The sequence below is a fragment of the Dyella sp. KRB-257 genome (assembly GCF_049445995.1).
Classification (GTDB): domain Bacteria; phylum Pseudomonadota; class Gammaproteobacteria; order Xanthomonadales; family Rhodanobacteraceae; genus Dyella_A.
Genome location: NZ_JBMSDZ010000006.1, coordinates 111,478 through 169,148, shown reverse-complemented (window position 1 = coordinate 169,148; position 57,671 = coordinate 111,478). Strand labels below are relative to the sequence as shown.

The window sequence follows — 57,671 nt, the reverse complement described above, 5'->3', positions numbered from 1 at the left end:
GAACGCGTGACGCGGGGCCTCGACGGCCTGCAATGGGACAGCTTCCTGCTCGACGACGGCGAGGCGCACAAGACCTTCGGCAATGTCGAGCGCGCGCTGGCCGCGCTGGCCAGGCTCGGCGCCACCCGCGACGCCTGCATCATCGCGCTGGGCGGCGGCGTGGTCGGCGACCTCGCCGGCTTCACCGCGGCATGCTGGATGCGCGGCATCGACTTCATCCAGCTGCCCACCACGCTGCTGGCGATGGTCGACTCCTCGGTCGGCGGCAAGACCGGCGTGAACCTGCCGGCCGGCAAGAACCTGGTCGGTGCGTTCCACCAGCCGCGCGGCGTGTTCGCCGACATCGGCACCCTGGCCACCCTGCCCGAGCGCGAATTCCGCGCGGGGCTGGCCGAGGTGGTGAAGGGCGCGGCGATCGGCGACCGCGATTTCTTTGCCTGGCTGGAAACGCATGCCGACGCGCTGGCCGCGCGCGATCCGGCCACGGTCAGCGAGGCGATCGCACGCAAGGTCGCGTACAAGGCCGGCGTGGTCGCCCGCGACGAAACCGAACAGGGCGAGCGCGCCCTGCTCAACCTCGGCCACACCTTCGGCCACGCGCTGGAAACCGCCGGCCGCTACGCCACCCTGCTGCACGGCGAGGCGGTGGCGGTGGGCATGGTGCTGGCCGCGCAGCTCTCGCAGCAGCTCGGCATGAGCACGCTGGACGACACCCTGCGCCTGCAGCGCCTGCTCGACACCCTGGGCCTGCCCACCGACGTGCCGCCCGGCATGGACCCGCCGCAGCTGCTGGCGCTGATGCGGCTGGACAAGAAAAACACCGCCGGCACGCTGCGGCTGATCCTGTGGCGCGGCATCGGCCGCGCGGAGATCGTCGGCGGCGTGGCGGAACAGGCGGTGCTGGGCGTGCTGCAGGCGGCGGTGTAGGAGCCGCCTTTTGCAGGAGCCCGCCCTGTGGGCGACAAAGGGGGACCACCAAGCGTTCGCCGGTCGCGCACAGGGTGCGCTCCTACCGGAACCGCTTTTTTGTAGGAGCCCACCCTGTGGGCGACGAAATGGGACCACCAAGCGTTCGCCGGTCGCGCACAGGGTGCGCTCCTACACCTCGTGATGGATCGCCTCGGCCGGCATCCCGGCCGCCGCGCGTGCGTTGCGACGCGGCGCCAGCTCCACCAGGTACATCGCCGCCAGCACCAGCGCGCCGCCGGCGAGCATGCGCCAGGTCAGCGACTCGCCGCCGAAGGCGACGGCGAAGCCGGCGGCGAACACCGGCTCCAGCGTCATCACGATCGCCGCGCGCGTGGCCGGCATGTGCGCCTGCGCCCAGGTCTGCACCAGCATGGCGCCGGCGCCGGCGGCCAGCGCCATGTAGATCAGCGCGAACCACACGCCGCGGTCCGGCGGCAGCTTCGGCCCGTGCGGCAGCGTGGCCAGCAGGCACACCGCGGCGATTGCCAGCATCTGCACGGTGGACAGCGCGAACGCATCGCCCGGGCGCGACCACTGACCCAGCCCCACGATGTGCAGGCCATAGAGCAGCGCGGAGATCAGCACCAGCACCACGCCGCGATTCACGCTGAAACCCTGCAGCGACAGCAGCGCCAGGCCGCCGGTGGCCAGCAGCACCGCGATCCAGGTGACCGACGGCATGCGCTGACGCAGCAGCAGCGTGCCGAGCAGCGGGGTGAACACCACATACATGCCGGTGACGAAGCCGCTGACGCTGGCCGAGGCGTAGATCTGCCCGGTGGTCTGCAGCAACTGCGCCAGGCCGTACACCACGCCCAGCGCCAGCGCCTGCAGCCACTGCCGGCGCGGCAGGCGCAGCAGCGGACGGGCGAACATCAGCGCCATCGCCAGCGCGGCAATCACGAAGCGCACGGCGAGGAAATCCGCCACCGCCACGCGCTGCACCACGTCCCTGATCAGGAAGAAGGTGGAACCCCACACCGCCGTCACCACGACCAGCGCGACCGTGGCCAGCGCCGCGCTGCGCCTCTGAGTTGTGCTCATGTGGTGGCGCCCTGCGTCGCCGGACGCGTGGTGAAGCGCCGCCACAGCAGCCCCGGCAGCTTGAGCGCGAAATGCGCCCAGAGGCCCAGCCAGACGATCGCCGCGAGATGCGGCTTGCGCGCGTCGGGATCGAACGTGCGGAACCAGCGCCACATGCCGCGGTGCTTGTGCCAGCTGACGAACACCGGCCGGTGCCGGCTGGAGCCGCCCTTGCCGTGCAGCACGCGCACGTCGCCGGCCAGCATCACGCGATAGCCCGCATCGCGCACGCGGCGGCACAGGTCGAGGTCTTCGCAGTGCAGGAAGTAGCGCTCGTCGAAGCCGTCGAGGTAATCGAACACGCGGCGCGACACCAGCATCAGCGCGCCGGACACCGCCTCGGCCTCCACCGCGTGGTCCGGCATCGGCCCCTCGACGTGGATGCCCTCGCCGGGGCGCCTGAACAAGGTGGTGAGCGTGCGCGCCAGCAGCGGATCGCGGCGGCGCGAGGCGGGATCCGGCACGCCGTGCGGGTCGCACACCACGGCGCCGACCAGGCCGGCGCGCGGCTGTGCATCGAACGCGGCGACCAGGCGCGCCACGGTATCGGGTTTGAGCAGGCAGTCCGGGTTGAGCACCAGCAGGCGCGAGCCGCCGCAACGCCTGGCCGCGCGGTTCACCGCCGGGCCGAAGCCGAGGTTGGCGTGGTTGAAGATCACGCTGAGGCGCGGCTCATGCTCGTGCGCGCGGGCGACCGCTTCGGGCACGCCGTCGCGCGAGCCATTGTCGATCAGCAGCACCTCGCGCACGGCCGGACAGGCCAACGCACGGCGGATGCAGTCATGCAGGCCCGGGCCGCTGTCGGCCGAGACCACGATGACACTGACGTCCGGCACGCCCGCCGGGGTCGCGGGAAAGGAATCGGGGGAGTTGATCACCGCGCAAGTATGCGCGCGGGAGCGCCCATCGAAAACGGCCTGTTGATTCGGCCGTTGAATGATCGTGACGGAATGATCGTGACGACCTTGCCCTTCGACTTCGCTTCACTTCGCTCGGCCCGAACGGTCGCTCATATCGGGGCCGATCGATGGCGTGCGCGCTCGCGGTCCAGCGCATCGCGCAGCGGCAGCGGCATGCCGGCGTCGCCGCCCTGCAGCCACGGGGATTCGTCGTGCCAGCCGCACAGCCGGTGCCGGCGCAGGCGGTGCCGTTGCTTGAGCTCGCGATCCCACAGCAGCACGCCGGGCTGCGCCTCCAGCGCCAGCCAGCGCCCGCGCGGGCTCACGCACAGCCGCCCCGGCGGGGCCTCGACGCGCGAGCCGTCATCGAACACATAGCCGGCGAAGCCCGCTTCGCGCCGGTAGCGCACGCGGCCACCGCGGCCGTCGTCCAGCGCATCGTTCGCCGCCTCGTCCAGCGCGTGCCACCGCACCGGCGCCAGCTCCACGATGCCGCCGACGCGCAGCGGCGCCAGCGCCAGTTCCGGCCATTCGGCGCGGCGCGGCGACTCGGCATCCGCCTGCTCGGCCTCGCGACGGCGCGCCCGGTCCAGCCACGATTCCAGTCCGGCCAGCAGGGTGAAACCGGCGAGCGCGGCGACGGCGGCGATCGTCCACGCCAGCGCGTCGCCGCCCAGCCAGCGCTTGAGTGCCAGCACCACGCCGGGCAGGCCCCAGCGCAGCGCCAACCGCAGCGTCGAAGCGAACTGACTCAGCCGCTCGGCCCCCACCAGCAATACGGCGGCGATGCCAAGCAGCAGCGGCAGGCCCAACCACCACGGCAACAGCGCCAGCGCCACCAGCCACAGTGCGAAACCGATCTGCCGGCGCCAGCGCATGCCGCGCGCGCCTCAGCCGCCGCGCCGGGCGGCGGTCAGCCCGCCAGACGCCGGGCTCAGCCGCACCATGCCCGCGCGTTGCGGAACATCCGCATCCACGGTGAATCCTCGCCCCAGGCTTCCGGATGCCAGCTCATCTGCACGCTGCGGAACACCCGCTCGGGATGTGGCATCAGGATCGTCACGCGGCCGTCCGCGGCGGTGAAGCCGGCCAGGCCGCCGGGCGAACCGTTCGGGTTGAGCGGGTAGTTCTCGGTCGGCTTGCCGCGGTTGTCGACGAAGCGCACCGCCGCCTGCGCCCTGGACGGGCTGCACGCGCCGGGAAAGTGCACGCGGCCTTCGCCGTGCGCCACCGCCACCGGGATGCGCGAGCCGGTCATGCCCTTGAAGAACAGGCTGGGCGAATCGAGTATCTCCAGCGTCGCCACGCGCGCCTCGTACTGCTCGGACGCGTTGCGCAGGAACTTCGGCCAGTGCTGCGCGCCGGGGATGATGTTCTTGAGCTGGCTGAGCATCTGGCAGCCGTTGCACACGCCCAGCGCGAACTTCGTCCAGTCGGCGAAGAACGCTTCGAACTGCGCGCGCAGCTGCTCGTTGTAGAGGATCGAAGTGGCCCAGCCGCGGCCAGCGCCCAGCACGTCGCCGTAGGAGAAGCCGCCGCAGGCGGCGAGGCCGCGGAAGTCGGCCAGCCTGATGCGGCCGCTGGCGAGGTCGGACATGTGCACGTCTACCGCCTCGAAGCCGGCGCGGGTGAACGCCGCGGCCATCTCCACCTGGCCGTTGACGCCCTGCTCGCGCAGGATCGCCACGCGCGGGCGCGCATCCGGCGCAGCACTGGCGAGCAGCGGTCCGGCGACATCCTTGGTGATGTCGAAGGTGAGCTTGGGCGTGATGCCTGGGTCGGCGTCGTCCAGCCGCCACTCCAGCTCGGCGTCGGCACTGAGCGGGTTGTCGCGCAGCCGTTGCATGGCGTGACTGGTCTCGTTCCACGCCTTGAACAGCGTGACCCACTGCCACTTGAACATCGCCTCGTTGCCGAGAAACAGCTTGATGCCGAGCTTTTCCTTCGGCCGGCCGATGCGGTGGCTCAGGCCGGCCAGGCCGTGCCTGACCAGCAGCGCCTCGAACGCCTCGCGGTTGGCCTCGGCCACCTGCAGCACGGCGCCCAGTTCCTCGTTGAACAGCGCGCGCAGCGTGGCCTCGGCCCAGCCGTCCAGATGGATCTCCAGGCCGCAGTGGCCGGCGAAGGCCATCTCCAGCAGCGTGGTGATGACGCCACCGTCGGAGCGGTCGTGGTAGGCCAGCAGCAGGCCGGCGCGGTTGGCTTCCTGCACCAGCTCGAACAGGCCCTTGAGGCGCTTGACGTCCTCCAGATCGGGTGGCACGCCGCCGGCGCGGTTGAACACCTGGGTCAGCGCCGAACCGCCGAGGCGGTCGCGGCCGCCGCCGAGGTCGACCAGCCACAGCTCGGACGGACCGCGATCGAGCTTGAGCTGCGGAGTGAGCGTGCAGCGCACGTCGCTGACGCGGGCGAAGCCGGTGATCACCAGCGACACCGGCGCCACGGTGGACTGGCGCTGGTCGCCATCGGTCCACACCGTCTGCATCGACAGCGAGTCCTTGCCGACCGGAATGGAGATATCCAGCGCCGGGCACAGCTCCATGCCCACCGCCTTCACCGCGTCGAACAGCGCGGCGTCCTCGCCCGGGTGGTTCACCGCGGCCATCCAGTTGGCGGACAGGCGGATCTCGCCCAGGTGGTCGATCGGCGCGGCGGCCAGGTTGGTGATCGCCTCGCCCACCGCCAGCCGCGCGGCGTCGGCGCTGTTGAGCAGCGCCACCGGAGCGCGCTCGGCCATCGCCATCGCCTCGCCGGTGTAGCCGTCGAAGTCGGCGATGGTGACGGCGCAGTCGGCCACCGGCACCTGCCACGGGCCGACCATAGGATCGCGATGGTTGAGGCCGCCCACGGTGCGGTCGCCGATGGTGATGAGGAAGTTCTTCGAACCCACCGTGGGCAGGCGCAGCACGCGCAGCACGGCTTCGTCCATGCCGATGCCGGACAGATCCGGCACCAGGTCGATGCGCGGCTTGATCCGCGTGGCGTCGCGGTGCATGCGCGGGGGCTTGCCGAACAGCACGTCCATCGGCAGGTCGATGACGACTTCGCGGGATTCGGGATTCGGAATTCGGGATTCGGAGGCCGGCAGCGCGCGGGTGACCCGGAGGCGGCGCTCTTCGGTGGCCGTGCCGACCACCGCGTAGGGGCAGCGCTCGCGCGCGCAGTAGGCCTCAAACTCCGGCAGGTCCTCGGCGGCGATGCCGAACACGTAGCGCTCCTGCGACTCGTTGCTCCACACCTGCATCGGCGACAGCGAGGGATCGTCGCAGGGGATCGCCGAGAGGTCGATCTCGCCGCCCACGCCCGCGTCGTTGAGCAGCTCGGGAATCGCGTTGGACAGGCCACCGGCGCCCACGTCGTGGATGCTGACGATGGGGTTCTTGTCGCCGCGCGCCCAGCAGCTGTCGATCACCTGCTGGCAGCGCCGCTCCATCTCGGCGTTGTCGCGCTGCACCGAGGCGAAATCCAGCTCCGCGCTCGACGCACCGGAAGCGACCGACGAGGCCGCGCCGCCACCCAGCCCGATCAGCATCGCCGGGCCGCCGAGCACAATCACCTTGTGGCCGGGCTTGAGCTCGCGCTTCTGCACGTGGTCGGGCCGGATGTTGGCCAGGCCGCCGGCCAGCATGATCGGCTTGTCATAGCCGCGGCGCACGCCGGCTTCGCCGGTCTCGTGCTCGTAGCTGCGGAAATAGCCGCCCAGGCACGGCCGGCCGAATTCGTTGTTGAACGCGGCGGCACCGAGCGGGCCGTCGCGCATGATCTCGAACGCGCTGGCCATGCGCGGCGGCAGCGGACGCTCCACTTCCCACGGCTGCGGATGGTCGGGAATGCGCAGGTCCGACACCGAGAAACCGGTGAGGCCGGCCTTGGGTTTGGCGCCGCGGCCGGTGGCGCCCTCGTCGCGGATCTCGCCGCCGGCGCCGGTGGCCGCGCCGGGCCACGGCGCGATCGCGGTGGGGTGGTTGTGCGTCTCCACCTTGATCGCGTAGTCGATGCGCTCGTCGTGCGCCTGCCACACGCCGTCGGCATCGGCGAAGAAGCGCCTGCCGGCCGAACCCTCGATCACCGCCGCGTTGTCCTTGTAGGCCGACAGCGTGTGCGCGGGCGAGCGCTCGTGGGTGTGCTTGATCATGCCGAACAGCGTGGCGTCCTGCGCCTGCCCGTCCACCGTCCAGCTGGCGTTGAACACCTTGTGCCGGCAGTGCTCGGAGTTGGCCTGGGCGAACATGAACAGCTCGGCGTCGGTCGGGTCGCGGCCGAGCTCGGCGTAGCGGTCGGCCAGGTAGTCGATCTCGTCCTCGGCCAGCGCCAGGCCCAGCCGGGTGTTGGCATCCGCCAGCGCGGCGCGCGCATCGCCATCCAGCGTCACTTGCACCAGGTCGCCCGGTATGCCGGCGAGGAACAGCCCCTGCGCCTGATCCAGATCGGTGAGCACCGACTGGGTCATCGCGTCGCACAGCACGCCCATCACCGCGTCGTGGTCGGGCGCGCCCGCTTCGGGCAGGCCCACGGCCAGCCAGGCCAGACCGCGCTCGACCCTGCGCACGTCGAAGCCGGCGCCGTGCAGGATGTCGGTGGCCTTGCTCGACCACGGCGAGATCGTGCCCAGCCGCGGCACCACCCACAGGCTGGCCGGTTCCGGCGCCGCGTCCTTGGCTTCCAGCACGTCCAGCAGCCGCTGGCGTTCGACGCCTTCGGGGACCCGGTCGGCATCGAGGAAATAAACGAACCACGCCGCCTGGATGCGCGCGCCGCGATGCAGGGCATCGAGGCGGGCGTTGAGGCGGTCGAGACGGAACGGCGAAAGGGCGGTTTGCCCGTCGAAAGCGATCATGCGAGAGGGAATGGCGCTGTACGGGAAAACGGCCATTCTACCCGATGCTGCACCACGGCATCGGGCGCTCCCGCTGCCGTACCGGGCGGTCAGTTGCCGCCGAGCGGGTGCTTGCGCAGGTCATCCAGCACATCGGCGGGGGTGACGTAGCCGCCCAGCTGGCGGCCGTCGGGGGTGAAGATCGCCGGCGTGCCGTTCACCCCCAGGCGCTCACCCAGCTCATACTGCGCCTTGACCGGGTTGTCGCAGCTGAGCGGCTTGGGCGCATGGCCCTGCTTGGCGGCGGTGAAGGCGCTCTTGCGATCGGCGGCGCACCACACCGACACCATCTCGGTATAGGTCGGGGTGGGCCGGCCCGCCGTGGTGGTCACGCCCTCGCGCGGCCAGGCCAGGTATTCGACGGCGATGCCGGCCTTCAAGAAGTCGTCGATGTGCTCGTGCAGCTTGCGGCAGAAGCCGCAGTTGACGTCGGTGAACACGGTCAGCGTGGTCTTGCGATGTGCCGGCGCGTAGACGATGCGCTGCGCGGCCGGCACGGTGGCCAGCTGGGCCTTGCGGAAACTGGCCCAGGCGTCGTCGTTGAGGCTGTGCCGGCTGGCGATGTCCACCAGATCGCCGTTCAGCATGTACTTGCCGTCCGCACTCACGTAGACCATCTGACCGGAGGCGATCACCCGGTAGAAGCCGGGAATCGGTGCGGCGGCGATCGACTCGATGTGCACGCCGGGGCCGAACGAGGCGATCGCCGCGCGCACGGTCTTCTCGACCGCGGGCGTCACGGCGGTATCGGCGGCCTGTGCGGCCGTTGCGCCTGCACCCAGGCAGAACGCCAGCGCCAGCTTCTTCCACATCGTCATCGACCTCGTGCATGCGCGGCACGCACGGCACCGCAGAACGGCGGATTCTCGCACAGGCGCCTGAACCCGATCAGCGACGGCACGCGCATGACGCCGACGCGACATCGCGCCGCAACGCCGCCTCAGCCGCGCGGATGGTGCTGCGCGTGCAGCCGCTTGAGGCCTTCCTTCGCCACCAGCGTGTAAATCTGCGTGGTGCTCAGCGCGCTGTGGCCGAGCAGCATCTGCAGCGCACGCAGGTCGGCGCCGTGGTTGAGCAGGTGGGTGGCGAAGGAGTGCCTGAGCACGTGCGGCGAGATGCGCTTCGGCGCGATGCCCACCTTGATCGCGTAGCGCTTCACCAGCGTCCAGAACATCTGCCGCGTCATGCCCTCGCCGCGCTGGCTGAGAAACAGCGCCGCCGGCTGGCGACCGCGCGCCAGCAGCGGGCGCGCCGTTTTCAGGTACGCCTCGATGCGTTCCAGCGCCAGCTCGCCCACCGGCACCAGCCGATCCTTGCCGCCCTTGCCGGTGACGCGCAGCACGCCCTGGCGCAGGTTCAATCCGGCCAGCGGCAGCTCGACCAGCTCGGACACGCGCAGGCCCGAGGCGTACATCAGCTCGAGCATGGCGCGGTCGCGCAGGCCCAGCGTGGTGGTCACGTCCGGCGCGTCGAGCAAGGCCTCGATCTCGCGCTCGGCCAGCGCCTTGGGCAGGCTGCGCGGCATCTTCGGCCGCTCGATCAGGCGGGTGGGGTCGTCGAAATCCGCCGAGTTGCGGGCGAGGAATCCGTAGTAGCGACGGAACGAGGACTGCCGCCGCGCCAGCGAGCGCACCGCCACCGGGGCGGTGCCGTGATAGGCCGACAGATCCTCGCGGCGCGCGTTTTCCAGCATGCGCCCGCGCGTCGACAACCAGCGCGCGAGCCCTTCCAGATCGCGGCGATACGCCTCCAGCGTGCGGTCGGACAACCCATCCTCCGACCACACCCGCTCGATGAAGGCGGCGATGCTGCGCCCGTCCGCTTCGGAAAGCGCGTCGGCTTGGGCGATACTGGCGGGGTTTTCCTCTTTCATGCGCGCCATGCTGGGCACGGCGCGCGCGCGACGCAAGCAAAGCCATGACCGACGCCTCCACCTCCCTGCCCTGCCCGCCGTGGCGCCGCCTGCTCGCCCTGGTCTACGACCTGCTCGCGGTGGTGGCGATCGTGATGGTGGTGGGCCTGCTGTGCCAACTGGCCACCGGCGGGCGGCTGATCACCACCGGCGCGCAGACGACGATCGCCTGGTGGTACCGACCGCTGCAGTCGGCGGTCGTGTCGGCGTATTTCGTGGTGTCGTGGCTGCGCGGCGGCCAGACGCTGGGCATGCGCCCGTGGCACCTGCGGGTGACAGCGCGCGACGGCACGCGGCCCACGCTGCGGCAGGCGCTGATCCGCGTCGTCGTCGCCGGCGCACCGCTGGCGCTGCTCGCACTGGCGCCGCTGCTGGGCCTGCGCGGCGCGCTGTGGGCGGCGCTGATCGCCTGGGCGGCATGGTTCGCCGTGGCCCTGTTCGATCCGCGCCGGCGTGCGCTGCAGGACCTCGCCGCCGGCACCGAAGTGCGCCAGATCGGCTGACCCGTTCACTTGAGGGTGCTCTGATCAACCCTGCGCAGTTGCCACCGCGGCTGTCTGTGCGCAGGCCACCGGGCCGTCGCCGCGAGCGCCCTTGCGGCACCGCAACACAAGCGCGGGCGATTGGTTCTAGAATCAGGCCTTTACCGTTCCCGGCCTCCTCCATGCTTTATCAGATCCACGAGTGGCAGCGCGCCTTTCTCGGCCCGTTGAGCCACTTCGCCGATGCCAACGCCAAGATGCTCAACGACCCCGCCAGCCCATTGGCGCAGTGGCCGGGCATCGAACGCTGGGCCGCCGGCTTCGAGCTGATGCACCGCCTCGGCAAGGACTACGAGAAGCCGGAGTTCGGCATCCACCAGGCGGTGGCGCACGAGCACGAGATCGCCATCGTCGAACGCGTGGCGCTGGCCAGGCCGTTCTGCCAGCTCAAGCGCTTCAAGCGCTTCAGCGACGATCCGGACACCATCGAGACCATGAAGGCCGACCCGGTGGTGCTGGTGGTGGCGCCGCTGTCGGGGCATCACGCCACGCTGCTGCGCGACACCGTGCGCACCTTGCTGCGCGACCACAAGGTGTATATCACCGACTGGGTCGACGCGCGCATGGTGCCGGTCGACCAGGGCACGTTCGGGCTGGACGACTACGTCGGCTACGTGCAGGCGTTCATCCGCCACATCGGTGCCGATTCGCTGCACGTGATCTCGGTGTGCCAGCCGACCGTGCCGGTGCTCGCCGCGATCTCGCTGATGGCCGCGCGCGGCGAGACCACGCCGCGCAGCATGACCATGATGGGCGGCCCGATCGACCCGCGCCGCAGCCCCACCAGCGTCAACAACCTGGCCACCCGCCAGCCGCTGTCGTGGTTCAAGGGCAACGTGATCCACACCGTGCCGAGCAACTACCCGGGCGCCGGCCGCGAGGTGTATCCGGGCTTCCTGCAGCACGCCGGCTTCATCGCCATGAACCCCAGCCGCCACCTCAACTCGCACTGGGATTTCTACCAGGACCTGGTGCGCGGCGACCTCGACGACGCCGAGTCGCACCGCAAGTTCTACGACGAATACAACGCCGTGCTCGACATGCCGGCCGAGTTCTACCTCGACACCATCGCCAAGGTGTTCCAGCAGTTCCTGCTGCCGCGCGGGGTGTGGGATGTGGCGGGTGAGCGGGTCGATCCGTCGGCGATCAGGCGCACCGCCCTGCTTACCGTGGAAGGCGAACTGGACGACATCTCCGGCCTCGGCCAGACCGAGGCCGCGCACGACCTGTGCACCGGTATCCCGGCCAAGGCCCGCGCGCACCGGGTGATCGAGGGCGCCGGCCACTACGGCATCTTCAGCGGCCGCCGCTGGCGCGAGACGGTCTACCCGCAGGTGCGCGACTTCATCCGCACGTTCGATTCGCGCAAGGGTTGATACCCGGCCACCGGCGGGCGGGGAGCGCACCCCTCGATCGAGTCGAGGGCAGGCCCTGTGCGCGAATGCTCTACGCTTCGTTGCCGCATGTGTCGTCCACAGGGTGGACTCCTGCGATAACGCTCGTGGGCGCCGCATGTGGCCGGCGCTGGTGGGCCTGTTTCCTGCTCAGTGTGCTGCCGCGAAGAACGCCTCGAACGCCGCCACCGTGCGCGCCACACCCCCATCGTCCACATCCAGGTGCGTCACCAGCCGCAGCGTGGGCGTGTAGCCGATGCCGATGCGGATCTCGCGCGCACGCAGATGGACGTCCAGATCGCGCAGCCGCTCCACCGGCACGTCGACGTAGACCATGTTGGTGTGCTGGCCGAGCAGCGTCACGTTGGGGATTGCCGCCAGCCCGTCGGCCAGCCGCGCGGCGCGGGCGTGATCGTCGGCGAGGCGATCGACGTGATGATCCAGCGCATACGTGCAGGCCGCAGCGAGCAGGCCGGCCTGGCGCCAGCCGCCGCCGGCGACCTTGCGCCAGCGCCGCGCCCTGTCGATCAGTGCGGCCGAGCCCACCAGCACCGAACCCACCGGCGCACCGAGCCCCTTGGACAGGCACACCGACACGCTGTCGAAATGCTGGGCGATCTCGCGCGCCGGCACGCCGCAAGCGACCGCCGCGTTGAACAGCCGCGCGCCGTCCAGATGCAGCGCCAGCTTCCGCTCGTGGGTGAACGCACGGGCGGCAGCAAGGTAGTCCAGCGGCAGCGCGCGGCCCCACCAGGTGTTCTCCAGCGCGAGGATCCTCGTGCGCGGGAAGTGCGGATCGATCGGCTTGATCGCGGCGGCCACCTTGTCCAGCGGCAGCGTGCCGTCGGCGTCCTGCGGAATCGGCTGCGGCTGGATCGAGCCCAGTACCGCGGCGCCGCCGCCTTCCCAGCGATAGGTGTGCGCGTCGGCGCCCACGATGTACTCGTCGCCGCGCTCGCAGTGCGCCATCAGGCCGACCAGATTGGACTGGGTGCCGGTGGGCACGAACAGGCCCGCCTCGAAGCCCAGATCGTCGGCGAGCCGCTGCTGCAGCGCGTTGACCGTGGGGTCCTCGCCGTAGACGTCGTCGCCCACCGCCGCCTCGACCATCGCCGCGCGCATCGCCGCGGTCGGTCGGGTCACCGTGTCACTGCGCAGATCCACCCAGGCCACTGCCGCACTCCTCATGCAAAAAAGGAACGCGCAGCATGACCGCCACGCTGCGGCCGGACAAGCCAGCCGGCACGCTCAGCTGAGGTGGCGCGAATCGATCGCGTCGCGGTACGGCAGCTTCAGGTGGCCGTAGCGCACCACCACCACGGCCACCGCCAGCAGCAGGATCGCCACCGACGTGCCGAGCAGGTCCAGCGCCGGCAGCTGCTGGTCCACCAGCATGTGCCGCGCCAGCGCCACCATCGCGATGTACAGCGGCATGCGCACCGGCAGCTTGCCGGCGGTCCAGTACACCTCGACCATGGAGACCAGCTCCAGGTACATGAACAGCAGCAGCAGGTCGCTGACCCCGGCATGGCCGGCCACGATCATCTGCCGCACCTCGCTGAATCCGGCGAACAGCGTCGCCAGCAGGATGGCCAGCAGGCCGATCTTTTCGATGAGGGAGAACGAGCGACCGATAAGCGGCGTCTGCATGGCATGTCCTCGGCGTCGGGCGCGCGGCGGAACGCCGCACCCGGCCATCATGACCACGGCCGGCGACGCGCCGCAAGCCGCCCGCCTTGCGCCGGATCGACGCATGCGGGGTGCGCGGCGTCCACGGGCCGTCGACGCCGCGGCCAGCATGGTGACCTATTAGTCACAAGGATCGCCCATGGCCAATCGCCCGGCCCACAGCGCCGCGTCGTCGAACAAGGTGGTGATCGCCGCGCTGTTCGGCAATCTAGCCATCGCGGTGGCGAAGTTCATCGCGGCAGGCGTCTCCGGCAGCTCGGCGATGCTCAGCGAGGGCGTGCATTCGCTGGTCGACACGGTGAACGAGCTGCTGCTCCTGTACGGCCTGCACCGCGCCCGCCAGCCGGCCGATGACAGCCATCCGTTCGGCTACGGCCGCGAGCTGTACTTCTGGAGCTTCATCGTGGCGCTGCTGGTGCTGGCGATGGGCGCCGGCGTGTCGCTGTACGAGGGCATCGCGCACATCCGCCATCCGGTGCAGGTGGAACACCCGCTGCCCAGCCTGCTCGTGCTGGGCGTGTCGATGCTGTTCGAGGGTGGCTCGTGGTGGGTAGCGCTGCGCGAGTTCCGCCAGCGCAAGGGCCGGCGCGGCTACTTCGAGGCATTCCGGCAGAGCAAGGACCCGAGCGTATTCACCGTGCTGCTGGAAGACACCGCGGCGCTGGCCGGCCTGCTGATCGCGATCGCCGGACTGGCGCTGGCGCACTGGCTGCGGATGCCGGTGTTCGACGGCATCGCCTCGCTGGGCATCGCCGCGCTGCTGGCTTGCTCGGCACTGCTGCTGGCGCGCGAAACCAAGGGTCTGCTGATCGGCGAGCCGGCCCGGCCGGGCGTGGGTCAGTCGCTGATGCGCATCGCCGCTGCCGACGCGGGCGTGCGCTCGGCCAACGGCGTGATGACGGTACAGATGGGCCCCGAGCGCGTGGTCGCCGCGCTCAGTGCCGAGTTCGAGGACGCGCTCGACACGTCGCAGATCGAGGCGTGCATCGGCCGCATCGAATCGCGCGCCAAGGCCGAACACCCGGAACTGGCCGCGCTGTTCGTGAAGCCGCAGACGCCCGAGACATGGAGGCAGCGCCGCATCGCGCTCGGTCGTGACGACACCCTCGCTCACTGATTGCCTCGCTCAGCGATGGCGGCGGAAATAGAACCAGGCGGCGATCGCCAGCACGGTGGCCGGCAGCAGGTTGGCGAACAGCGGCGGCACGCCGTAGACGGTGCCGAAGTTGATCAGCGCCTGCTGCAGGAAGTACCAGGCAATGGCGATCAGGATGCCGATGAAGATGCGCTTGCCCAGCCCGCCCGAGCGCAGGCTGCCGAAGGCGAACGGCATCGCGCACAGCACCAGCACCAGCACGTTGAGCGGATACAGCGCGCGGGTCCAGAACGCCACCGCATAGATGCCCGGGCTCTGCCCGTTCGCCTCCAGGTAGTTCATGTTGCGGCGCAGGTCGCGCATCGGCAGGTACTGCGGCTGCACCAGCGACTGCTCCAGCACGCGCGGATTGAGCTGGGCGTCCCACGGCAGGCTGGCCGCCTTGTTGGTGTGCGTACCATGGTCGTCCAGCGTGGTGCTGCGCACCTGCGACAGCGTCCAGCGGCGGCCGTCGTGCTGCGCGCTCTGCGCCCAGTCGAAGCGGGTGAGCTGGCCGTCGTCGGTGAAGGTGAACACGCGCACGTCCGCCAGCTCCACCTGGTTGTGCCCGTTCACCTGCTTCAGCAGGCTGGCCTTGGCGTTGATGATGCGCCGGCCGTCGCGCGCCCACAGGCCGGTGGCGCCGGCCAGGCCGATCGCGCCGCCCCGCTGGCGCAGTTGCATCGCCTGGGCCTTCTGATCGCCCCACGGTGCGGCCGTCTCGCCGAGGATCACCACGCCGACGATCAACAGCGCCACCACGCCGGCCGCCGACGCGGCGATGCGCAGCTGCGACATGCCCGCGGCGCGCAGCGCGGTGAGCTCGCCGCTGCCGGCCAGGCCACCGAGCCCGAGCAGGCCGCCGATCACCGTGGCGTAGCCGAAGTTTTCGTACAGGCGGCGCGGGAAGGTCACCAGCACGTACAGCGCGGCGTCGGCGAGGGTGAAGCCGTTCCTGCCGACATGCTTGAGCTGGCGCAGGAACTGCAGCACCGCATCCAGCCCCGCGATCATGATCCACACGGTGAGCAGCGAGGCCAGCACCGTGGTGCCGATCAGCCAGTCCACGCGGCGCACGCGCAGGCGGATCACGCGTCCACCTGCGGCGTCGGCGACGCGTACACGCGGCGCGGCCGGTACTGGCTGCGGAACAGCCAGGCGCCGATCGCGAAAGCGATCGCGCTCACCGCCCACATCGGCGCGGAGCTGTGCCAGTGGCCCTTGCTGATCTGGCCGTTGCACAGCGCGAGCAGGTTGTAATAGAGGAAGAACGCCAGCACCGCCAGCAGCAGCCGGCCGTAGCGCGCCTCGCGCGGGTTCTGCCTCGCCAGCGGCAGCGACAGCATCATCAGCACCAGCGCCATCACCGGCGAACCGACGCGCCAGGCGAGTTCCGCCCGCGCTTCGCTGGAGTCGATGCGCGCCAGCGCGAAAGTGCCCAGGTCGTGGGTGGGATCGCTGTCGGCATCGCCGCCCTGCACGTTGCTGAGCGAGGCGTCGTTGCGCTCGTAGCGGATGCGCCGCCAGTTGTCCGCGCCCAGCGGCAGTTCGTACTGCCAGCCGTCCCTGAGGCCGAGGAAGCGGCCGTTGCCGTCGCTCTCCTGGTAGAGCTGGCCGCTGGCACCGGTGATCAGCCGCAGCCGGCTGACGCCATCGCTGCCCTTGCGCTCGGTGGCGATGAAGGTCTTGCCGAGCCGGCTGCCGTCGCGGCTGAGCGTGTCGACGAAGATCACGCCGTCCTTGCCGGGCAGTTCGGTGAAGCGGCCGGCATCGAGACCGGCCGCGATGACCGAGCGGTTCGCCGCGTCGATCAGCGCCGCCGACGAACGCGAGGCCCACGGCCCCAGCCACAGCGACACCAGCCCCACTGCCAGCGCGATCGCGACGGCAAGCATCGCCACCGGCCGCAGCAGCCCGCGCGGGCCCATGCCCGAGGAGGCCAGCACGTGCATCTCGCTCTCGCGGTACATGCGTCCCATCGCCCACAGCGTGCCGACGTAGCCGGACAGCGGCAGCAGGTTGGAGAGGCCGTCGAGCATGTTCAGCCCCAGCACCTGGAACATCACGCTGGCCGGATAGCTGCCGTTGGCCACCTGCTGCAGCACGTGGGCGAAGCTGCTGCCGGCGAGCACCGTCACCAGCACGATCGCGGTGGCCGCCATGGTCTGGCCCAGCTCGCGCAGGAAGTAACGGTCGAGGATGCTCAGCATGCGATAGAATCAGGGGCTTGCGCCGCGCCCGCGGGGGCGCTGGCAAACCCCAAGTCTAGCCTGTCCGGCCGCGCCGGCGCCTACCGCAGGACCCTTTCATGACGCTTCAGTTCAGTCTCGCCTCCGCCGCTCCCGAAACCGTCGACACGCCCTGCGTGGTGGTGGGCGTGTACGAAGGCGGCGTGCTCTCCAGCGCGGCGGCGCGCATCGACAGCACGGCCGACGGAGCGATCAAGCGCCAGGTGGAAAGCGGCGACATCACCGGCAAGGGCGGTAGTGTCCACATGCTGTTCGCCCCGACCGGCATCGGCGCCCGACGCGTGCTGGTGATGGGCCTGGGCCAGCAGAAGGGCTTTGATGCCGCCCGCTACCAGCGCGTCAACGCCGACGCGGCGCGCGCGCTGGGCAAGCTGCCGATCGACGGCGCGGTGTCCTGCCTGACCGAGATCGACGTGCCCGGCCGCGACGCCGCCTGGCGCGTGCGCACCGCCGTGCTGGCCGCCGACCACGCCAGCTACCGCTACACCGCCACCTTCAAGCCGCGCGACAAGAGCGCGCAGCCGGAGCTGGCCCGCGTGGCCTTCGCCGGCGGCGCCGACGCGCAGGTCGGCCTGGCGCAGGGCATCGCCATCGCCGAAGGCGTGCGCTTCGCCCGCGAGCTGGCCAACCTGCCGCCGAACATCTGCACCCCCGCCTACCTCGCCAGCCAGGCGCAGGCCTTTGCCGATGCCAGTGGCGAGGCGGTGAGCTGCCGCGTGCTCGACCACGACGAAATGCAGCAGCTCGGCTTCGGCTCGCTGCTCGCGGTGGGCCGCGGCTCGGTCAACAAGCCGCGCCTGATCGCGCTGGAATACAAGGGCGGCGCCGAGGGCGAGGCGCCATACGCGTTCGTCGGCAAGGGCGTCACCTTCGACTCCGGCGGCATCAGCCTCAAGCCCGGCGCGGGCATGGAGGAGATGAAGTTCGACATGGGCGGCGCGGCCGGCGTGCTGGGCGCGTTCGTCGCCGCGGTGAAGATGGGCGTGAAGACCAACCTGGTGTGCGTGGTGCCGACGGTGGAAAACATGCCCGACGGCGAGAGCTACCGCCCCAGCGACGTGCTCACCAGCCTGTCCGGCCTCACCATCGAGGTGCTCAACACCGACGCCGAGGGTCGCCTGATCCTGTGCGACGCGCTGACCTGGACCGCCCAGACCTACAAGCCGCACACCCTCATCGACGCGGCCACGCTCACCGGCGCCTGCGTGATCGCGCTGGGCAAGCACGCCACCGGCCTGATGAGCAAGCACGACGACCTCGCCGCCGAACTGCTGGCCGCGGGCGAAACGACGCTCGACCGCGCCTGGCGCCTGCCGCTGTGGGACGACTACCAGACCCAGCTCGAATCGGGCTTCGCCGACGTGGCCAACATCGGCGGCAAGAGCGCCGGCGCGATCACCGCCGGCTGCTTCCTGTCGCGCTTCACCGAAGGTCAGCGCTGGGCGCACCTGGACATCGCCGGCACCGCCTGGGACGAGGGCCGCAAGGGCCTGGCCACCGGCCGCCCGGTGCCGCTGCTGGCGCAGTGGCTGCTGGACCGCGCCGGCGCGTGATTCCCCACACCGTCATTCCAGCGAACGCTGGAATCCAGTGCCTTCCAGCTACGCCAAGGAGTGTGGCAGTCGTGCCTTTTAAAGGCATGCGACGCTGGATTCCAGCCTGCGCTGGAATGACGAGCAAAGGCTAAAGCGAAGACTTTTCCATGCCCCGCGCCGATTTCTACCTGATCGACAAGCCGCGCTTCCGCGAGCAGCCCTTGCTGCTGGTGTGCGAGCTGACGCGGCGCGCGTTCGCGGCGCAGCAGCCGACGCTGATCCTGGTGCGCGACTTCGAACAGGCCGAGGCGGTGGACGAGCTGTTGTGGGCGTTCGACGAGGACGCCTTCATCCCGCACCAGCTGGCCGGCGACGACGACGACGCCGACACCGCGGTGCTGATCGTGCCGCCGGGCATCGACACCGCCGACCGGCCGCTGGTGATCAACCTGCGCGAAGGCTGCGCACCGGGCCGGTTCGAGCGCGTGCTGGAAGTGGTGGCCGCCGACCCGGCCGAGCGCGAGGAGTCGCGCACGCGCTGGCGCGAGTACGTGCGGCTCGGTTTCGAGGTGAACAAGTTCGACATGTGAACCGGCGGCCGCAGCGCCGCGGCTCGGCATATCGGCGCCCGAGAAGGATCCGGCCGCGCAGGGCGGCGGCCCGGTCGGTCGCACCCGTTCATGCCTGCACGCTTTCGTCCGCGCTCAACCCGCCTCGTCGGCGGTGTCCTCCTCGCGCGGCGCCTGCACCAGCACCGCTTCGATGGCATCGGCCAGCTGCGCGCCGGAGACCGGCTTGCGCACGAAGCCGTCCATGCCCGCGGCGCGCGCCCACGCCTCCTCGTCGCCGCCGGAACGGGCGGTGATCGCCACGATCGGCAGGCGCTCGCCCACGCCCTCGCGCTGGCGGATCATCCGCGCCAGCTGGAAGCCGTCCACGCCGGGCAGGTCCAGGTCGAGCAGCATCACGTCGAAGCGTGCGTTGCTCAGCTCGGCCAGGGCGCCGAGGCCGTGCGCGACGTGGGTGACGCGATGCCCCTGCGCGTCGAGCAGGCCGCGCAGCACCGCCGCCACGATGGCGTCGTCCTCCACCAGCAGCACGCGGCATGACGGCATCCGGCCGCGCTCGGACAGCGGTGCCGGCGACGCAGCGGGTTCCTCGGCCGCCTCGGGCAGCGGCAGCCGCACGCGAAAGGTGCTGCCGTGGGCGAGCCGCGACTCCAGCTCGATCGAGCCGCCCATCAGGGTCACCAGCTCGCGGCAGATCGCCAGCCCCAGCCCGCTGCCGGCGCGGCGCTGCGGGCCGTCCTCCTGCTCGAAGCGCTGGAACAGCCGCGACTGGCTGGCCTCGGGAATGCCCGGACCGGTGTCGGCGACGCTGAACACCACGCCGTCGGCGCTGCGCCGCGCGCCCAGCGTCACCTGCCCGCGCTCGGTGAACTTCACCGCGTTGGTCGCCAGGTTGAGCAGAATCTGCTCGATGCGCAGCGCGTCGCCGAGCAGCGACGTCGGCAGGTCGGGCGCCAGCTCCAGCGAGAAGGCGATGCCCTTGCTGCGCGCCTGTCCGGCGACCAGCCGGGTCACGTCGTCCAGCAATTGGCGCGGATCGAACGGCGCCGGCTCCAGCACGAAGCGGCCGGCCTCGATGCGGGCCAGGTCGAGCGCGTCGTTGAGCAGCTTCAGCAGCATCGCGCCGGAGCGCTGCATGGCCTGCGCGTAGTCGCTCTGGTCCGGCCGCAGCGGCGTGGCGAGCAGCAGCTCGGCCATGCCCATCACGCCGGTCATCGGCGTGCGGATCTCGTGGCTGAGCGTGGCCAGGAACTGCGTCTTGGCCGCGTTGGCCTGCTCGGCCAGATGGCGCTGCTGCTCGGCCAGTTGGATGCGATGGCGCTGCGCCACGCGGCGGCGCCATGCCAGCGCCAGCGTGGCGGCCAGCGCGGCCGCCGCCGCGGCATAGGCCAGCCATGCCCACCAGCGCGTCCACGGCGGCGCGTCGACGTGGATCGCCAGCGGCGCCGCCAGCGTGCCCCACGCGCCACCGGGCGCCGCGGCCATCACGTGCAGCGTGTAGTCGCCCGCGCCCAGCCCGGCGAACTCGCGCTCGCCGTGCGGGCCCACGTCCACCCAGTCGGTGTCGAAGCCATCGAGCCGGAAGCGGAAGCGGTTGCCATCCGGATTGACGAACGAAGCCGCCCGCGCCACCACGCGCAGATCGCGGTCGCGCCAGCCCAGCGACAGCGCGCGGCCGTCCACCGGCAGTGCATGGGCCACGCCGCGCCGGCGCACGCCGATCGCGCTCAGGAACACCGTCGGCGCCACCGCCTGGCGCGAGCGTGCGGCCAGTCGCTCGGGGCTGAAGCCGACCACGCCGCCCTTGGTGGCGCCGTAGATCATGCCGTTGGCGAGCATCGCGGTGCGGTCGTTGTTGAACTCGCCCTGCAGCAGGCCGTCCTGCGGCCCGAACCGGGTGAACGCGCCGGAGGCCGGGTCGAAGCGCCACAACCCCTGCGCGGCGAACAGCCACAGCCGGTCCTCGCGATCGGTGCGCATGCCCAGGATGTCGCGGCTCTGCCAGCCAGCCGGCACCGCCACCGCGCGATCGCTCGCCGCGCGGCCGTCGGCGTAGCGGTAATGCTCCAGCCCGTTCTCCCACGCCACCCAGAAGCCGCTGCGGTCGAAGGCGATCGCCATGACGAAACGCTGCGGCACGCCCGCGACGAACACCATGCGGTGGCTCGCGCGATCCAGTCGCATCAGGCCCGCCGCGCTGGCGTACCAGGGCTCGCCGTCGTGCGTGGCGAGTACCGAGACGTTGCGCGCGGCCGCCACGTCCGGCATCGGCAGCGGCTGCACCTGGCGGGTCTGCGTGTCGATCGCGAAGATGCCCTCGCCCCACGCCGCCACGTAGACGTGCCCGTCGTCCGAGTAGACCAGCCGGGTGGGCCGGGTGAGCCCCGCCGGCGCGGTGTCCAGCGGCTGCACGCGACCGCCGTCCACCACGTACAGCGCGCCCTGCCCGGCCGCCCACAGCCGGTGCTGCGGGTCTTCGGCCATCGAGATCACCGACTCGGGCATGTGCGCCACCACGTGCTCGACCGCGCCGGTGGCCGGATCGAGCTTGTCGATGCCGCCCACCTCACCCACCCACAGCCGGCCGTCGCGGCTGGGCACCACCACTTCGGCCGCGGTGGTGGCCAGGCTGGTGGGATCGTCCGGCACGTGGGTCATGCGGCTGAAGCCGTCCCAGCCCGGGCCGAGGTAGGCAGCGCCGCCGTCGGCCACGGCAAACCACAGGCCGCCTTCGCGGTCGCGCGTGATCTGCCAGATCCCGTCCGCCGGCAGGCCGCCGGGCAGCAGCGAGTGGCCGGTGAACATGCGCCCGTTCTCGCTGCCGTCGTCCAGCCAGGCGCCTTCCTGCGTGCCCACCCACAGCCGCCCGCGCGCATCGCGCCGGCTGCTCATCGAGCGCAGCCCGTCAAGCCGGGCGGACACCGGTCGCGCCACGCCGTCGGCACCGATGCGCAGCACGCCGCTGCTGGTGGACACGCGCACCTCGTCGCCACCGCCCTCGATGCGCCAGATCCTGCTGAGGTCGCCCTTGAACGACGGATCGACCGGCACCCGCCGCAGCGCGCCGTCGGGGCGGCGCAGGTAGATGCCGCGCTCGCTGCCGATCCACAGCCGGCCGTCGTCCTCGGCCAGCAGCGCGCGCGTGGGGCCAAAGCCGCGCGGCGACAGCTGCGGCGGCAGCGTGGTGTCGATCGCGTGCTCGAAGCCGCTATCGTCGGCACGCATGCGATCGAGGCCGCCCTGCGTGGCCACCCACAGCTGACCGTCGGGCGTCTGCGCGATCGACCACACCTCGTCCTGCGCGAGGCTGGCCGGGTCCGCCTCGTCGTGCTGCCAATGGGTGAAGCCGCCGCTGGCCGGCTCGTAGCGGCTCAGTCCGCCGGACACGCCGCCGGCCCAGAGCCGCCCGCGGCGGTCGACGTAGAGCGTGTAGACCTGGTTGTTCGGCAGCGAGTGCGGATCGTCCACGTCGTGGCGAAACACGGTGAAGCCCACGCCGTCGTAGCGGCCGATGCCGCCGGTGGTTCCGAACCACATCGCGCCCTGCCGGTCCTGCACCACCGCATAGACCATCGCGCCGGGCAGGCCGTCGGCCAGGCCGTAGCGGCGGAACTGCGGCGTGGCCAGCGGCTGGGCCGCCTGGGCCGGTGACGCGGCAGGTGCGGCAGGTGCGGCGTTGCCGCTCGCCGAGGGCGTGGCGAACGCCAGCATCAGTCCCAGCACCCACGACACCATGAGCCATCCCCCTGCGGACACGCGCGGCCTGATCCGACCGAACCCGGCGGCCGTTGGCGCCGTCAAACGCGGCGCGAGCGCACGATCATGCCAAAAAACGTCGGCGGCCGATCTATCAGAGATTCCGATCAGAGATTCCTGGCGTCGGCGGGTCAGAGGCTGAGAAAAATTCGCCCGCCGTAGCGAGAGCGCCGCCAAGCGTTCATGACAAGGTGCGCTGGGCGCCGGCACGGGCGATTGGCGGCGGTCGCAGTAGGCGGGCGATTTTTTCTCACCCTCTCAGCCCCGACACCCACGACCAGGGCTGGGACGCCTGCTCGGGCTACCACCGGGGCGACGGCTCGATCATGGGCTTTTCGCACACGCACCTCAGCGGCACCGGCGCCAGCGACATGCTCGACGTGCTGGTGATGCCGGCGCCGGGACCGGTGCGGCTCGATCCCGGCGCGCGCGGCCGGCCCGAGGTGAACTACCGCTCGCGGTTCGACGGCATGCCGCCCAAGGGCGTGCAGCAACCGCCAGTCGACGCGACGATCACGCCAGGGCCGGGCTACCGCTCGCGCTACGACCGCGCCAGCGAGCGGGCGCAGCCGGGCTGCTACCGGGTGCGCCTGACCGACCACGACATCCTCGCCGAACTCACCGCCACCGCCCGCACCGGCCTGCACCGCTACACCTTCCACGGTGCGGGCGCGGGCCACCTGCTGATCGATCTCGCGCACGGCTTCCACGACGGCGACGCGCCGGCGAAGGTCTCCGACGCGCTGCTGCGGGTGATCGGCGACGACACCCTGGTCGGCAGCCGCCACGTGCAGCAGTGGGCGAACGGCCGGCAGATCCATTTCGCGATGAAACTGTCGCGCCCGTTCGTGCGCGCCACGCTGTACCGCGAGGACGCTGCACTCGGCGATGCCCGCGAGGCGCGCGGCGCCCACCTGAAGGCCGCGCTGCACGTCGACGACATCGCCAGCGCGCCGCTGCTGGTGAAGGTGGGCCTATCGGGCGTGGACATCGACGGCGCGCTGCATCCGCTGCTCACCCTGACCCAGCCCGAGCGCGTGTCCGACCTGGTCAACGGCCTGATCCGCATGGCGGCGGAAAGCCCGGACGGTCCGCCGGTATGGCCGCTGCAGGGCGTGGAGACCGGCTGCATGATCGGCTACCACTCCGCTGCGGTGGTGGCCGAGGCGATCGCCAAGGGCTTCCCCGGCATCGACGCGGCCAGGGCCTGGCCGCTGTTCCGCCGGCGCGCGATGGACGACGACTACCGCGGCCTGCCGTACTACCGCAAGCTCGGCTACATCCCCAGCGACAAGGACTGGGAGGCGGTGAGCAAGACGCTGGAATACGCCTACGACGACTGGGCCGTGGCGCACCTCGCCGACGCCGCCGGCGCGCATCACAAGACCCAGGCCCGCGTGCGCATGCTGCTGCAGACGATGTACGCCGACCGGCCCGACGGTCTGGCCGGCAACGAGGACTGCGGCCAGATGGGTGCCTGGTACGTGCTCGGCGCGCTGGGCCTGTACGCGGTGGACCCGGTGAGCGCGAACTACGTGTTCGGCAGCCCGCTGCTGGAGCGCGCCGAGCTCGCCCTCGGCGGCGGCCGCACGCTGGTGATCGAGACCACCGGCAACGGCGAGGACACGCCGTACATCCAGTCGGTCCGCTGGAACGGCCGGCCGTGGCGCAAGAGCTGGATCCGCCATGCCGAACTGGCCAAGGGCGGCACACTCTCGTTCGCCATGGGCCGCACACCGAACCCCGCATTCGGCCGCGACGCGGCGGACCGGCCGCCGTCGATGCGGGTGTGAAAACAAGAAGGCGGGCCTCGGCCCGCCTTCTTCATGGCGTCGCGGGCGTGGATCAGTCGGTGCCGGCGAACGCGTGATCGAGCCAGTCGTGCATCAGCCGGTAGCTGCGCGCGGCGGCGCGGGCGTCGTACATGCAGCCGGGGCTGTGCTGGTCGGTCTCGGTGAAGCAGTGCACGGCGTGGCCGAGCACCACGAACTGCCAGTCGGCCGGGCTGGCGCGCATCTCGTCCATGAAGGCGGGCGCGTCGGGCATGGTGCCCTTGTCGTCGGCGCCGTTCATCACCAGCACGCGCGCCTTGATCTGTTTGGCCAGTGCTGGATCGTCGGTGGTGAGGCCGCCGTGGAAGGAGACCACCGCGGAAATATCCGCGCCGCTGCGTGCCAGATCCAGCACGGCGGTGCCGCCGAAGCAGAAGCCGATGGCGGCAAGGTGCGAGAGATCGATCGGTGCGTCCTTGGCCTGTGCCTTGAGCTGGGCCAGCGCGGTGTTCATGCGCTGGCGCAGCAGCGGGCGATTGCCGTACAGCGGCTTGGTGGCGGCCCGGGCCTGGGCGCTGCTGGCCGGACGCACGCCCTCGCCGTACAGGTCGGTGAGCAGAATCACGTACCGCTGGCCGGCGATCATCTCGGCCTTCTTCACCGCCGTGGCGTTCACGCCGTACCAGTTCGGCACCATCACCAGGCCGGGGCGCTTGGTCGACACGGCATTGTCGTAGACCAGCACGCTGCGGAAGGTGGTGCCGTCCTGCGTCCAGCTGACGGTCTTGTGCACCATCGCCGCGTGGGCGGCGAATGAAGCGAGACAGAGCAGCAGCGAGGTCGGGCGTAGCAGGCGCATGGCGGGAACTCCGGTGTGCTTGGGAGAGAGACTCAGCGGCCGGCGGCGTGTCCGCCGACGAGCTGCTTGAGCGGAGCGAGGCGGTTCAGCAGGCGCACGCCGAGCCCGCGCATGGCGACCAGCGGCGGCGCCTGCCAGGCGTAGATGCGCGCCAGCGTGTCGAACCCCAGCGCGTCCAGCGTATCGGCGCTGCGGCGGCGGCGCGCATAGCGGCGCAGCACGTGCGGCGCGGCGATGTCGCGCCCCGCAGCGCGGGTGTCGACCAGCGTATCGCGCAGCTCGATCACGTCGCGCAACCCCAGGTTCACGCCCTGGCCGGCGAGCGGATGCACCGCATGCGCCGCATCGCCCAGCAGCACGAAGCGCTCGGCGTCGTAGCGTTCGGCCAGTTTCAGCTGCAGCGCAAACGCGGCGCGTGCGCTGGTGGCGGTGACCCGCCCGAGGCGGAAGTCGCTGGCCACGCCCACCGCGTCGCAGAACGCCGCGTCGTCCAGCGCCAGCACGCGCGCGGCTTCCTCCTCGGGCAGCGACCACACGATCGAGCAGCGCCCGTCGGCCAGCGGCAGCAAGGCCAGCGGGCCGGTCGGCAGGAAGCGCTGCCAGGCCGTATTTGCGTGTGGCCGCTCGGTACGCACGTGGGCGACCACGCCGCGCTGATGGTAGTCGCGCCCGCGCGTGCCGATGCCGGCCATCGCGCGCAACGGCGAAGCGGCGCCGTCGGCGGCGACCAGCAATCGCGCCGCCATCGACTGGCCGTCCGCCAACTCGATCTGCATCCGGTCCTCGCGCGCCTCGAAGCCGGCCACCTCGGCCGGGCAGTGGCGCTGCACGCCGGCCGCGTCGAGCGCCTGCCACAGCGTCGACTGCACCAGCGAATTCTCGACGATGCAGCCCAGCTCGGACTGGCCGCTGCTGGCGGCGGCGAAATCGATCGCGGCGCCGCTGCCCGCGTCCCACACGTGCATGTGCGCGTAGGGTCCGACGCGCGCCTGGCGAATGGACGTCCAGACGCCCAGCTCATCCAGCAGGCCGATCGACGAGGGCGCGAGGCCCACTACGCGCAGGTCGACGTCGTCTTCCACGCGCCACGGCGCCGGCTCGCGCGCCTCGATCAGCGCGGTGGCGAAGCCGGCGCGGGCCAGCGCCAGCGCCGCCGCGGCGCCGACCATGCCGCCACCGACGATGGCGACATCCAGCTCGGGACCGCGGCGGCGGCCGGCGATGTCGCGCGTACCGACAGGACGGTTCATGGCAGGGTCTCCAGCACGGCGCGCGGCGGCTCGCCGCGGAAGCCCATGCCGCGCCGGGCCAGCATCTGCTGCAGTGGCGGCACGCGGTCGTAGGCCAGCAACGCCAGCGAGCGGAACGGCGCCAGCAGCGGCTGCGGCAGGCAGGCCAGCTGCACCAGGCCGTGGCTCATCGTCATGGTGCCCTCGCGGTCGGGCGCTCTGCGCGCGGCATAGGCGTCCAGCAGCTCGGCGGCGCCGGGATCGGCCGCGCCGGCCACCAGCTCGGCCAGCGTGAGCGCGTCGCGCAGGCCGAGGTTGAAACCCTGCGCGCCGATCGGGTGCACGGTCTGCGCCGCATTGCCCACCAGCACCGCGCGCGGCCCCGCCAGGCGCGTCGCCGCCACCCGGCGGATCGGATACGGCTGGCGTCGACCCGGCCGCGCGAGCCGGCCGAGCTTCCAGCCGAAGCGCTGATGCGCCAGCGCGGCGTAGGCCGCGTCGTCGAGCGCAGCCACGGCCTCGGCATCGTGCGTCGGCACCGTCAGCACCAGACCGCAGCGATGCTCGGACAGCGGCAGCAGGGCGATCGGGCCATCGTCGCTGAAACGCTCGAACGCGCGCCCGGCCGGATCGCGCTCGGGGGTGATGGTGCAGACGAACAGGCTCTGGCCGTAGTCGTGCCGCTCGACGGCGATGCCCAGCCGTTCGCGCACGAACGATTCGGTGCCGTCGGCACCCACCACCAGCGCGGCCTGCAGCGTGCGTTCGCCATCGGCCGTACGCACGGTGGCGCGCCAGCCGCCGTCGATCGGCTCCAGCGCGGACAGCGTGGCGGGCGCCAGGCGGGTGAGCAAACGGCAGTCGTCCAGACGGCGCGCCAGCGCCGCGCCCAGTTCACGCGCGGGCAGCGTCCAGCCCAGCGCGTCGACGCCGTGGCGCGCGGCGTCCAGTCGGGCGCTGCCGAATTCGCCGGCACGGTTGACGTGGATATGCGTGATGGCGGTGGCGCGCGGCGCGGCGTGCGGCCACACCCCGATCGCCTTCAGTCCGTTCACGCTGGCACGGGCCAGCGCGAGGTTGCGCTCATCGTAGCTGGCCACGGCATTCGCTTGCGGCGGCGCCGCGTCAACCAGGGTGGCGGGCACGCCGGCCGCGTCCAGCGCAATCGCCAGGCTGGCGCCGACCAGGCCGCCGCCGACGATGAGCACGCCGCCCGCGGCGGCAGGGTGAGATGCGTTCATTCGCAGCATGATACGCGCCGCCAGCCGTGGCGCCGCAGCGGCCGGGCGCGGCAGCCGGCCGGGTCGCCAAGCGCCGGGCGGCCGACTAGACTAGCGGACCGTTTTCCGCCGCTTTCGATGGAGCACCCCATGGCCACAACGCAGTCCCGGCGCCTCGGCATTTTCAGCATTCTCGCCCTGGTGATGGCCGCCACCCGCCTGCATCACTTCGACGCTATCCCGGATGCGTCCTGGGGCGTGTTCTTCCTGGCCGGCTTCTGGCTGCGCGGCTCCGTCCGCTGGGCTTTTCCGCTGCTGATGGCCGAGGCGGTGCTGGTCGATTTCTTCGCCATCACCAGCCAGGGGCTGAGCTTCTGGAGCCACTACTGCGTGTCGCCGGGCTACTGGTTCCTGCTGCCGTCGTACTTCGCGCTGTGGCTGGGCGGCAGCTGGCTGGCGCGCCACCAGGCCGGGCTGCGTGCGGCCACGCTCGGCATGGCCGCGATCGCACTGCTGGTGAGCGAGGCGGCCTGCTACCTGCTGTCCAACGGCAGCTTCTACTGGCTGTCGCCGACCACCGCGGCCGCGCGCAGCCTCGACGGCTGGTTCGCCAACCTGGGCGACTGGTACCTGCCGTTCCTCGGCACCACCGCGCTGTACGTGGGCATCGGCGCCGTGCTGCACGTGCTGCTGACCCTGCTCGCCCGCACCGCCGACGGCTCGCGGACCAGGCTGGCGCGCTGAGGCCACGATGGGCAACCGCCTCTCGAAGATCTACACGCGCACCGGCGACGACGGCTCCACCGGGCTGGGCGACGGTTCGCGCGTGCCGAAGGATTCGCCGCGCGTGGCCGCCTACGGCACCGTCGACGAGCTCAACAGCACGATCGGCATGGTGCTCGCCTGCGACGGCCTGCCGGACGAGGTGCGCGAGGCGCTGACCCAGGTGCAGCACGAACTGTTCGACCTGGGCGGCGAGCTGTGCATCCCCGGCATGGTGATGATCGAGGAAAGCGACATCGCCCGGCTGGAGCAGGTGCTGGACCGCTTCAACGATCCGCTGCCGGCGCTGAAGGATTTCATTCTGCCCGGCGGCGGCATGGCCGCGGCCAGCTGCCATCTTGCCCGCACCGTCTGCCGCCGCGCCGAGCGCGAGGTGGTGGCGCTGGGGCGCGAGGAAAAAGTGCGGCCGCAGGCGCCGCGCTACCTCAACCGCCTGTCCGATCTGCTGTTCGTGCTGTGCCGCGTGCTGGCCCGGGCCAGCGGACACGGCGAGGCGCTGTGGCAGCACGAACGCCGCCGCAAGCCGGCGCCCGCGGCCGACTGATCGTCCCCGTGCTGCGTCTTTACACGCACGAGAGCTGCCTGCGGCACGACCCGGGCCCCGGTCATGCCGAGTCGCCGCTGCGCCTGAAGGCCGTACTGCAGGCGCTCGATGCAGACCGCTTCGCCGCGGTCGACCGGGTGGAAGCTCCACGTGCGACGCGCGAGCAGTTGCTGCGCGTGCACGACGCCGCGCACGTCGACCGCGTGCTGGGCAGCGCACCGGTCGCGGGCCGCGTGCAGCTCGACCCGGATACCTGGATGTCGCCCGGCTCCGATGAGGCCGGCCTGCGTGCCGCCGGCGCCGCCTGCGCGGCGGTGGACGCCGTGCTGACCGGGCAGGCGGCGCGCGCGTTCTGCGCCGTGCGCCCGCCGGGCCACCACGCCACGCCGAGCGAGGCGATGGGCTTCTGCCTGTTCAACTCGATCGCGGCGGCCGCCGCCCACGCCATCGCCGCGCACGGCCTGAAGCGCATCGTCATCGCCGATTTCGACGTGCACCACGGCAACGGCACGCAGGACATCTTCGCCAGCGACCCGCGCGTGCTGTTCGTCTCCAGCCACCAGTCGCCGCTGTATCCGGAAACCGGCTTCGCACACGAGCGCGGGGTGGGCAACATCATCAATGCACCGTTGCCGGCCGGCGCCGGCTCGATGGAATTTCGCGAGACCTGGCACAACGAGCTGCTGCCGCGGATGCATGCGTTCAGGCCGCAGCTGGTGCTGGTGTCGGCCGGCTTCGACGCGCACCGCGACGACCCGCTGGCCGACCTTCGCCTGGGCAGCGAAGACTACGCGTGGATCACCCACCAGCTGGTCGACCTGGCGCGCACCCACGCCGGCGGTCGACTGGTGTCCAGCCTGGAAGGCGGCTACGACCTGTGCGCGCTGGCGGCAAGCGCCGCGGCGCACGTCGAGGCCCTGCTCGCGTGAGCACGGCGTCGGCGGCTGAACCTGCACCGCGCCACGGGTGCCCATGCGCGGGGTGCCATGCGTCTGGGTGCCCATGCGTCTGCCGGGTGAAGGGCGTTTCTGCTAGCTTAACGAGCCCTTTCCGCCGACAGACTGCCATCGTGACGATGACGCCGCGCCCGTTGCCCCCGCGCCGCCTGCTGGCGGTTGCCGCTGCCCTCGCCCTGTTCGGCGCACCGCTGGGAGTGGATGCTGCCACGGCGTCGGCCGATGCCGCGCCCGCCGATGCCGCCACGACCTGCCCGCTCGGCTCGTTCCACTGCCCGTCGCGCCCGATCAGCTACGCCATGTGCCGGCCGAACGCGCTGCTGGGTTTCTACGATCCCGGCCTGCCTAGCGACAGCGCACTGCGCGACAGCGCCGACACCGACGTCAACGCCGAGAGCGTGGACAGCTCCAACCAGACCCTCTACAAGCTCGCGGGCGACGTGCGGATGCAGCGCGCCGACCAGCTGCTGCGCGCCGACCGGGTCGACTACAACGACCAGACCACCGACTACGACGCCCGCGGCAACGTGCGCTACCAGGATGCCGGCCAGTTGTTCTCCGCCGACCGCCTGCAGGGCAACAACCAGGCCAAGCGCGGCGTGGCGTACCACGTCAGCTACCAGCTGCTGGCATCGCGCGGCAACGGCGTGGCGCAAAAGGCCACCCTGCTCGATGCCCAGCACAGCCGCTACGAGGACGTCACCTACTCGACCTGCGACGTGGGCCATCGGCTGTGGGAGGTGCGCGCGCACAAGCTCACGCTGAACCGGGACACCGGCGTGGGCGTGGCGAAGGGCGCGACAATGCGCTTCGCCAACGTGCCGTTCCTGTACCTGCCGTACCTGAGCTTCCCCATCGACGACCGCCGCAAGAGCGGCTTCCTCGCGCCCACCTTCGGCAATTCCAGCCACTCGGGCTTCATGGCCAGCGTGCCGTACTACCTCAACCTGGCGCCGAACTACGACGCCACGCTGGAGCCGCGCCTGTACTCCAGTCGCGGCGTCATGCTGGGCGGCCAATTCCGCTACCTGCTGCCGGGCACCAGGGGGCAGTTCGACTTCGAGTACATCAACAAGGACCACGGCGACAACCTCGCCAAGTCGGGGCTGACCACGCAGGGCCGGCAGCGCTACCTGTACAAGTTCTCCGACAGCACGGCGCTGTGGCCGGGCTGGAACTTCAGCACCAGCGTGAACCGTGTCTCGGACAAGAACTACCTGCGCGACTTCAGCAACGACCTGTACACCACCGCCGTCAATTCGATCGGCTCCAACGCCTACGTGCTCGGCGCGGGCAACTGGTGGAGCGCGTCGCTGGGCGTGGACAGCTACCAGAACACCGACCCGTTCCTCACCGATCGCAGCCTGCAGTACAGGCGCTGGCCGCGCGCCACCTTCAATCTCGACGTGCCGCTGGCCAACTGGCTGGAGTTCGGCATGGACAACGAGGCCGTCGCCTTTCGCAAGAACGGCTTCATCGAAGGCAAGCGCGCCGATCTCTACCCCTACCTGGCGGCCGACTGGCAGGGCGCCGCGTGGTTCGTGCGGCCCAGGCTGGCGTACCGCTACACCGCGTACCAGCTCGACGACTACTACGCGCTCTACGGCTACGGCGGCCGACTCGTGGCCAACCAGGTATCGCCGTTCACCGAGCGCAGCCCGAGCCGTGCGCTGCCGATCGCCAGCCTCGACACGGGCCTGATCTTCGACCGCAGTGCCTCGCTGTTCGGCAACAGCTATACGCAGACGCTGGAGCCGCGCCTGTATTACCTGTACGTGCCGTACCGCAACCAGAACAATCTGCCGCTGTTCGACACGCGCCTGCTCAGCTTCGACTACTGGCAGCTGTTCTCGCCGAACCAGTACTCCGGCGCCGATCGCCAGATGAACGCAAACAACCTCACCGGCGCACTCACCACGCGGCTGCTGGACGAGAACGGCGTGGAGCGCTTCTCGGCCAGCTTCGGCCAGATCCGCTACTTCAGTCCGCAGCGCGTGCCGTTGCCCGGGCGTCCGGTGACCGACTGGACCGGCTCGGACTACGTGGCCCAGGCCAGCATCCAGCTCAACGACCAGTGGCGCGCCAGCTCCTCGTACCAGTGGAGTCCGAATACGCGCAAGACCGATCTGGGCACGCTGGAGCTGCAGCGGCGCATCCGCAGCGACGGCATCCTCAACTTCTCCTACCGCTTCCGCCGCGTGCCGGGCAGCACCAATACGCTGCTGGAACAATACGACGCCTCCACGGTCTATCCCGTCTCCGAACGCTGGCGCCTGCTGGCGCGCTGGACGTATTCGGTGAAGGACCGTCGCACGGTCGAGGCACTGGCCGGGCTGCAGTACGAAAGCTGCTGCGTGATCGTCAGCCTGGTCGGGCGCCACTACGTGAACCAGTACGACCTCACATCCACCCGGGCGCCGACCAACAACGCGATCATGTTCGAGCTGCAGTTCAAGGGACTGGGTGCGTTCAATGGCCAGGCCGAGGACTTTTTGCGGCGTGGTATTCTGGGATATCAATAATTTGTCCATCGCCTGACAGCGATCCAAGGCTCCGTTCTGATGAAGCAAACTCTCGCGCTGTTCCTGCTCGCGATCGCCGCCGCGACCGTCGTTCCCGCCCATGCCCAACTGCTGCCGCAGGCTTCGCAGCCCGCGCAGGCCGCCGCTGGCGACCAGCCGCTGGACCGCATCGTGGCCGTCGTCGACGACGGCGTGATCCTGCAGAGCGAACTCGACGACGCCGTGCGCGCCGTGCAGCAGCAGTACGCCAACAGCCCCACCCAACTGCCGCCGCTCAACGTGCTGCGGCGCCAGGTGCTCGATCGCCTCATCCTGATGCGCCTGCAGGTCAACAAGGCCGCCGATCAGGGCATCCGCGTCTCAGACGCAGAGGTCGACCAGGCAGTCGCCGGCGTCGCCCAGCAGAACCGGATGACCGTCGACCAGCTGCGCGCCGCCGTGCAGCAGAGCGGTGCCAGCTTCGCCGCCTTCCGTCGTCAGTTGTCCGAACAACTGCTCGTGCAGCGCCTGCACGACAGCGTGGTGCGCGATTCGGTGCAGATCACCGACAGCGAGATCAACAACCTGCTCAGCAGTCCCAGCTACAAGGCCGGCGAAGTGCACCTGGCACACATCCAGGTCGGCATTCCCGCCGGCGCCTCCCCGGCCGACATCCAGGCGGCTCAGGCGAAGGCGGCCGCGGCGATCAAGGCGATCCAGGGCGGCATGGACTTCAACGCCGCGGCGATCCGCTATTCCGACGCGCAGGATGCGCTCGACGGCGGCGACCTCGGCTGGCGCCGCATGGATGAGGTGCCGCCGGCCTTCACCGACACAATCGCCAGCATGAAGCCCGGCGACATCACCCCCGCGCTGCGCGGCCCGACCGGCTTCACCATCCTCAAGCTGGTCGGCCAGCGCCAGCCCCAGCGCCAGATGGTCACCGAATATCACGCGCGCCAGATCCTGATCAGCCCGAGCGAACTGATCACGCCCGAGCAGGCGCAGCAGAAGGCGCAGGAGCTTTACGACCGCATCGTCAACAAGCACGAGGACTTCGCCAAGCTGGCGAAGGAAAACTCCAAGGACGACACCACCGCCAACGCCGGTGGCGACATGGGCTGGTTCGCGCAACAGGCATGGGGTGCCACGATCGCCCAGCAACTGGCCGCGCTGAAGCCGGAGCAGGTATCCAGGCCGTTCCAGACCGAAGCCGGCTGGCACATCCTGCAGTTGCTCGGCACCCGTCAGGTGGACCGCACCGATGAGATCGCCCGCAATCAGGCCCGCCAGGCGATCGGCAACCGCAAGGCCGAGCAGGCCTACGACGACTTCCTGCGCCAGCTCAAGGCCAGCGCCTACATCAAGGTGATGGTGCCGGAGCTGCGCAATCCCGATCAGCCCGGCCACGGCAACGCCTGAGGCCCCATGGACACGCGCCCGCGCCTGCGGCTCGCGCTGACCGCCGGCGAGCCGGCGGGCATCGGCCCCGAGCTGCTGGTGCGGCTGGCCGCGATGCCGTTCGCGGCCGAGCTGGTGGCGATCGCCGACCGCGGCCTGCTCGAACGCGCCGCCGCCCGCTGCGGGCTGGACATCCAGCTGATTGACGCCGACGCCCCGGCCCCCGTGCTCGCCACCGCGGTGCAGCTGCGCGTGCATCACGTGCCCATGCTGGCGCCGGAGCAGCCCGGCGCTCCGGACCCGGCCAACGCCCGCTACGTGCTGGCCACGCTCGCCGAGGCGGCCGACGGCTGCCTGGCCGGACGCTACGATGCGATGGTCACCGCGCCGCTGCAGAAGTCGTCGATCAACGATGCCGGCATTGCCTTCAGCGGCCACACCGAATTTCTTGCCGAACGCGCCGGCGTCGACGTGGTGATGATGCTGGCCAGTCCGGAACTGCGCGTGGCGCTGGCGACCACGCATCTACCGCTGTCCGCCGTGCCGGCCGCGATCGACGCTGCGCTGCTGCGCCGGGTGCTGCGCACGGTGCATGCGGAGCTGCGGCACAAGTTCGGCATCGAGGCGCCGCGCATCGCCGTGCTCGGCCTGAACCCGCATGCCGGCGAAGGCGGCCACCTGGGGCGCGAGGAGATCGACACGATCATTCCCGCACTGGACGCGCTGCGCGAGGAGGGCATGGAACTGCTCGGCCCGCTGCCGGCCGACACTGCGTTCGTTCCGGCGATGCGCGCACGTTACGACGCGGTGCTGGCGATGTATCACGACCAGGCGCTGCCCGTGCTCAAGAGCGAGGCGTTCGATCGCACCGTCAACCTCACCCTCGGCCTGCCCTTCATCCGCACCTCGGTCGATCATGGCACCGCGCTGGACCTGGCCGGAACTGGCCGCGCCGACCCGTCTAGCCTGATCGCCGCCGTGCGCATGGCATTGGAACTCCTGGCGCGCCGCGCCACCCATCCATCCTCTGCCCGGCGGGGAGAGGACCGGGGCGAGGAGCCAACCTCGCCCGGAGCCACCCCATGAACGCCCGCCCCAAGAAAAGCTTCGGTCAACACTTCCTGCACGAGAAGCGCTACATCGACCGCATCGTCGGCGCCATCGCGCCGCTCGATGGCGACAGCGTGGTGGAGATCGGCCCGGGCGAAGGTGCGCTCACCCTGCCTTTGCTGGCCGTCGCCGGGCGCCTCACGGCGATCGAACTCGATACCGACCTGATTCCCGCACTGCGCGCGCGCGCGGCCGCAGTGGGTGCGCTCACGATCATCCAGGCCGACGTGCTCACGGTGGATTTCACCGCGCTGGCGCAGCAGCTCGGCGCCAGCCGCCTGCGCATCGCCGGCAACCTGCCGTACTACATCTCCAGCCCGATCCTGTTCCACTGTGTGGAGCACGCCGCGGCGATCCAGGACATGCACTTCATGCTGCAGAAGGAAGTGGTCGACCGCATGGCGGCCGAGCCTGGCAGCAAGATCTACGGTCGGCTGTCGGTGATGCTGCAACTGGCCTGCCGCGTGGTGCCGCTGTTTGACGTGCCGCCCGGCGCGTTCCGCCCACCGCCGAAGGTGGTTTCCTCCGTGGTGCGGCTGGTGCCGCTGACCGCCGAGGAGCGACACGACGCGGACCCGACGCGCGTGCACGCCGTCGTGAAGGCGGCCTTCGCGCAGCGACGCAAGACGCTGGCGAACGGACTGAAACAGGTGATGGATGCCGAGGCCATCCGGCTGGCCGGCGTCGATCCGGGTGCGCGCGCCGAGACGCTGGCGCCGGCCGATTTCGTGCGGCTTGCCAAGACCGTCGAGACCGCTCGCACGGCAAGCTGAAGCACGCCCTGATCCGCATGACCGGATCACGTCGGCAGGCCGTACAATCGCGCCCATGAATGCGAAATCCCCCTACACCATCAATGTACGGGTCCAGACCCGCTTTATCCCCGACCAATCCAGGCCCGACGACAACCGCTACGTCTTCGCCTATACCGTCACGCTGCGCAACGCGGGCCAGTTGCCGGCGCGCCTGATCACCCGCCACTGGGTGATCACCGATGCCAACGGCAAGGTGAACGAAGTGCGCGGCGACGGCGTGGTCGGCGAGCAGCCGTGGATCCGCCCGGGCGACGACTACGAATACACCTCCGGCGCGGTGCTGGAGACTGCGGTGGGCACGATGGTCGGCAGCTATCAGATGCTGGCCGACGACGGCACCGAATTCGACGCGCCGATCCCGACCTTCACGCTGTCGATCCCGCGCACCCTGCACTGATGGCGACCTATGCGATCGGCGACGTGCAGGGCTGCTTCCCCGAACTGCAGCGTCTGCTCGACAAGCTGCGCTTCGATCCGGCGCAGGACCGCCTGTGGTTCTGCGGCGACCTGGTCAATCGCGGCGGCCAGTCGCTGGAAACGCTGCGACTGATTCACGGACTGCGCGAATCGTGCGTGGTGACGCTGGGCAATCATGATCTGAGCCTGCTGGCAATCGCGCTGCGCAAGCCGGACGCGCAGGCGCGGGTCAATCCCGAGCTGCGCGAGGTGCTGTTCGCCGAGGACGCACCCGAGCTGTTCGAGTGGCTGCGTTCGCAGAAGCTGCTGCATCACGACGAGCGGCTCGGCTGGACCATGGTGCACGCCGGCCTGGCGCCGATGTGGACGCTGCGCCAGGCGCAGCGCGAGGCGCAGGAGGTCGAGCGCGAGCTGTCCAGCCCACGCTATCCGCGCCTGCTGAAGAACCTGTTCGGCAACCGTCCGGCCGGATGGTCCAGCCGCCTGCAGGGCGTCGAGCGCCTGCGCGCCTCGATCAACACGCTCACGCGCATGCGCTACTGCGATGTGCAGGGGCGCATCGATTTCGAGGGCAAGGGCGTGCCGGGCACACAGAAGCCCGGCATGTACCCATGGTTCGAAGTGCCCGGCATGCGAAGGCGCGAGACGCGCATCGTCTGCGGTCACTGGTCGACGCTGGGACGCTTTGCCGGCCTGGGCGTCTACGCCATCGACACCGGCTGCGTGTGGGGCGGCCAGCTCACCGCCCTGCAACTGGACGCGGAAGAGCCCGTTTACGTCACGGTGAATGCCGAGCCGCATCGCAAGCGGCCACCCGGCGGCGAAGACTGAGAGGCTGAGCCACGGCGGAACAAAAACGGGAGGCACGCCTCCCGTTTTTCACCGGCCGCGGCGCACCGCGGTCAGCTCAGCTGGCCGTGGCAGTGCTTGTACTTCTTACCGGAGCCGCAGGGACATGGATCATTGCGGCCAGCCTTGGGGCTGCCGGATGCGGCCAGCTGCGGCCGCGCCTCGTCGTCCGGTCTCGCCAACGGCGCGCCGCCGCCGGTCGCCAGCATCTGGCGCTGCAGGCGCTCGGCCATCCGCTGCTGCTCGGCTTCCATCGCGGCCACTTCGGCCTCGCTGCGCACGCGGATGCGCGCCAGCATCTGCACGATCTCGATCTTGATGCGGTCGAGCATGCTGGCGAACAGCTCGAAGGACTCGCGCTTGAACGCCTGCTTCGGATCCTGCTGGGCGTAGCCGCGCAGGTAGATGCCCTGGCGCATGTAATCCATGCTCGCCAGATGCTCCTTCCAGGCGTTGTCCACCACGGTGAGCATGATGTGCTTTTCCAGCTGGCGCATGGTCTCGGCGCCGATCTGCGCTTCCTTGGCCTGGAACAGGTCGGCCACCAGGCCGCGCACGTGCTCGAGGATGGCGTCGGCGTCGAGCTCATGCTGCTGCTCCACCCACGACTTGAGTTCGGCGCGCAGGCCGAATTCCGATTCCAGCTGGCGGTCGAGGCCGGCGATGTCCCACTGCTCGTCGATGCTGTCGGCCGGCACGTGCGCACGCACCATCTGCTCGACCACGTCCTCGCGGATGTCGACGATGGTGGCGGAGACGTCCTCGCCCTCCAGCAGCTCGTCGCGCTGCTTGTAGATCACCTTGCGCTGGTCGTTGGCGACGTCGTCGAACTCCAGCAGGTGCTTGCGGATGTCGAAGTTGTGCTGCTCGACCTTGCGCTGCGCCTTCTCGATCTGCCGGCTGACCATGCGGTCTTCCAGCGCATCGTCTTCCTTCATGCCGAACATGCGCATCCAGCGGCCGACCCAGTCGCCGGCGAAGATGCGCAGCAGGTTGTCCTCCAGCGACAGGTAGAAGCGCGAGGAGCCCGGATCGCCCTGGCGACCGGAGCGGCCGCGCAGCTGGTTGTCGATGCGGCGGGATTCATGGCGCTCGGTGCCGATGATGTGCAGGCCACCGGCCGCCAGCACCTGGTCGTGGCGCTTCTGCCAGTCGCTCTTCACGCGCTGGCGATCCAGCTCGCTGGCATCGGCCGGCAGGGCCGCCAGCGCCGCCTCGAGACTGCCGCCCAGCACGATATCGGTGCCGCGGCCGGCCATGTTGGTGGCGATGGTCACCGAGCCGGGCGCACCGGCCTGCGCCACGATGTGCGCCTCGCGCTCGTGCTGCTTGGCGTTGAGCACTTCGTGGGGGATCTTCTCCTGCTTGAGCAGGCCCGACAGCAGCTCGGACACCTCGATGGACGTGGTGCCGACCAGCACCGGCTGACCGCGCTTGTGGCAATCCTTGATGTCCTCGATCACCGCGCGGTACTTGGCCGCCTGCGCGAGGAAGACCATGTCCGGGTTGTCCTTGCGGATCATCGGCTTGTGGGTGGGGATCACCACCACCTCCAGGCCGTAGATGTGCTGGAACTCGTACGCCTCGGTGTCGGCCGTGCCGGTCATGCCGGCCAGCTTGGTGTACATGCGGAACAGGTTCTGGAACGTCACCGTGGCCAGCGTCTGGTTCTCGCGCTGGATCGGCACGCCTTCCTTCGCCTCGACCGCCTGATGCAGGCCATCCGACCAGCGCCGGCCGGCCAGGGTGCGGCCGGTGAACTCGTCGACGATGATCACCTCGCTGTCGCGCACGATGTAGTCCACGTCGCGCTGGTAGATCGCGTTGGCGCGCAGCGCGGCGTTCAGATGGTGCACCACCGCGAGGTTCTTGGAATCGTACAGGCCGCTGTCGGCCTCGATCACGCCCGCCTGGCGCAGCAGCTCGTCGGCGTGCGCCATGCCCTCTTCGGACAGGTGCACCTGCTTCTGCTTCTCGTCGACCCAGTAGTCGCCAGGACCGTCCTCCTTCTCCTGGCGCACCAGCCGCGGCACGATCTTGTTGACCGCGATGTACAGCTCCGGGGAATCCTCGGCCGGGCCGGAGATGATCAGCGGGGTGCGCGCCTCGTCGATCAGGATCGAGTCGACCTCGTCGACGATGGCGTAATGCAGGCCGCGCTGGTAGCGCTGGTCCTTCGACAGCGCCATGTTGTCGCGCAGATAGTCGAAGCCGAACTCGTTGTTGGTGCCATAGGTGATGTCGGCGGCATAGGCCGCGCTCTTGTCGGCGTGGTCCATGCCCGGGTAGACCACGCCCACGCTCAGGCCGAGAAAGTTGTACAGCTTGCCCATCTGGGCTGAGTCGCGGCGGGCGAGGTAATCGTTGACGGTGACGACGTGGACGCCCTTGCCTTCCAGCGCATTCAGATACACCGGCAGCGTGCCGACCAGGGTCTTGCCCTCGCCGGTGCGCATCTCGGCGATCTTGCCCATGTGCAGCACCATGCCGCCGATCAGCTGCACGTCGTACGGGCGCATGCCCAGCACGCGCTTGGCCGCCTCGCGCACCGTGGCGAAGGACTCCGGCAGCAGCTGGTCGAGCGTCTCGCCGGCGGCGAGGCGCTGCCTGAACTCGTCGGTCTTGCCGCGCAGGGCATCGTCGTCGAGCGCGGCGTATTCGGACTCCAGCGCGTTGATGCGGGCGACGGACTTGGAGAGCTGGCGCAGTACGCGTTCGTTACGGCTGCCAAAGAGGCTCGTCAGGGCACGATTGAACATCGATCATCCGGATACTGGAGACAGGAGAGCCCGCCAGCACACGGCCGGCCGGGCCAAATGCGCGATGATACTAGGGTCCGCCGGCTATCCCAAACGCATGAAAAGCCGCGAAGAACGACCGCGGCGCCTCAGCTCACCGCAACGCAGGAGGGGTGGCGACGCCGGCGGGAAGTTTCAAGAGCCGGGCGTTCCCCGGCGGGAGCAGGCGCGTTCAGCGGTGGCTGCGCACGTAGGCGAGCGGGTTGACCACGCGGCCCTTGTACCAGACCTCGAAATGCACGTGCGCGCCGGTGGAGCGGCCGGTGGAGCCGGCATCGGCAATCACGTCGCCCACCCGCACGCGCTGGCCCGGATGGGCGATCAGCTTGCTGTTGTGCGCATAGCGCGTCATGTAGCCGTTGCCGTGATCGATCTCGATCACGTCACCGTAGCCGCTGCGGATCCCCGCGAAGGTCACCATGCCCTCAGCCACCGCGTGCACCGGCGTACCCAGCGGGGTGGCGATGTCGATGCCGGTATGGCGCGCATTGCGACCACTGAACGGATCCGGGCGAGTGCCGAAGTAGGACGAGATGTAGCCGCCTTGCACGGGCATGCCGGTCGGTTTGAGGTTGGATTCGATGCGTGCGTCCATCAGCAGGCTCTGCAACGCGCTGAGCTGCGCCTGCTGGCCGTCGAACTGCGTCGCCAGCTGCTTGATGCTGGTGTCCAGATTCTGCGGCAGCGTGTAGGCCGAGCCCGTGGTGTCCTCGACCCCTCCCACCGGCGGCGCCTGGTCGAAATCGAATTCGCCATCGTCCAGCTTGCCCATTTGGGCCAGTCGCTCGCCGAGGGCGTTGAGCCGGGCCGATTGCGCCTGGAGCTGGCCAAGTTTCACGGCGAGCGCGTCGAGGTCGCGCTGGGCGTCGCGCCTGACGGCGCCGAGCATGATGTCCTGCGCCTTGATCTTCTGCTGCAGCTCGGAGATCTGCGAAAGCGCACGATCCCGCGGACTGGCCAATGCAAGCGCCACCGTCGCACCCAGCGCCATGCATCCGGTCACCGCCACCGTCGCCATCGCGGCGATCCGCCATCGCATGCGGCGACAGGCCAGATCAAGGGTCTTGGGCACCTTCTTGCTGCGGGACACGAGTATGATTTGCATGCTTTTCCACGTTGAAGAAGTCGGCACCATGCAGCGCGCCGCTCCACCCATCCCTCGCCGCTCCGGCCATGGGCTCAAGCCCCTCGCCGAATGCGGCGCATTCGCCCGGTTGGCCACGAAGGCCGCCGAACTGGATGCGCTGGACCGTGCCCTGCGCCAGACGCTGCCGACATCGCTGCGCGACCAGGTGCGTTTCGCACATGCACGCGGCGACCGCCTCGTCTTCCTGGCATCCTCCCCGGCCTGGGCTTCCCGCTTGCGCCTGATGCAGACGCAGCTTCTCGCCACCGCACGTGCCCTGGGCACGAGCGCCAGTTCAGTCACCGTGAAAGTGGCCCCCCAACCGCCGGCCGCAACGGAGCCGGATCGGTCAAAACCGCTTTCGCCTGCTGCAGCCGTACATCTCAAGGCGGCTGCAATGTCCGTCACAGACCCCGAGTTGCGGGCGCTGTTCCTGGAGCTGGCGTCCCTCGCCGAAACTGCTGATTGAGACCCCTGTCGACCGCATCCGGCAAAGCCCCTGCGGTCTCCCAACGGTACCTGTGGTACCGCCATTGCCGCCGGAAGCATCCGGCAAGGGTGGGTTTATAACACGGGGGCATGAGCCCATGACAAGCCCATGTGTCCGAGACGTGAAGCGATCGTGCTCGCCGGCGTGATCGCCGCCACGAAACAAAACGGCCACGCCGTGGGGCATGGCCGTCGAGTTTGCGGGGCTTGCGCTGCCCGGACCGGGGGATCAGATCGCCTGGGCCGGATGGGCGTAGGAGATCGGCGCGGTGGCCGGGTCGTCCTCGTAGACGACCTCTTCCCAGGCATCGGGCTGGGCGATCAGGGTGCGCAGGAGCTTGTTGTTGAGCTCGTGGCCGGACTTGTGTGCGTAGTAGGCGCCGACCAGGCTGTGGCCGAGCAGGTAGAGATCGCCGATTGCATCCAGGATCTTGTGCTTGACGAACTCGTCCTCGTAGCGGAGGCCGTCTTCGTTGAGTACGCGGTAATCGTCCAGCACCACGGCGTTGTCCATCGAGCCACCGAGCGCCAGGTTGTGTTCGCGCAGCATCTCGATGTCGCGCATGAAGCCGAACGTGCGCGCGCGGCTCACTTCCTTGACGAACGAGGTGGTGGAGAAATCGATCTCCGCCCGCGAGGTGCGCTTGTTGATGATCGGATGGTTGAACTCGATCGAGAAGCCCACCTTGAAGCCCTCGAACGGCTCGAAGCTGGCCCACTTGTCGCCTTCCTGCACCCTGACCGGCTTCTTGATGCGGATGAAGCGCTTGGCCACCGGCTGCTCCTCGATACCGGCCGACTGCAGCAGGAACACGAAGGGACCGGCGCTGCCGTCCATGATCGGCACTTCCGGCGCGGACAGGTCGACGTAGGCGTTGTCGATGCCCAGGCCCGCCATCGCCGAGAGCAGATGCTCGACCGTCGAGACGCGGACATCGCCGTTGACCAGGGTGGTGGACAGGCGCGTATCGCCCACGCAATCCGGACGCGCGTGGATGTCGACCGGCGGATCCAGATCGGTGCGACGAAACACGATGCCGGTATTGGGCGCTGCCGGTCGCAGGGTCATGTAGACCTTGTCGCCGGTGTGCAAGCCCACGCCGGTCGCGCGGATGATGTTCTTGAGCGTACGCTGCTTGATCATTTTCTAGGGTACCTGTGGACGGCAGCAGCCAGATTGGTCGGAGATGCTAACACAGTCTTAACCTCAGGCAATAGCAAACCGTACCGTACAGTCTTTAAGCCAGCCTTCATGCTGAAGCGACCTCCGAACCCGCCGGCCCTGGACAGCAAGCACCTTGGAATCATGGGTTTACGAAAACAACTAGCCTCATGCCCGGGGACGGGAATCCGGTCATGAGGCTTGCCACGGGTCATCCGGACACGCAGCTTTGCCAACGCCTTCACATTTGCGAGGGCATCGGCGAACGCGAACAGGGTCACGGACCGGACCCGAATCCCCCGCTTTGCCGCGCCGGCGTCACCGAAGGTGGTGAGACCGGTGCCGGGGCGGATGGTTCCGGCGCGCTCCCCGATACCCGCTCAGTCCGCCTGGCGACGCAGGAAGGCGGGGATGTCGAGATAGTCGAACCCCGACTCCGCCGCCTTGGTCGGCGCGCCATCATGACGGCTGGAGCTGACCACGTCCGGCTGGGCGTAGTCCACCACCTCGTTGCCGGTGCCGGTGCGCAGCACCACCGGACGCGGACGCTGGCGCATCTCCACCTGCTGGGTCGGCACCGGACGCACCGGCTGGCGCACGTTCGCGCGGTTGAGGCCGGTGGCCACCACCGTGACGCGCACGTCGTCCTGCATATCCGGGTCGAGCGAGGTGCCGATCACCACGGTGGCATCCTCGCTGGCGAAGTCGTGGACCACCCGACCGATCTCGTCGAACTCGCGCATGGTGAGGTTGGGGCCGGCGGTGACGTTGACCAGGATGCCGCAGGCGCCATTCAAATTGACGTCCTCCAGCAGCGGGTTGTTGATGGCCGCCTCGGCCGCCGCCTGCGCGCGGTCGTCGCCGCGGGCGGTGCCCGAGCCCATCATGGCCATGCCCATCTCGGACATCACGGTGCGCACGTCGGCGAAGTCGACGTTGATCAGGCCCGGGGCGGTGATCAGGTCGGCAATGCCTTGCACGGCGCCCTGCAGCACGTCGTTGGCGGCCTTGAACGCGTTCAGCAGGGTGACTTCGCGACCCAGCACCGACAGCAGCTTCTCGTTCGGCACGGTGATCAGCGAGTCGACGTGCTGGCTGAGGTCCTCGATCCCCTTGAGCGCCACCTGCATGCGACGGCGACCCTCGAACGGGAACGGCTTGGTCACCACCGCCACGGTGAGGATGCCCTTCTCCTTGGCCAGCTGCGCCACCACCGGCGCGGCGCCGGTGCCGGTGCCGCCGCCCATGCCGGCGGTGATGAACACCATGTCGGCGCCGTCGAGCATCTCCTCGATGCGCTCGCGGTCTTCCAGCGCGGCCTGGCGGCCGACCTCGGGGTTGGCGCCGGCGCCGAGGCCCTTGGTGACGTTGGCACCGAGCTGCAGGTGGGTACGCGAACCGCAGCTCTTCATGGCCTGCGCGTCGGTGTTGGCGACGACGAACTCGACGCCTTCGATGTTGGCATTGAGCATGTGCGCCACGGCGTTGCCGCCGCCGCCGCCCACGCCGATGACCTTGATGACTGCGTTGGGGGTCAATTTATCGATCAGTTCAAACATTTCCCGTCCTCCATAGAGCTTTAGTTGTCGTTGTAACCGCGGCGGATGACTCCTGTCGGGCCGTGGTGGTGGGCGTTTCCGTTCGCCCGTGGCAGCGCCTCCGGCACCGCCCAATGCAATCAGAAGTTTTTCTTGAACCAGCCACGCAGCCTGTCCAGCGGTCCGCCCATGCCGCCGCCCACCGGGCCGCCGTGCCGCACGCCACCGCTGCGTGCGCCGTGCAGCAGCAGGCCGACGCCGGTGGAATGCAGCGGGCTGGACATCACCTCGCCAAGCCCACTCACGTGCTGCGGCACGCCCACGCGCACCATCTTGTGGAACAGCTCCTCGGCCAGCTCCAGCGCGCCCTCCATGCGGGCGGCGCCGCCGGTGAGCACGATGCCGGCCGCGATCAGGCTGTCGTAGCCGGATCGGCGCAGCTCGTCCTGCACCATCTCGAAGATTTCCTCGTAGCGCGCCTGCACGCTCTGCGCGAGCGACTGGCGCGCCAGCCGGCGCGGCGGGCGATCGCCCACGCTGGGCACCTGGATGGTCTCGTCGGCGTGCGCGAACTGGGCCAGTGCGCAGGCGTACTTGATCTTGATCTCTTCGGCATGCGCGGTCGGCGTATGCACACCGTAGGCGATGTCGTTGGTGACCTGGTCGCCGCCCACCGGCAGCGACCTGGTGTAGCGGATCGCGCCCTGCGTGTAGATGGCGATGTCGGTGGTGCCCGCACCGATGTCGACCAGGCACACACCGAGCTCGCGCTCATCCTCGGTCAGCACCGACTTGGCGCTGGCCACGGCGGAAGGCACCAGCTCGTCCACCGACAGCCCGCAGCGCTGGATGCACTTGGTGATGTTCTGCACCGCGGCCGCCGCACCGGTGACCAGATGCACGGAGGCTTCCAGCCGCACGCCACTCATGCCCACCGGCGAGCGGATGCCGTCCTGGCCGTCGATGCGGTATTCCTGCGACTCCTTGTAGAGCACCTTGCGGTCGGCCGGGATCGCCACCGCGCTGGCCGCCTCCAGCACCTGGTCGAGATCGCCCGGGGTGACCTCGCGGTCGCGGATCGCCGCCGTGCCGTGCGAGTTGCGCGTTTCCAGGTGGCTGCCGGAGATCGAGGCGAACACCGAGCGGATGTCGCAGCCGGCCATCAGCTCGGCCTCTTCCACCGCGCGCTGGATCGAGTGCACGGTCGACTCGATGTCCACCACCGAACCGCGCTTGAGCCCGCGCGAGACGTGCGAGCCGATGCCGATCACCTCGATCGGCTCGCCCGGCTCGTACTCGCCGACGATCGCCACCACCTTGGAGGTGCCGACATCCAGGCCGACGACCAGTTGCTTGTCGTTGCGCGTCTTCATAGGCCGGGCTCAATGGGGCAATTCGTCGTCATGTGCGGGGCGCACCTGTCTGGTTGGCGGCGCCGGCGGCCGGCTGCCAGCGCACGGCGAAACCGTTGGTGTAGCGAAGGTCGGCATAGGCGAAGCCGGTGGCGTGGCCGGCGACCACTTGCGGATACACATCGAGGAAGCGGCGCAGCCGCCGGGCCGCCTGCTCGCGATCGCCCAGCACGATCTGCGCGCCGTCGGCCGTGCCCAGGCTCCAGCTGCCCCGCTCGGTGAGCGACACGCCGGTGATCTGCAGATGCGTGCCGCCGAACGCCTTGCGGGTGTCGGCGTAGAAGCTCACCACCTCGGCGAGTCGGTCGTCCGGTCCGTGCAGGCTGGGCAGGCTCGCATCGAGCTCGCTGGGCGGCACGTCGAACACCTGCCCCTGGCGGCTGATCAGCTGCCTGTCGTTCCAGCGCGCGAACGGCTGGCGCTCGTGGATGCGCAGCAGCAGGGTGTCCGGCCAGCGCTTGCTGGCCTCCACCGACTCCACCCACGGCAGCGCGGCGACCGCCTTCTGCACCGCGCCGAGATCGAGCGCGAAGAAGCCGCCCCCCAGCCGCGGACGCACCACGTCGCGGATCTGCTCGGCCTTCACGTGATGGAACTCCGCCTGCACGGTGAGCCGGGTGACCGGCCAGCGATCGGCCGCGAACCAGCCGCGCAGCACGCCGACGACCGGCAACACCACCAGGGCGATGGCCAGGCACCAGGCGACGAGGCGGATGCCGCCCTTCATTCGGCTTCTCCTTTGTCGCGGGACTCGGGGCTCGGCTCTTCAAGGCTCGTCTCCAGCACGCGCCAGCACAATTTCTCGTAGGAGATGCCTGCGGCGGCGGCGGCCTTGGGCACCAGCGAGTGCGAGGTCATGCCGGGTGCCGTGTTCACTTCCAGCAGCCAGTTGCGGCCGGCGCGGTCGCGCATCACGTCGACCCGACCCCAGCCGCTGCAGCCGAGCGCGTCGAAGGCCTGCAGCGACAGCGCGCGCAGTTCGGCCTCGGCATCGCCCTGCAGTCCCGGGCAGATGTAGCGGGTGTCCTCGGCGACGTACTTGGCGTTGTAGTCGTAGAAGGCCCCTTGCGGGACGATGTGGATCGACGGCAGCACCTCGCGGCCGAGCACGGCCACGGTCAGCTCGTCGCCCTCGATCAGGGTTTCCATCAGCAGGTCGCCGGGATACCGGGCCGCCAGCTCGACCGCCGCGTCCAGGTCCTGCTCCTCGAACACGCGGGTCACGCCCACGCTGGAGCCCTCGCAGGCCGGCTTCACGATCAGCGGAAAGCCGATCTCGCGCGCGGCGGCGTGCACAGCCTGCCCCGAACCTGCTCCGGGATCGGCGCCGCGCGGCAGCGCCGCGAACCGCGGCGTCGGCAGGCCCAGCGACTGCCACACGCGCTTGGAGCGCGTCTTGTCCATCGACAGCGCCGAGCCGAGCACGCCCGAGCCGGTGTACGGCACGTTGAGCGATTCCAGCGCGCCCTGCAGCACGCCGTCCTCGCCACCGCCATGCTGGCCGTGCAGGATGTTGAACACGCGCGCGAAATGACCGGCGCGCAGCGCGTCCAGCAGCGCCGGGATGCCGTCGATGCCGTGCGCATCGACGCCGAGCGTCTTGAGCGCGGCGAGCACGTTGCGGCCGGAGTCCAGCGACACCTCGCGCTCGGCCGAGCTGCCGCCCATCACCACGGCGACGCGTCCGAACTGGGCGGGATCGTTGATCTTGTTCATCACTTGTGGGTCCTCAGGCTGCCCGGCCGGGCCAGCTCCAGCGCCGCGGCGCCGATGTCGCCGGCGCCCAGCAGCAGCAGCAGGTCGCCGTCGCGCAGCAGGGTCGGCAGGGTGTCCTTGAAATCGCGCGGATGCTCCACCAGCACCGGATCGACCTTGCCGCGGGCGCGCACGGCGCGCGCCAGCGCGCGGCCGTCGGCGCCGGCGATCGGTGCCTCGCCGGCCGGGTAGACCTCGGTCAGCAGCAGCACGTCGGCTTCCGCCAGCACGTTGGCGAAATCGTCGAGCAGGTCGCGCGTGCGGCTGTAGCGGTGCGGCTGGAAGGCCACCACCAGGCGGCGCTCCGGCCAGCCGCCGCGGGCGGCGGCGAACACCGCGGCCAGTTCGCGCGGGTGATGGCCGTAGTCGTCGATCAGCAGCGCGCAGCCGCCGTGCTCCAGCGCCAGCTCGCCGCGCGCGTGGAAGCGACGGCCGACGCCCTGGAACCCGGCCAGCGCGCGGCCGATGGCTTCGGCCTCCACGCCCAGCTGCCAGCCGATCGCGGCAGCCGCCAGCGCGTTGAGCACGTTGTGCCTGCCGGGCAGGTTGAGCTGCACCGGCAGCGCCTCGGCGCGGCCCGGCAGCACCAGGTCGAAGTGCATAGTGAAGCCGCGCTGCGTCACGTTGACGGCGCGCACGTCGGCGTCGCTGCGCTCGATGCCGTAGGTCATGATGCGGCGCGAGGTGTCGCGCGCCAGCGCGGCCACTTCCGCGTCGTCCACGCACAGCACCGCCAGGCCGTAGAACGGCAGGCGATGCAGAAAGTCGGAGAATGCCTTCTTCACTTCGGCGAAATCGCCGTGGTAGTTCTCCAGGTGGTCGGCGTCGATGTTGGTGATCGCGGCGATCACCGGCGACAGCAGCAGGAACGAGCCGTCCGACTCGTCCGCCTCGGCCACCAGGTACTGCCCGGTGCCCAGGCGCGCGTTGGCGCCGGCCGCGTTGAGCTGGCCGCCGATGACGAAGGTCGGGTCGTAGTTGGCCTCGGCCAGCACGCTGGCGACCAGGCTGGTGGTGGTGGTCTTGCCGTGCGTGCCGGCGATCGCGATGCCGCGGCGAAAGCGCATCAGCTCGCCCAGCATCTCGGCGCGCGGGATCACCGGAATGCGCGCCGCGCGCGCGGCCACCAGCTCCGGGTTGTCGACGCGGATCGCGCTGGAGGTGACCACCACGTCGGCATCGCCCACGTGCGCGGCCTCGTGGCCGATGCGCACCTCGATCCCCAGCCCGGCCAGGCGCTGCGCCGTGGCGGAATTCGACCGGTCCGAGCCGGACACGGCGTAGCCGAGGTTGTGCAGCACCTCGGCGATGCCGCTCATGCCGACGCCGCCGATGCCGATGAAGTGCACCCGGCGAAAGGTGCTCATCAGGTCTTCGTGCTGCAGCAGGCGGCGCGGCGTCATGCGGCCACCTCCAGACAGGCGCGGGCGATGGATTGCGCCGCATCGGGCCTGGCCAGACTGCGCGCGGCACCCGCCATCGCCACGAGCCGCGGGCGGTCGGCGAGCAGGGCGCTCAGGCGGCTCGCGAGTTGCTGTGCGTCCAGTGCGTTTTCCTTGATCAGTTCGGCGGCGCCAACGGCGACCAGCGCCTCGGCGTTGCGGGTCTGGTGGTCGTCGACCGCGTGCGGGTACGGCACCAGCAGCGCGCCGAGTCCCGCCGCGGTCAGCTCGGCCAGGGTGAGCGCCCCCGCGCGGCAGACGGCGAGGTCGGCCTCGCCGTACGCGGTGGCCATGTCGTCGATGAAGGGCACCACGTCGGCCGCCACACCGGCTTCGGCATAGGCTCGGCGCGCCTCAGCGATACCGCGCTTGCCGCACTGGTGCAGCACCTGCGGGCGCTGATCCACCGGCATCGCGGCGAGCGCCTTGGGTACGATGAGGTTGAGCGCGCGGGCACCCAGGCTGCCGCCGAGCACCAGCAGGCGCGCGGGGCGGCTGCGCGTGGTCATGCGCTCGGTCGGCGCCGGCAGCGCGGCGATCGACGCGCGCACCGGATTGCCCACCCACGTGGCGTTCGGCAGCGCGCCATCGAAGCCGGTCAGCACCCGGTGGGCGAACCCGGCGAGCTTGCGGTTGGTGTAGCCGGCCAGCGAATTCTGTTCGTGCACCAGCAGCGGCGTGCCGGTGAGCCGCGCAGCGAGGCCGCCGGGACCGGCCACATAGCCGCCCATCGACAGCACGCTGCGCGGACGCAGCCGGCGCAGCACGGCGAGCGAGGCGAGCAGCGCGCGCGCCAGCATCAGCGGGGCGCCGAGGCGCGTCCTCCAGCCCTTGCCGCGCAGGCCGCCGACCGGCACCGCGTGCAGTTCGATGCCGTGGGCCGGCACCACCTGGGTTTCCATGCCGCCGCGCGCACCCAGCCACGCCACCGGCACGCCCTGCGCGCGCAGTACGTCGGCCACGGCCAGGCCGGGAAAGATGTGGCCACCGGTACCGCCGGCCATGATCAGCACGGGGCGCGTCGTGGCACTCATGCGGCCTCCGCCTCGCGCTCGCGCGCGGCCGGGGCCGCGTTTGCGTCGCGCACCGCCAGCGCCGGCATGCGCGTGGCCATCTGGCGCGCGTCGCGGGCGCGGTTGATTTCGTAGGTGGCGCGCAGCAGCACGCCGGCCATCGCACAGGTGAACAGCACCGATGAACCGCCCGAGCTGATCAGCGGCAGCGTGAGCCCCTTGGTCGGCAGCGCGCCGAGGTTCACGCCGATCGACACCATCGCCTGCAGGCCGATCATCATCGAGATGCCGAATGCCACGTAGCCGGCAAAACGCTGGTTCACCTCGATCCCCCGCAGACCCTGGATGAAACCGCGCGCCACCACCAGCGTGAACAGCGCGATCACCGCGATCACGCCGGCCAGCCCCAGCTCCTCGCCGATCACCGCGAGGATGAAATCGGTGTGCGCCTCGGGCAGGTAGGAGAGCTTCAGCACGCTGGAGCCGAGGCCGACGCCGGTCCATTCGCCGCGACCGATCGCCATCAGCGACTGGGTCAGCTGGAAGCCGTCGTTGAACGGATCCTTCCACGGGTCCATGAACGAGGTGAGCCGCTTCATGCGGTAGCTCTCGCTGGTGGCGGCGATCGCCAGCAGCGGCATCAGCGGCAGGCCCATGATGAACAGGAACACCGGCCGCGCGCCGCCCAGCCACACCATGCCGATGGTGATCGCGATCACCAGCGTGGCCGAGCCGAAGTCCGGCTGGGCCAGCAGCAGCAGCACGATCACGCCTGCCACGATCACCGGCCGCAGCAGGCCCCAGAAGGTGTTCTCCACGCTGTCGCGGTAGCGCACCAGGAAGCTCGCCACGTACACCACGAGAATCAGCTTTACCGCCTCCACTGGCTGGAAGCTGATCACCACCAGGTTGAGCCAGCGCCGTGCGCCGTTGATGCGCATGCCGAAGTGCGGCACGAACACCGCCAGCAGCATCAGGCCCGCGGCGAGCAGCAGCGGCACGGAGTATTTCTCCAGCAGCTTCAGCTCCACCCGCATGGCGAAACCGGCCAGGGTGATGCCGAGCGCGAGATAGAACAGGTGCTTCTTGAGGTAGTAGAACGCGCCGATGTGCTGGCTGTCGGCCACCGCGATGGAGCTGGAGGCGACCATCACCACGCCCATGCTGGCCAGTCCGACGAGGCCGAGCAGCAGCGGCAGGTCGTAGCTGCCGCGCGGCCCCTGCCGCTTCACCGCCTGGCTGGTCCCGAAGCCGAACATCAGCGCACCTTCAACGTGGCAAGGCCGATCAGCACCAGCACCACGCTGATGATCCAGAAGCGCACGATCACGCGCGGCTCGGGCCAGCCCTTGAGTTCGAAGTGGTGGTGGATCGGCGCCATCCGGAAGATGCGCCTACCGGTGAGCTTGAAGCTCGCCACCTGCATCATCACCGACACGGTTTCCATCACGAACACGCCACCCATCACCAGCAGCACGATCTCCTGGCGCACGATCACCGCGATCGCCGCCAGCGCCGCACCGATCGCCAGCGCGCCGACGTCGCCCATGAACACCTGCGCCGGATACGTGTTGAACCACAGGAAGCCCAGCCCCGCGCCGGCCAGCGCGCCGCAGTAGATCGACAGCTCGCCCGCGCCGGGAATCGAGGGAATGCCCAGGTATTCGGAGAACACCTTGTTGCCGGCCAGGTAGGCGAACATGCCCAGCGCACCGGACACCAGCACGGTCGGCATGATCGCCAGGCCGTCGAGACCGTCGGTGAGGTTCACCGCGTTGGAGAAGCCCACGATCATGAAGTAGGCCAGCACCACGAACAGCGCGCCGAGCGGAATGGCCACCTGCTTGAACAGCGGCACGTACAGCGCGGTTTCCGCCGGCAGCTGCGCGGTGTGGAACAGGAACCAGGCGGCGATCAGGCCGAACACCGACTGCCAGAAATACTTCCAGCGCGAGGCCAGGCCGCGGCTGTCGCGCAGCACGATCTTGCAGTAGTCGTCGTAGAAGCCGATCGCCCCGAAGCCCAGCGTCACCGCCAGCACCACCCACACGTAGCGGTTGTGCAGGTCGGCCCACAGCACCGTGGCGATCACCACCGACAGCAGGATCATCACGCCGCCCATGGTCGGCGTGCCGGCCTTGGCCAGATGTGTCTGCGGGCCGTCGCTGCGCACCACCTGCCCCGCCTTGAGCTGGGCCAGCCTGCGGATTACCGCCGGACCGAACAGCAGCGACATCGCCAGCGCGGTGAGCGCCGCCATGATGGTGCGGAAGGTGATGTACTGGAACAGGTGCACGGCGGTGAAGTGCCGGGCCAGCCAGTCGGCCAGTTCAAGCAGCATGGGGCGCGCCTCCGCGGTCGGTTTGGGGGCGCAAGGCCGAGACCACCTGGTCCATGCCCGCCGATCGCGAGCCCTTCACCAGGCAGGTGACGCCGTCGTGCAGCAACGGCTGCAGCGCGGCAACGAGCGCTTCCTTGCCGTCGAAATGCGCCGCGCCCTCGCCGAAGGCCTCGACCGCGGCCGCGCTCAGCGGGCCGACCGCGAGCAGCCGGTCGATGCCGCGCGCCTTCGCGTGGGCGCCGATGCCGGCGTGCAGGGCGCGGGCATTGGCGCCCAGTTCCGCCATGTCCCCCAGCACCAGCACCAGCACCCGCTCGCCCGACGCCAGCGCCAAGGTATCGATGGCTGCCGTGACCGAGCCGGGATTGGCGTTGTAGCTGTCGTCGATCAGGGTCCAGCCGGCGGGCATGGGTTCCACCTGCAGGCGGCCGGCGACGCCGTCGGCCTGCTCGAGGCCTGCCACGACGGTCGCCAGCGGCACCTCCAGCGCGAGCGCGATGGCCGTGGCGGCCAGCGCATTGGCGACGTTGTGGCGGCCGGCCAGCGGCAGCGCGATCGCGGCGTCGCCCTGCGGCGTCCGCAGCACGAAGCGCGAGCCGTCGACGCGCTGCTCGAGGATGTCCGCCGTGACCTCGGCTGGCTGCTCCAGGGCGTAGCGCAGCACGCGGCGCGAGCCGGCCAGCCCGGCGAAGAACGGCGCGAACGCGTCGTCGGCGTTGATGATCGCCACGCCGTCGGCGGGCAGTGCCTGGTACAGCGCACCCTTGGTTTCGGCCACGCCTTCGATGCTGCCCATGCGCTCCAGGTGCGCCGGCGCGATGCAGGTGATCACGCCCACGTCGGGGCGCGCGATGCCGGCGAGGTAGGCGATGTCGCCGGGCTTGCCGGCGCCCATCTCCAGCACCGCGAATTGCGCATCCTGCGGCATCGCCAGCAGGGTCAGCGGCAGGCCCAGCTCGTTGTTGTAGTTGCCGGCGTTGACGTGGGTGCGGCCGTGGCGCGCGAGGATCGACGCGGTGAGCGTCTTCACCGTGGTCTTGCCGTTGGATCCGGTGATGCCGACCACGCGCACGTCGCGCTGCGCGCGCACCGCGCTGGCCAGGTCACCCAGCGCCGCGGCGGCGTCGTTCACCAGCAACTGCGGGACGGCGAGGTCGAGCCGGCGCGTGACCATCGCCGCCACGGCGCCGCGGGCGATCGCCTCGGCGACGTAGTCGTGACCGTCCACCCGCTCGCCGGGCAGCGCCACGAACAGGTCGCCGGCCTTGAGCCTGCGGGTGTCGATCGCCACGCCCTGCACGGCCACGTCGTCGCCGATCCGCGTTGCGTGGGTCCACAGGGCGATGGTGTTGAGCGACATCATGCGCAGGCTTCCAGTGCGGCGCGCGCCACCGCCATGTCGTCGAACGGACGCTTGCCGTGGGCGCCTTCCTGGTAGGTCTCGTGGCCCTTGCCGGCGATCAGCAGCACGTCGCCGGGGCGGGCCAGCGACAGCGCCAGCCGGATCGCCGCCTCGCGGTCGCGCAGCACGCGCGCGCGCGCCGGGTCGGCGAAGCCGGCCACGATCTGCGCCACGATGGCGTCGCCGTCTTCGCCGCGCGGGTTGTCGTCGGTGACGATGGCGAGGTCGGCCAGGCGCTCGGCGATCGCGCCCATCTGCGGGCGCTTGCCGGCATCGCGCTCGCCGCCGCAGCCGAACACGCACAGCAGCCGTCCGGCGCAGTGCGGGCGCAGCGCGGCGAGCGCCTGCTCCAGCGCGTCGGGCGTGTGCGCGTAGTCGATCACCACCAGCGGCTGGCGCAGGCCGTCGCCGAGGCGGTTCATGCGGCCGTTGACCGGCGAGAGCGATTCCACCGCGGCCACGACCGGCTCGAACGACTCGCCCAGCGCGCCCAGGCAGGCCACCACGGTGAGCAGGTTGGCCACGTTGAAGCGTCCCAGCAGCGGGCTGCGGATCGCGCGCGAACCCCACGGCGTGCGCAGCCGGAACGCCAGCCCCTCGCCGGAGGTGACGATGCCGGTGGCGGCCACCTCGGCGTCCGCGTGGCCGGCCGCGCTCACCCGCAGCCGGCGCAGCGTGGCAGGCAACCGCCCGGCCAGCACGGCGCCGAAGGCGTCGTCGATGTTCACCACCGCCGCCTGCAGTCCCGGCCAGGTGAACAGGCGCGCCTTGGCCGCGCCGTAGGCCTCCATGCTGCCGTGGTAGTCGAGGTGGTCGCGGGTGAGGTTGGTGAAGGCGGCGACTTCGAAATCGACCGCGTTGACCCGTCCCTGCACCAGCGCGTGCGAGGAGACTTCCATCGCCACGTGGCTGACGCCGGCGTCGCGGAACGCCGCCAGCTGCGCCTGCACGCTGATCGCGTCCGGCGTGGTGCGCTCGCCTTCGCGCAACCGGCCCACCAGCCCGGCGCCCAGCGTGCCGATGCTGGCGGCGCGATGGCCGAGGCAATCCAGCGCCTGCGCCAGCAACTGCACGGTGGAGGTCTTGCCGTTGGTGCCGGTGACGCCGAGCACGCGCAGCTCCTGCGTGGGGTGGCGGTGAAAGCGCGCGGCGATCTCGCCGACGTGCTCGGCCAGCGCGTCGATCCACACCACCGGCACGCCGAGTGCGGGCGCATCGAGCGGTGCCGGCGCGTCCGCGATCACCGCCACCGCCCCGCTCGCCACCGCGTCGGCGGCGAAGGCGATGCCATGCCGGCGGGTGCCGCGCAGGGCGACGAAGGCAACCCCGGGACGCACGTCGCGCGAGTCGAGCGAGAGGCCGGAAACGACGATGCCGCCGAGCGCGGCGGTGTCGGCCAGGCCCAGCAGCAGGCGGTCGAGACGCGATCCGGTCATGGCGTCGCCCGGTCCACGGGCGCCTCCTCGATGTTCGGCGCGTCCGGCGGCTTGCTGCCGATCAGCCCGTTCTTGCCCTGCATCGGGCCGCCCACGTACCAGCGGCCGATGTTGTCCGGCGGGATGTCGAGCAGGCGCAGCGCGCCGTCCATCACCTTGGCGAACACCGGACCGGAGACGAGGCCGCCGTAATAGCTGCCCTTGCGCGGGTTGTCGATGACCACCGCCGCGGCCAGACGCGGATGGCTGGCCGGCACCAGGCCGGCGAAGGCGGCGCCGTAGGCATCCTTGGCGTAACCGCCGGCCTGCGCCTTGTGCGCGGTGCCGGTCTTGGCCGCCACCGAATAGTTGGCGATCCACGCCCACGGCGCGGCGGTGCCACCGGGCTGGGTGGTGGTCTCCATCATGTCGACGATCTCGCGCGCGATCCGCGGATCGATCACCGCGGTGGCTTCGGTCTGCCCGTCCTTGATGAAGGTCGGGGTGTGCAGCACACCGCCGTCGCCGAGCGCCGCATAGGCGGTCGCCAACTGCAGCGCGGTGGCGTTCAGGCCGTAGCCGTAGCCGAGGATCGCCTTCTCCAGCGGGCGCCAGTCGCGCCCGATGCGCAGCCGCCCCGACGCCTCGCCCGGAAAACCGCTCTGGGTGGAGTTGCCGAAGCCGAACGCACGATAGGTGTCGTACATGAGCCCGGTGTCGAGCTGCATGGCGATGTGCGCCGCACCCACGTTGCTCGACTTGGTGATCACGCCGGTGGGCGTGAGCACGCCGTAATCGTGCGTGTCATGGATGTCGTGGCCGCCAAAGAACCAGTGCCCGCCGGTGGTGTCGATGGTCGGGCTGGTGGGGGTGAACTTGCCGCTGGAGAGTGCCGCCGCCATCAGGATCGGCTTGATGGTGGAGCCGGGCTCGAATACGTCGGTGACGGCGCGGTTGCGCCGCGCCGAGGCCGCACTGCTGCCCACAGCGTTCGGGTTGTAGGTGGGGATGTTGACCATCGCCAGCACCTCGCCCGTCTTCACGTCGAGGATCACCATGGTGCCGGAGTCGGCCGCGGACTTTTCCACCGCCGCCTTCAGCTCGCTGTAGGCGAGGAACTGGATGCGCCGGTCGATGCTCAGCGTGAGGCTCTTGCCCGGCTTGGGCTCGCGCACCTGCTCGACGTCCTCGACGATGTGGCCCTTGTTGTCGCGGATCACCCGCTTCCTGCCGGGCTGGCCGGACAGCCAGTCGTCGAACGCCAGCTCCAGGCCTTCCTGGCCGTGGTCGTCGATGTTGGTGAAGCCCAGCACGTGCGCGGTGACTTCGCCGGACGGGTAGTAGCGGCGGAACTCGCGCTGCCCGTTGATGCCCGGGATGCCGAGATCCAGCACCACCTGGGCGTCCTCCGGGCTCATCTGGCGCTTGAGGTAGGTGAATTCGCGGCCGGCGCGCTGCTCGAGGTACTCGCGCAGTTGGTCCGGCTGTGCGCCCAGCGCGGCGGCGAGCTGCGGCAGCTGGTCGTCGTTCGCCAGCACCTGCGCGGGCACCGCGGTGATCGACACCATCGGCGTGGACACCGCCAACGGCTCGCCGTTGCGATCGAAGATGGTGCCGCGCGATACCGCGATCGGCACCTCGCGCAGGAAGCGCGCATCGCCCTGCGCCTGGTAGAACTCCTTGCGCACCACCTGCACGTCGAACGCACGCGCGACCAGCCCCAGCGACGCCAGGCCCAGCAGCACGACCACCACCGCCAGGCGGCGGCGCGGGCTGGGGCCGGCCGCATGGCGTCGCCCCGGCTGCATCGGCGTGACCTTGCGCGGCCGGCTCATCGACGCACCAGTTGGATCTCGGCCGGCTCCGGCGCCACCATGCCGAGCTTGGTGCGCGCTTCCTGGTCGATGCGCCGCGGCTCGGCCCAGGTGGCCTGCTCCAGTTCGAGCCGGCCGTACTCCACATTGAGATCGTCACGCTGGTTCTGCAGGCTGGTGAGCTGCACGAACAGCACGCGGCTCTCGTGGCGCGTCCACACCACGCCGAGCGCGGTGATCAGCACCAGGCAGAGCAGGCCGAGGAGGGCGATGGCGCCGAAGATCCTCATGCGAGCTTCTCCGCCACCCGCAGCACCGCCGAGCGCGAACGCGGGTTGGCCGCCTGCTCCGCATCGGAGGGGAACTGCGCCTTGCCTACCGGCACCAGCCGTGCCGGCGCCGCCGCCACCGGCGGGCCGCGCCGGCTGCCCTGGGTGCGCCCGGAATGGTCGCGGATGAACAGCTTGACCGCGCGATCCTCCAGCGAATGGAAACTGATGACGGACAGGCGCCCGCCCACCTTCAGCCGCTCCAGCGCCGCGTCGAGCCCGCGCTGCAGCGATTCCAGCTCGCCATTCACGCGGATGCGCAAGGCCTGGAAGCTGCGCGTGGCCGGATGCTTGCCCGGCTCGCGGCGCCCGGCCACGCGCTCGATCAGCGCGGCGAGCTGGCCGGTGCGGGTGAATGGGCTGGCCTCGCGGTCGGCGACGATGGCGCGGGCGATGCGGCGGGCGTGGCGCTCCTCGCCGAACTGCCACAGCACGTCGGCGATCTCGCGCTCGTCGGCGCGGGCCAGGAACTCCGCCGCGCTTTCGCCCCGGGTGGTATCCATGCGCATGTCCAGCGGCGCATCGGCCATGAAGCTGAAACCGCGCGCCGCCTCGTCCAGCTGCGGCGAGG

Annotated in this window: 47 protein-coding genes (2 of these 47 only partly in view); 17 read left to right on the top strand and 30 right to left on the bottom strand. The window is 70.3% G+C overall.

Annotation, left to right across the window (positions count from 1 at the left end; translation table 11 throughout):
• Positions 1-927, top strand: partial view of a 3-dehydroquinate synthase gene (gene aroB / locus ACO2Q2_RS06895; RefSeq protein ID WP_423255018.1) — the 3' portion only. Its footprint begins 165 nt before the window's first position; only the last 927 of its 1,092 coding nucleotides appear in the window; its start codon lies off the left edge, out of view; the stop codon is at positions 925-927.
• A gap of 171 nt (positions 928-1,098) precedes the next feature.
• On the opposite strand, the gene ACO2Q2_RS06890 is transcribed toward aroB, so the two are convergent.
• The 6 genes from ACO2Q2_RS06890 to xerD form a co-directional block, all read right to left on the bottom strand.
• Positions 1,099-2,013 carry a DMT family transporter gene (locus ACO2Q2_RS06890; protein ID WP_423255017.1) on the bottom strand — a complete coding sequence of 305 codons (915 nt, stop codon included), beginning with the start codon at positions 2,011-2,013 and terminating at the stop codon, positions 1,099-1,101.
• Positions 2,010-2,927 (bottom strand): glycosyltransferase family 2 protein, encoded by a 918-nt coding sequence (locus tag ACO2Q2_RS06885; RefSeq protein ID WP_423255085.1) that lies wholly within the window; start codon positions 2,925-2,927, stop codon positions 2,010-2,012. Before ACO2Q2_RS06885 ends, ACO2Q2_RS06890 begins: the two co-directional genes overlap by 4 nt.
• Before the next feature lie 134 nt (positions 2,928-3,061).
• Positions 3,062-3,829: a hypothetical protein gene (locus tag ACO2Q2_RS06880; protein ID WP_423255016.1), complete on the bottom strand. Its 768-nt coding sequence runs from the start codon at positions 3,827-3,829 to the stop codon at positions 3,062-3,064.
• A 56-nt stretch (positions 3,830-3,885) separates the two neighbouring features.
• Entirely contained in the window at positions 3,886-7,788 is a 3,903-nt protein-coding gene (gene purL, locus ACO2Q2_RS06875; protein WP_423255014.1) for a phosphoribosylformylglycinamidine synthase, read from the bottom strand.
• 89 nt (positions 7,789-7,877) lie between these two features.
• A complete protein-coding gene (locus ACO2Q2_RS06870; RefSeq protein ID WP_423255084.1) occupies positions 7,878-8,639 on the bottom strand; it encodes a DsbC family protein in 762 nt (253 codons plus the stop codon).
• A 128-nt stretch (positions 8,640-8,767) separates the two neighbouring features.
• Positions 8,768-9,700, bottom strand: coding sequence for a site-specific tyrosine recombinase XerD (gene xerD / locus ACO2Q2_RS06865; RefSeq protein ID WP_423255013.1), 933 nt, complete (start codon positions 9,698-9,700; stop codon positions 8,768-8,770).
• Positions 9,701-9,744: 44 nt separating this feature from the next.
• Between xerD and ACO2Q2_RS06860 the strand changes: the two genes are divergently transcribed.
• Entirely contained in the window at positions 9,745-10,242 is a 498-nt protein-coding gene (locus ACO2Q2_RS06860) for an RDD family protein (RefSeq protein WP_423255012.1), read from the top strand.
• A gap of 161 nt (positions 10,243-10,403) precedes the next feature.
• Positions 10,404-11,657 (top strand): polyhydroxyalkanoate depolymerase, encoded by a 1,254-nt coding sequence (locus tag ACO2Q2_RS06855; RefSeq protein WP_423255011.1) that lies wholly within the window; start codon positions 10,404-10,406, stop codon positions 11,655-11,657.
• 168 nt (positions 11,658-11,825) lie between these two features.
• On the opposite strand, the gene ltaE is transcribed toward ACO2Q2_RS06855, so the two are convergent.
• On the bottom strand, positions 11,826-12,848 hold the full coding sequence (gene ltaE / locus ACO2Q2_RS06850) for a low-specificity L-threonine aldolase (protein WP_423255010.1): 1,023 nt from the start codon (positions 12,846-12,848) through the stop codon (positions 11,826-11,828).
• 75 nt (positions 12,849-12,923) lie between these two features.
• Entirely contained in the window at positions 12,924-13,325 is a 402-nt protein-coding gene (locus tag ACO2Q2_RS06845; RefSeq protein ID WP_423255009.1) for a phosphate-starvation-inducible PsiE family protein, read from the bottom strand.
• A gap of 178 nt (positions 13,326-13,503) precedes the next feature.
• Here ACO2Q2_RS06845 and ACO2Q2_RS06840 point away from each other — a divergent pair, with 178 nt between their 5' ends.
• Positions 13,504-14,481, top strand: a complete 978-nt coding sequence (locus ACO2Q2_RS06840; protein ID WP_423255008.1) for a cation diffusion facilitator family transporter — start codon at positions 13,504-13,506, stop codon at positions 14,479-14,481.
• 9 nt (positions 14,482-14,490) lie between these two features.
• Here the strand turns inward: ACO2Q2_RS06840 and lptG are convergent, their stop codons facing one another.
• Together lptG and lptF are read right to left on the bottom strand one after the other, a co-directional pair.
• Positions 14,491-15,591 (bottom strand): LPS export ABC transporter permease LptG, encoded by a 1,101-nt coding sequence (lptG, locus tag ACO2Q2_RS06835; protein ID WP_423255007.1) that lies wholly within the window; start codon positions 15,589-15,591, stop codon positions 14,491-14,493.
• On the bottom strand, positions 15,588-16,709 hold the full coding sequence (lptF, locus tag ACO2Q2_RS06830) for an LPS export ABC transporter permease LptF (protein WP_423255006.1): 1,122 nt from the start codon (positions 16,707-16,709) through the stop codon (positions 15,588-15,590). The genes lptG and lptF overlap by 4 nt, the downstream gene beginning before the upstream one ends.
• Positions 16,710-16,807: 98 nt before the next feature.
• Between lptF and ACO2Q2_RS06825 the strand changes: the two genes are divergently transcribed.
• Positions 16,808-18,301 carry a leucyl aminopeptidase gene (locus ACO2Q2_RS06825; protein ID WP_423255005.1) on the top strand — a complete coding sequence of 498 codons (1,494 nt, stop codon included), beginning with the start codon at positions 16,808-16,810 and terminating at the stop codon, positions 18,299-18,301.
• Between the two features lie 149 nt (positions 18,302-18,450).
• Entirely contained in the window at positions 18,451-18,873 is a 423-nt protein-coding gene (locus ACO2Q2_RS06820) for a DNA polymerase III subunit chi (RefSeq protein ID WP_423255004.1), read from the top strand.
• A gap of 114 nt (positions 18,874-18,987) precedes the next feature.
• Here ACO2Q2_RS06820 and ACO2Q2_RS06815 read toward each other — a convergent pair whose 3' ends face one another.
• Positions 18,988-22,587 (bottom strand): two-component regulator propeller domain-containing protein, encoded by a 3,600-nt coding sequence (locus tag ACO2Q2_RS06815; protein ID WP_423255003.1) that lies wholly within the window; start codon positions 22,585-22,587, stop codon positions 18,988-18,990.
• Between the two features lie 212 nt (positions 22,588-22,799).
• Between ACO2Q2_RS06815 and ACO2Q2_RS06810 the strand changes: the two genes are divergently transcribed.
• Positions 22,800-24,401: a glycoside hydrolase domain-containing protein gene (locus tag ACO2Q2_RS06810; protein ID WP_423255002.1), complete on the top strand. Its 1,602-nt coding sequence runs from the start codon at positions 22,800-22,802 to the stop codon at positions 24,399-24,401.
• A 52-nt stretch (positions 24,402-24,453) separates the two neighbouring features.
• Here the strand turns inward: ACO2Q2_RS06810 and ACO2Q2_RS06805 are convergent, their stop codons facing one another.
• From ACO2Q2_RS06805 to ubiH, 3 genes are read right to left on the bottom strand one after another with little or no spacing between them, the layout of a single operon-like run.
• A complete protein-coding gene (locus ACO2Q2_RS06805; RefSeq protein WP_423255001.1) occupies positions 24,454-25,239 on the bottom strand; it encodes a dienelactone hydrolase family protein in 786 nt (261 codons plus the stop codon).
• Between the two features lie 32 nt (positions 25,240-25,271).
• Complete coding sequence (locus ACO2Q2_RS06800; RefSeq protein WP_423255000.1) at positions 25,272-26,489, bottom strand: UbiH/UbiF/VisC/COQ6 family ubiquinone biosynthesis hydroxylase; 1,218 nt, start codon at positions 26,487-26,489, stop codon at positions 25,272-25,274.
• Positions 26,486-27,709: a 2-octaprenyl-6-methoxyphenyl hydroxylase gene (gene ubiH, locus ACO2Q2_RS06795; RefSeq protein WP_423255083.1), complete on the bottom strand. Its 1,224-nt coding sequence runs from the start codon at positions 27,707-27,709 to the stop codon at positions 26,486-26,488. Before ubiH ends, ACO2Q2_RS06800 begins: the two co-directional genes overlap by 4 nt.
• Positions 27,710-27,838: 129 nt before the next feature.
• Here ubiH and ACO2Q2_RS06790 point away from each other — a divergent pair, with 129 nt between their 5' ends.
• The 9 genes from ACO2Q2_RS06790 (at position 27,839) to ACO2Q2_RS06750 (ending at position 37,046) form a co-directional block, all read left to right on the top strand.
• Positions 27,839-28,432, top strand: a complete 594-nt coding sequence (locus ACO2Q2_RS06790; RefSeq protein ID WP_423254999.1) for a hypothetical protein — start codon at positions 27,839-27,841, stop codon at positions 28,430-28,432.
• 7 nt (positions 28,433-28,439) lie between these two features.
• Positions 28,440-29,015: a cob(I)yrinic acid a,c-diamide adenosyltransferase gene (locus ACO2Q2_RS06785; RefSeq protein ID WP_423254998.1), complete on the top strand. Its 576-nt coding sequence runs from the start codon at positions 28,440-28,442 to the stop codon at positions 29,013-29,015.
• An 8-nt stretch (positions 29,016-29,023) separates the two neighbouring features.
• Entirely contained in the window at positions 29,024-29,944 is a 921-nt protein-coding gene (locus ACO2Q2_RS06780) for a histone deacetylase family protein (RefSeq protein WP_423254997.1), read from the top strand.
• 146 nt (positions 29,945-30,090) lie between these two features.
• Complete coding sequence (locus ACO2Q2_RS06775) at positions 30,091-32,493, top strand: LPS-assembly protein LptD (protein ID WP_423255082.1); 2,403 nt, start codon at positions 30,091-30,093, stop codon at positions 32,491-32,493.
• 39 nt (positions 32,494-32,532) lie between these two features.
• Positions 32,533-33,894, top strand: a complete 1,362-nt coding sequence (locus ACO2Q2_RS06770; RefSeq protein WP_423254996.1) for a peptidylprolyl isomerase — start codon at positions 32,533-32,535, stop codon at positions 33,892-33,894.
• 6 nt (positions 33,895-33,900) lie between these two features.
• Positions 33,901-34,959, top strand: a complete 1,059-nt coding sequence (gene pdxA, locus ACO2Q2_RS06765; protein WP_423254995.1) for a 4-hydroxythreonine-4-phosphate dehydrogenase PdxA — start codon at positions 33,901-33,903, stop codon at positions 34,957-34,959.
• On the top strand, positions 34,956-35,756 hold the full coding sequence (rsmA, locus tag ACO2Q2_RS06760; RefSeq protein ID WP_423254994.1) for a 16S rRNA (adenine(1518)-N(6)/adenine(1519)-N(6))-dimethyltransferase RsmA: 801 nt from the start codon (positions 34,956-34,958) through the stop codon (positions 35,754-35,756). The genes pdxA and rsmA overlap by 4 nt, the downstream gene beginning before the upstream one ends.
• 55 nt (positions 35,757-35,811) lie before the next feature.
• Positions 35,812-36,195, top strand: coding sequence for a Co2+/Mg2+ efflux protein ApaG (apaG, locus tag ACO2Q2_RS06755; RefSeq protein ID WP_423254993.1), 384 nt, complete (start codon positions 35,812-35,814; stop codon positions 36,193-36,195).
• Positions 36,195-37,046 (top strand): symmetrical bis(5'-nucleosyl)-tetraphosphatase, encoded by an 852-nt coding sequence (locus tag ACO2Q2_RS06750; protein ID WP_423254992.1) that lies wholly within the window; start codon positions 36,195-36,197, stop codon positions 37,044-37,046. The genes apaG and ACO2Q2_RS06750 overlap by 1 nt, the downstream gene beginning before the upstream one ends.
• Before the next feature lie 71 nt (positions 37,047-37,117).
• Here the strand turns inward: ACO2Q2_RS06750 and secA are convergent, their stop codons facing one another.
• Both secA and ACO2Q2_RS06740 read right to left on the bottom strand, forming a co-directional pair.
• Positions 37,118-39,823 carry a preprotein translocase subunit SecA gene (gene secA, locus ACO2Q2_RS06745; RefSeq protein ID WP_423254991.1) on the bottom strand — a complete coding sequence of 902 codons (2,706 nt, stop codon included), beginning with the start codon at positions 39,821-39,823 and terminating at the stop codon, positions 37,118-37,120.
• 211 nt (positions 39,824-40,034) lie between these two features.
• The gene (locus ACO2Q2_RS06740; RefSeq protein ID WP_423254990.1) at positions 40,035-40,967 is read right to left on the bottom strand and encodes a M23 family metallopeptidase; all 933 of its coding nucleotides are present in this window, start codon (positions 40,965-40,967) and stop codon (positions 40,035-40,037) included.
• Between the two features lie 28 nt (positions 40,968-40,995).
• Between ACO2Q2_RS06740 and ACO2Q2_RS06735 the strand changes: the two genes are divergently transcribed.
• Positions 40,996-41,457, top strand: coding sequence for a DciA family protein (locus tag ACO2Q2_RS06735; protein ID WP_423255081.1), 462 nt, complete (start codon positions 40,996-40,998; stop codon positions 41,455-41,457).
• Between the two features lie 249 nt (positions 41,458-41,706).
• Here ACO2Q2_RS06735 and lpxC read toward each other — a convergent pair whose 3' ends face one another.
• The 14 genes from lpxC to rsmH form a co-directional block, all read right to left on the bottom strand.
• On the bottom strand, positions 41,707-42,621 hold the full coding sequence (lpxC, locus tag ACO2Q2_RS06730; RefSeq protein WP_423254989.1) for a UDP-3-O-acyl-N-acetylglucosamine deacetylase: 915 nt from the start codon (positions 42,619-42,621) through the stop codon (positions 41,707-41,709).
• A 398-nt stretch (positions 42,622-43,019) separates the two neighbouring features.
• Positions 43,020-44,198, bottom strand: coding sequence for a cell division protein FtsZ (ftsZ, locus tag ACO2Q2_RS06725; protein WP_423254988.1), 1,179 nt, complete (start codon positions 44,196-44,198; stop codon positions 43,020-43,022).
• Between the two features lie 119 nt (positions 44,199-44,317).
• Positions 44,318-45,550 carry a cell division protein FtsA gene (ftsA, locus tag ACO2Q2_RS06720; RefSeq protein ID WP_423254987.1) on the bottom strand — a complete coding sequence of 411 codons (1,233 nt, stop codon included), beginning with the start codon at positions 45,548-45,550 and terminating at the stop codon, positions 44,318-44,320.
• A gap of 28 nt (positions 45,551-45,578) precedes the next feature.
• Entirely contained in the window at positions 45,579-46,316 is a 738-nt protein-coding gene (locus ACO2Q2_RS06715; protein WP_423254986.1) for a cell division protein FtsQ/DivIB, read from the bottom strand.
• A complete protein-coding gene (locus ACO2Q2_RS06710) occupies positions 46,313-47,305 on the bottom strand; it encodes a D-alanine--D-alanine ligase (protein WP_423254985.1) in 993 nt (330 codons plus the stop codon). The genes ACO2Q2_RS06715 and ACO2Q2_RS06710 overlap by 4 nt, the downstream gene beginning before the upstream one ends.
• A complete protein-coding gene (murC, locus tag ACO2Q2_RS06705) occupies positions 47,305-48,747 on the bottom strand; it encodes a UDP-N-acetylmuramate--L-alanine ligase (RefSeq protein ID WP_423254984.1) in 1,443 nt (480 codons plus the stop codon). Before murC ends, ACO2Q2_RS06710 begins: the two co-directional genes overlap by 1 nt.
• On the bottom strand, positions 48,744-49,820 hold the full coding sequence (murG, locus tag ACO2Q2_RS06700) for an undecaprenyldiphospho-muramoylpentapeptide beta-N-acetylglucosaminyltransferase (protein ID WP_423254983.1): 1,077 nt from the start codon (positions 49,818-49,820) through the stop codon (positions 48,744-48,746). Before murG ends, murC begins: the two co-directional genes overlap by 4 nt.
• Positions 49,817-51,058 (bottom strand): putative lipid II flippase FtsW, encoded by a 1,242-nt coding sequence (gene ftsW, locus ACO2Q2_RS06695; protein WP_423254982.1) that lies wholly within the window; start codon positions 51,056-51,058, stop codon positions 49,817-49,819. Before ftsW ends, murG begins: the two co-directional genes overlap by 4 nt.
• Positions 51,058-52,140 carry a phospho-N-acetylmuramoyl-pentapeptide-transferase gene (mraY, locus tag ACO2Q2_RS06690; RefSeq protein ID WP_423254981.1) on the bottom strand — a complete coding sequence of 361 codons (1,083 nt, stop codon included), beginning with the start codon at positions 52,138-52,140 and terminating at the stop codon, positions 51,058-51,060. Before mraY ends, ftsW begins: the two co-directional genes overlap by 1 nt.
• Positions 52,130-53,503 (bottom strand): UDP-N-acetylmuramoyl-tripeptide--D-alanyl-D-alanine ligase, encoded by a 1,374-nt coding sequence (locus ACO2Q2_RS06685; RefSeq protein ID WP_423254980.1) that lies wholly within the window; start codon positions 53,501-53,503, stop codon positions 52,130-52,132. The genes mraY and ACO2Q2_RS06685 overlap by 11 nt, the downstream gene beginning before the upstream one ends.
• A complete protein-coding gene (locus ACO2Q2_RS06680; RefSeq protein WP_423254979.1) occupies positions 53,500-54,978 on the bottom strand; it encodes a UDP-N-acetylmuramoyl-L-alanyl-D-glutamate--2,6-diaminopimelate ligase in 1,479 nt (492 codons plus the stop codon). Before ACO2Q2_RS06680 ends, ACO2Q2_RS06685 begins: the two co-directional genes overlap by 4 nt.
• On the bottom strand, positions 54,975-56,792 hold the full coding sequence (locus ACO2Q2_RS06675; RefSeq protein WP_423254978.1) for a peptidoglycan D,D-transpeptidase FtsI family protein: 1,818 nt from the start codon (positions 56,790-56,792) through the stop codon (positions 54,975-54,977). Before ACO2Q2_RS06675 ends, ACO2Q2_RS06680 begins: the two co-directional genes overlap by 4 nt.
• Positions 56,789-57,061, bottom strand: coding sequence for a cell division protein FtsL (ftsL, locus tag ACO2Q2_RS06670; protein WP_423254977.1), 273 nt, complete (start codon positions 57,059-57,061; stop codon positions 56,789-56,791). Before ftsL ends, ACO2Q2_RS06675 begins: the two co-directional genes overlap by 4 nt.
• Positions 57,058-57,671: the 3' portion of a 16S rRNA (cytosine(1402)-N(4))-methyltransferase RsmH gene (gene rsmH, locus ACO2Q2_RS06665; protein ID WP_423254976.1), read on the bottom strand. 337 nt of this gene lie beyond the right edge of the window; the window shows 614 of its 951 coding nt (coding positions 338-951); its start codon lies beyond the right edge, outside the window; the stop codon is at positions 57,058-57,060. Before rsmH ends, ftsL begins: the two co-directional genes overlap by 4 nt.

Coding starts and splice junctions, on each gene's coding strand:
- ACO2Q2_RS06890 (WP_423255017.1), bottom strand. CDS start 2,013: ATGAGCACAACTCAGAGGCGCAGCGCGGCGCTGGCCACGGTCGCGCTG.
- ACO2Q2_RS06880 (WP_423255016.1), bottom strand. CDS start 3,829: ATGCGCTGGCGCCGGCAGATCGGTTTCGCACTGTGGCTGGTGGCGCTG.
- purL (WP_423255014.1), bottom strand. CDS start 7,788: ATGATCGCTTTCGACGGGCAAACCGCCCTTTCGCCGTTCCGTCTCGAC.
- ACO2Q2_RS06870 (WP_423255084.1), bottom strand. CDS start 8,639: ATGTGGAAGAAGCTGGCGCTGGCGTTCTGCCTGGGTGCAGGCGCAACG.
- xerD (WP_423255013.1), bottom strand. CDS start 9,700: ATGAAAGAGGAAAACCCCGCCAGTATCGCCCAAGCCGACGCGCTTTCC.
- ACO2Q2_RS06860 (WP_423255012.1), top strand. CDS start 9,745: ATGACCGACGCCTCCACCTCCCTGCCCTGCCCGCCGTGGCGCCGCCTG.
- ACO2Q2_RS06855 (WP_423255011.1), top strand. CDS start 10,404: ATGCTTTATCAGATCCACGAGTGGCAGCGCGCCTTTCTCGGCCCGTTG.
- ACO2Q2_RS06845 (WP_423255009.1), bottom strand. CDS start 13,325: ATGCAGACGCCGCTTATCGGTCGCTCGTTCTCCCTCATCGAAAAGATC.
- ACO2Q2_RS06840 (WP_423255008.1), top strand. CDS start 13,504: ATGGCCAATCGCCCGGCCCACAGCGCCGCGTCGTCGAACAAGGTGGTG.
- lptF (WP_423255006.1), bottom strand. CDS start 16,709: ATGCTGAGCATCCTCGACCGTTACTTCCTGCGCGAGCTGGGCCAGACC.
- ACO2Q2_RS06825 (WP_423255005.1), top strand. CDS start 16,808: ATGACGCTTCAGTTCAGTCTCGCCTCCGCCGCTCCCGAAACCGTCGAC.
- ACO2Q2_RS06820 (WP_423255004.1), top strand. CDS start 18,451: ATGCCCCGCGCCGATTTCTACCTGATCGACAAGCCGCGCTTCCGCGAG.
- ACO2Q2_RS06815 (WP_423255003.1), bottom strand. CDS start 22,587: ATGGTGTCGTGGGTGCTGGGACTGATGCTGGCGTTCGCCACGCCCTCG.
- ACO2Q2_RS06805 (WP_423255001.1), bottom strand. CDS start 25,239: ATGCGCCTGCTACGCCCGACCTCGCTGCTGCTCTGTCTCGCTTCATTC.
- ACO2Q2_RS06800 (WP_423255000.1), bottom strand. CDS start 26,489: ATGAACCGTCCTGTCGGTACGCGCGACATCGCCGGCCGCCGCCGCGGT.
- ubiH (WP_423255083.1), bottom strand. CDS start 27,709: ATGAACGCATCTCACCCTGCCGCCGCGGGCGGCGTGCTCATCGTCGGC.
- ACO2Q2_RS06790 (WP_423254999.1), top strand. CDS start 27,839: ATGGCCACAACGCAGTCCCGGCGCCTCGGCATTTTCAGCATTCTCGCC.
- ACO2Q2_RS06785 (WP_423254998.1), top strand. CDS start 28,440: ATGGGCAACCGCCTCTCGAAGATCTACACGCGCACCGGCGACGACGGC.
- ACO2Q2_RS06775 (WP_423255082.1), top strand. CDS start 30,091: ATGACGCCGCGCCCGTTGCCCCCGCGCCGCCTGCTGGCGGTTGCCGCT.
- ACO2Q2_RS06770 (WP_423254996.1), top strand. CDS start 32,533: ATGAAGCAAACTCTCGCGCTGTTCCTGCTCGCGATCGCCGCCGCGACC.
- pdxA (WP_423254995.1), top strand. CDS start 33,901: ATGGACACGCGCCCGCGCCTGCGGCTCGCGCTGACCGCCGGCGAGCCG.
- rsmA (WP_423254994.1), top strand. CDS start 34,956: ATGAACGCCCGCCCCAAGAAAAGCTTCGGTCAACACTTCCTGCACGAG.
- apaG (WP_423254993.1), top strand. CDS start 35,812: ATGAATGCGAAATCCCCCTACACCATCAATGTACGGGTCCAGACCCGC.
- ACO2Q2_RS06750 (WP_423254992.1), top strand. CDS start 36,195: ATGGCGACCTATGCGATCGGCGACGTGCAGGGCTGCTTCCCCGAACTG.
- secA (WP_423254991.1), bottom strand. CDS start 39,823: ATGTTCAATCGTGCCCTGACGAGCCTCTTTGGCAGCCGTAACGAACGC.
- ACO2Q2_RS06740 (WP_423254990.1), bottom strand. CDS start 40,967: ATGCAAATCATACTCGTGTCCCGCAGCAAGAAGGTGCCCAAGACCCTT.
- ACO2Q2_RS06735 (WP_423255081.1), top strand. CDS start 40,996: ATGCAGCGCGCCGCTCCACCCATCCCTCGCCGCTCCGGCCATGGGCTC.
- lpxC (WP_423254989.1), bottom strand. CDS start 42,621: ATGATCAAGCAGCGTACGCTCAAGAACATCATCCGCGCGACCGGCGTG.
- ftsZ (WP_423254988.1), bottom strand. CDS start 44,198: ATGTTTGAACTGATCGATAAATTGACCCCCAACGCAGTCATCAAGGTC.
- ftsA (WP_423254987.1), bottom strand. CDS start 45,550: ATGAAGACGCGCAACGACAAGCAACTGGTCGTCGGCCTGGATGTCGGC.
- ACO2Q2_RS06715 (WP_423254986.1), bottom strand. CDS start 46,316: ATGAAGGGCGGCATCCGCCTCGTCGCCTGGTGCCTGGCCATCGCCCTG.
- ACO2Q2_RS06710 (WP_423254985.1), bottom strand. CDS start 47,305: ATGAACAAGATCAACGATCCCGCCCAGTTCGGACGCGTCGCCGTGGTG.
- murC (WP_423254984.1), bottom strand. CDS start 48,747: ATGACGCCGCGCCGCCTGCTGCAGCACGAAGACCTGATGAGCACCTTT.
- murG (WP_423254983.1), bottom strand. CDS start 49,820: ATGAGTGCCACGACGCGCCCCGTGCTGATCATGGCCGGCGGTACCGGT.
- ftsW (WP_423254982.1), bottom strand. CDS start 51,058: ATGTTCGGCTTCGGGACCAGCCAGGCGGTGAAGCGGCAGGGGCCGCGC.
- mraY (WP_423254981.1), bottom strand. CDS start 52,140: ATGCTGCTTGAACTGGCCGACTGGCTGGCCCGGCACTTCACCGCCGTG.
- ACO2Q2_RS06685 (WP_423254980.1), bottom strand. CDS start 53,503: ATGATGTCGCTCAACACCATCGCCCTGTGGACCCACGCAACGCGGATC.
- ACO2Q2_RS06680 (WP_423254979.1), bottom strand. CDS start 54,978: ATGACCGGATCGCGTCTCGACCGCCTGCTGCTGGGCCTGGCCGACACC.
- ACO2Q2_RS06675 (WP_423254978.1), bottom strand. CDS start 56,792: ATGAGCCGGCCGCGCAAGGTCACGCCGATGCAGCCGGGGCGACGCCAT.
- ftsL (WP_423254977.1), bottom strand. CDS start 57,061: ATGAGGATCTTCGGCGCCATCGCCCTCCTCGGCCTGCTCTGCCTGGTG.